51 protein-coding genes and 7 tRNA genes (2 of these 58 running past the window's edge) are annotated in these 55,954 nt (G+C 71.0%); 42 read left to right on the plus strand and 16 right to left on the minus strand.

Annotated elements, in window-relative coordinates:
- The 6 genes from ABT063_RS20010 to ABT063_RS20035 all read left to right on the plus strand — a co-directional run.
- Positions 1–947, plus strand: the 3' portion of a protein-coding gene (locus ABT063_RS20010) for an AAA family ATPase (protein ID WP_351058691.1). It extends 76 nt beyond the left edge of the window; the window shows 947 of its 1,023 coding nt (coding positions 77–1,023); the start codon falls outside the window, past its left edge; the stop codon is at positions 945–947.
- Positions 944–1,852 (plus strand): DUF58 domain-containing protein, encoded by a 909-nt coding sequence (locus tag ABT063_RS20015; protein ID WP_351058692.1) that lies wholly within the window; start codon positions 944–946, stop codon positions 1,850–1,852. Before ABT063_RS20010 ends, ABT063_RS20015 begins: the two co-directional genes overlap by 4 nt.
- Before the next feature lie 37 nt (positions 1,853–1,889).
- Positions 1,890–2,840, plus strand: a complete 951-nt coding sequence (locus ABT063_RS20020) for a VWA domain-containing protein (RefSeq protein ID WP_351058693.1) — start codon at positions 1,890–1,892, stop codon at positions 2,838–2,840.
- A 793-nt stretch (positions 2,841–3,633) separates the two neighbouring features.
- Entirely contained in the window at positions 3,634–4,590 is a 957-nt protein-coding gene (locus ABT063_RS20025) for a S1C family serine protease (RefSeq protein WP_351058694.1), read from the plus strand.
- Between the two features lie 9 nt (positions 4,591–4,599).
- On the plus strand, positions 4,600–5,274 hold the full coding sequence (locus ABT063_RS20030; RefSeq protein ID WP_351058695.1) for a response regulator transcription factor: 675 nt from the start codon (positions 4,600–4,602) through the stop codon (positions 5,272–5,274).
- Positions 5,271–6,530: a sensor histidine kinase gene (locus ABT063_RS20035; protein WP_351058696.1), complete on the plus strand. Its 1,260-nt coding sequence runs from the start codon at positions 5,271–5,273 to the stop codon at positions 6,528–6,530. Before ABT063_RS20030 ends, ABT063_RS20035 begins: the two co-directional genes overlap by 4 nt.
- Before the next feature lie 9 nt (positions 6,531–6,539).
- On the opposite strand, the gene ABT063_RS20040 is transcribed toward ABT063_RS20035, so the two are convergent.
- Complete coding sequence (locus ABT063_RS20040; protein ID WP_351058697.1) at positions 6,540–7,214, minus strand: lysophospholipid acyltransferase family protein; 675 nt, start codon at positions 7,212–7,214, stop codon at positions 6,540–6,542.
- A 358-nt stretch (positions 7,215–7,572) separates the two neighbouring features.
- On the opposite strand from ABT063_RS20040, the gene ABT063_RS20045 reads away from it, so the two are divergent.
- The 3 genes from ABT063_RS20045 to ABT063_RS20055 all read left to right on the plus strand — a co-directional run bounded on the left by ABT063_RS20045 (position 7,573) and on the right by ABT063_RS20055 (position 9,860).
- On the plus strand, positions 7,573–8,739 hold the full coding sequence (locus ABT063_RS20045) for a glycerophosphodiester phosphodiesterase (RefSeq protein ID WP_351058698.1): 1,167 nt from the start codon (positions 7,573–7,575) through the stop codon (positions 8,737–8,739).
- Between the two features lie 74 nt (positions 8,740–8,813).
- Positions 8,814–9,317 carry a sigma-70 family RNA polymerase sigma factor gene (locus ABT063_RS20050; protein WP_351058699.1) on the plus strand — a complete coding sequence of 168 codons (504 nt, stop codon included), beginning with the start codon at positions 8,814–8,816 and terminating at the stop codon, positions 9,315–9,317.
- Between the two features lie 45 nt (positions 9,318–9,362).
- The gene (locus ABT063_RS20055) at positions 9,363–9,860 is read left to right on the plus strand and encodes a GNAT family N-acetyltransferase (RefSeq protein ID WP_351058700.1); all 498 of its coding nucleotides are present in this window, start codon (positions 9,363–9,365) and stop codon (positions 9,858–9,860) included.
- 94 nt (positions 9,861–9,954) lie between these two features.
- Here the strand turns inward: ABT063_RS20055 and ABT063_RS20060 are convergent, their stop codons facing one another.
- Positions 9,955–10,398 carry a hypothetical protein gene (locus ABT063_RS20060; RefSeq protein ID WP_351058701.1) on the minus strand — a complete coding sequence of 148 codons (444 nt, stop codon included), beginning with the start codon at positions 10,396–10,398 and terminating at the stop codon, positions 9,955–9,957.
- Entirely contained in the window at positions 10,379–10,738 is a 360-nt protein-coding gene (locus ABT063_RS20065) for a hypothetical protein (RefSeq protein WP_351058702.1), read from the minus strand. The genes ABT063_RS20060 and ABT063_RS20065 overlap by 20 nt, the downstream gene beginning before the upstream one ends.
- 69 nt (positions 10,739–10,807) lie before the next feature.
- On the opposite strand from ABT063_RS20065, the gene ABT063_RS20070 reads away from it, so the two are divergent.
- The 9 genes from ABT063_RS20070 (at position 10,808) to ABT063_RS20110 (ending at position 23,578) form a co-directional block, all read left to right on the plus strand.
- Positions 10,808–11,458, plus strand: coding sequence for an HAD family hydrolase (locus ABT063_RS20070; RefSeq protein ID WP_351058703.1), 651 nt, complete (start codon positions 10,808–10,810; stop codon positions 11,456–11,458).
- A 368-nt stretch (positions 11,459–11,826) separates the two neighbouring features.
- Positions 11,827–12,861 (plus strand): methionine ABC transporter ATP-binding protein, encoded by a 1,035-nt coding sequence (locus ABT063_RS20075; RefSeq protein ID WP_351058704.1) that lies wholly within the window; start codon positions 11,827–11,829, stop codon positions 12,859–12,861.
- The gene (locus ABT063_RS20080) at positions 12,858–13,583 is read left to right on the plus strand and encodes a methionine ABC transporter permease (protein ID WP_351058705.1); all 726 of its coding nucleotides are present in this window, start codon (positions 12,858–12,860) and stop codon (positions 13,581–13,583) included. The genes ABT063_RS20075 and ABT063_RS20080 overlap by 4 nt, the downstream gene beginning before the upstream one ends.
- Before the next feature lie 69 nt (positions 13,584–13,652).
- Complete coding sequence (locus tag ABT063_RS20085) at positions 13,653–14,480, plus strand: MetQ/NlpA family ABC transporter substrate-binding protein (RefSeq protein ID WP_351058706.1); 828 nt, start codon at positions 13,653–13,655, stop codon at positions 14,478–14,480.
- A 158-nt stretch (positions 14,481–14,638) separates the two neighbouring features.
- Positions 14,639–15,277 (plus strand): GNAT family N-acetyltransferase, encoded by a 639-nt coding sequence (locus ABT063_RS20090; RefSeq protein ID WP_351058707.1) that lies wholly within the window; start codon positions 14,639–14,641, stop codon positions 15,275–15,277.
- Between the two features lie 115 nt (positions 15,278–15,392).
- A complete protein-coding gene (gene cbiE, locus ABT063_RS20095; RefSeq protein ID WP_351058708.1) occupies positions 15,393–16,640 on the plus strand; it encodes a precorrin-6y C5,15-methyltransferase (decarboxylating) subunit CbiE in 1,248 nt (415 codons plus the stop codon).
- A gap of 367 nt (positions 16,641–17,007) precedes the next feature.
- Positions 17,008–21,213 (plus strand): nicotinate-nucleotide--dimethylbenzimidazole phosphoribosyltransferase, encoded by a 4,206-nt coding sequence (cobT, locus tag ABT063_RS20100; protein ID WP_351058709.1) that lies wholly within the window; start codon positions 17,008–17,010, stop codon positions 21,211–21,213.
- A 233-nt stretch (positions 21,214–21,446) separates the two neighbouring features.
- The gene (gene cobA / locus ABT063_RS20105; protein WP_351058710.1) at positions 21,447–22,679 is read left to right on the plus strand and encodes a uroporphyrinogen-III C-methyltransferase; all 1,233 of its coding nucleotides are present in this window, start codon (positions 21,447–21,449) and stop codon (positions 22,677–22,679) included.
- A gap of 80 nt (positions 22,680–22,759) precedes the next feature.
- On the plus strand, positions 22,760–23,578 hold the full coding sequence (locus ABT063_RS20110) for a TrmH family RNA methyltransferase (RefSeq protein ID WP_351058711.1): 819 nt from the start codon (positions 22,760–22,762) through the stop codon (positions 23,576–23,578).
- On the opposite strand, the gene ABT063_RS20115 is transcribed toward ABT063_RS20110, so the two are convergent.
- A complete protein-coding gene (locus ABT063_RS20115) occupies positions 23,575–25,020 on the minus strand; it encodes a protein kinase domain-containing protein (RefSeq protein ID WP_351058758.1) in 1,446 nt (481 codons plus the stop codon). The genes ABT063_RS20110 and ABT063_RS20115 overlap by 4 nt on opposite strands.
- A 196-nt stretch (positions 25,021–25,216) precedes the next feature.
- On the opposite strand from ABT063_RS20115, the gene ABT063_RS20120 reads away from it, so the two are divergent.
- From ABT063_RS20120 to ABT063_RS20135, 4 genes are all read left to right on the plus strand, one after another.
- The gene (locus tag ABT063_RS20120; protein WP_351058712.1) at positions 25,217–25,492 is read left to right on the plus strand and encodes a DUF8836 family protein; all 276 of its coding nucleotides are present in this window, start codon (positions 25,217–25,219) and stop codon (positions 25,490–25,492) included.
- A 199-nt stretch (positions 25,493–25,691) separates the two neighbouring features.
- On the plus strand, positions 25,692–25,889 hold the full coding sequence (locus tag ABT063_RS20125) for a hypothetical protein (protein WP_351058713.1): 198 nt from the start codon (positions 25,692–25,694) through the stop codon (positions 25,887–25,889).
- Between the two features lie 385 nt (positions 25,890–26,274).
- A complete protein-coding gene (locus ABT063_RS20130; protein ID WP_351058715.1) occupies positions 26,275–27,207 on the plus strand; it encodes a phosphotransferase family protein in 933 nt (310 codons plus the stop codon).
- 80 nt (positions 27,208–27,287) lie between these two features.
- Positions 27,288–27,590, plus strand: coding sequence for a TFIIB-type zinc ribbon-containing protein (locus tag ABT063_RS20135; RefSeq protein ID WP_351058716.1), 303 nt, complete (start codon positions 27,288–27,290; stop codon positions 27,588–27,590).
- 62 nt (positions 27,591–27,652) lie between these two features.
- On the opposite strand, the gene ABT063_RS20140 is transcribed toward ABT063_RS20135, so the two are convergent.
- The 5 genes from ABT063_RS20140 to ABT063_RS20160 all read right to left on the minus strand — a co-directional run bounded on the left by ABT063_RS20140 (position 27,653) and on the right by ABT063_RS20160 (position 28,101).
- Positions 27,653–27,724 (minus strand) — tRNA-Val (locus tag ABT063_RS20140).
- Positions 27,725–27,735: 11 nt separating this feature from the next.
- Positions 27,736–27,807: transfer RNA gene (locus tag ABT063_RS20145), tRNA-Val, on the minus strand.
- Positions 27,808–27,843: 36 nt separating this feature from the next.
- Positions 27,844–27,915 (minus strand) — tRNA-Val (locus tag ABT063_RS20150).
- Between the two features lies 1 nt (position 27,916).
- Positions 27,917–27,990: transfer RNA gene (locus tag ABT063_RS20155), tRNA-Cys, on the minus strand.
- A 38-nt stretch (positions 27,991–28,028) separates the two neighbouring features.
- Positions 28,029–28,101, minus strand: a tRNA-Gly gene (locus ABT063_RS20160).
- A 178-nt stretch (positions 28,102–28,279) separates the two neighbouring features.
- Here ABT063_RS20160 and ABT063_RS20165 point away from each other — a divergent pair.
- The 3 genes from ABT063_RS20165 to ABT063_RS20175 all read left to right on the plus strand — a co-directional run bounded on the left by ABT063_RS20165 (position 28,280) and on the right by ABT063_RS20175 (position 31,101).
- Positions 28,280–29,302, plus strand: a complete 1,023-nt coding sequence (locus ABT063_RS20165) for a chorismate-binding protein (RefSeq protein WP_502990846.1) — start codon at positions 28,280–28,282, stop codon at positions 29,300–29,302.
- 99 nt (positions 29,303–29,401) lie between these two features.
- The gene (locus ABT063_RS20170; RefSeq protein WP_351058717.1) at positions 29,402–30,223 is read left to right on the plus strand and encodes an aminotransferase class IV; all 822 of its coding nucleotides are present in this window, start codon (positions 29,402–29,404) and stop codon (positions 30,221–30,223) included.
- A gap of 53 nt (positions 30,224–30,276) precedes the next feature.
- Positions 30,277–31,101: a GNAT family N-acetyltransferase gene (locus ABT063_RS20175; RefSeq protein ID WP_351058718.1), complete on the plus strand. Its 825-nt coding sequence runs from the start codon at positions 30,277–30,279 to the stop codon at positions 31,099–31,101.
- Positions 31,102–31,103: 2 nt separating this feature from the next.
- On the opposite strand, the gene ABT063_RS20180 is transcribed toward ABT063_RS20175, so the two are convergent.
- On the minus strand, positions 31,104–31,619 hold the full coding sequence (locus tag ABT063_RS20180) for a DsbA family protein (protein ID WP_351058719.1): 516 nt from the start codon (positions 31,617–31,619) through the stop codon (positions 31,104–31,106).
- A gap of 207 nt (positions 31,620–31,826) precedes the next feature.
- Between ABT063_RS20180 and ABT063_RS20185 the strand changes: the two genes are divergently transcribed.
- Together ABT063_RS20185 and ABT063_RS20190 are read left to right on the plus strand one after the other, a co-directional pair.
- Complete coding sequence (locus ABT063_RS20185; protein WP_351058720.1) at positions 31,827–32,273, plus strand: hypothetical protein; 447 nt, start codon at positions 31,827–31,829, stop codon at positions 32,271–32,273.
- Positions 32,274–32,450: 177 nt separating this feature from the next.
- Positions 32,451–32,603 (plus strand): hypothetical protein, encoded by a 153-nt coding sequence (locus ABT063_RS20190; RefSeq protein ID WP_020138043.1) that lies wholly within the window; start codon positions 32,451–32,453, stop codon positions 32,601–32,603.
- Between the two features lie 80 nt (positions 32,604–32,683).
- Here the strand turns inward: ABT063_RS20190 and ABT063_RS20195 are convergent, their stop codons facing one another.
- Together ABT063_RS20195 and ABT063_RS20200 are read right to left on the minus strand one after the other, a co-directional pair.
- Positions 32,684–33,244, minus strand: a complete 561-nt coding sequence (locus ABT063_RS20195) for a CGNR zinc finger domain-containing protein (RefSeq protein ID WP_351058721.1) — start codon at positions 33,242–33,244, stop codon at positions 32,684–32,686.
- A 472-nt stretch (positions 33,245–33,716) separates the two neighbouring features.
- Positions 33,717–34,130, minus strand: coding sequence for an SsgA family sporulation/cell division regulator (locus ABT063_RS20200; protein ID WP_004002642.1), 414 nt, complete (start codon positions 34,128–34,130; stop codon positions 33,717–33,719).
- A gap of 191 nt (positions 34,131–34,321) precedes the next feature.
- Here ABT063_RS20200 and ABT063_RS20205 point away from each other — a divergent pair, with 191 nt between their 5' ends.
- The 8 genes from ABT063_RS20205 (at position 34,322) to ABT063_RS20240 (ending at position 43,024) form a co-directional block, all read left to right on the plus strand.
- Complete coding sequence (locus tag ABT063_RS20205; protein WP_351058722.1) at positions 34,322–34,777, plus strand: TIGR02611 family protein; 456 nt, start codon at positions 34,322–34,324, stop codon at positions 34,775–34,777.
- Between the two features lie 78 nt (positions 34,778–34,855).
- Positions 34,856–34,927, plus strand: a tRNA-Val gene (locus ABT063_RS20210).
- A 360-nt stretch (positions 34,928–35,287) separates the two neighbouring features.
- A complete protein-coding gene (locus tag ABT063_RS20215; RefSeq protein ID WP_351058723.1) occupies positions 35,288–36,577 on the plus strand; it encodes an ABC transporter substrate-binding protein in 1,290 nt (429 codons plus the stop codon).
- Complete coding sequence (locus tag ABT063_RS20220) at positions 36,577–37,575, plus strand: carbohydrate ABC transporter permease (RefSeq protein ID WP_351058724.1); 999 nt, start codon at positions 36,577–36,579, stop codon at positions 37,573–37,575. The genes ABT063_RS20215 and ABT063_RS20220 overlap by 1 nt, the downstream gene beginning before the upstream one ends.
- Positions 37,575–38,468 (plus strand): carbohydrate ABC transporter permease, encoded by an 894-nt coding sequence (locus ABT063_RS20225; protein WP_351058725.1) that lies wholly within the window; start codon positions 37,575–37,577, stop codon positions 38,466–38,468. The genes ABT063_RS20220 and ABT063_RS20225 overlap by 1 nt, the downstream gene beginning before the upstream one ends.
- A 10-nt stretch (positions 38,469–38,478) precedes the next feature.
- The gene (locus ABT063_RS20230) at positions 38,479–39,069 is read left to right on the plus strand and encodes a hypothetical protein (RefSeq protein ID WP_351058726.1); all 591 of its coding nucleotides are present in this window, start codon (positions 38,479–38,481) and stop codon (positions 39,067–39,069) included.
- Positions 39,070–39,166: 97 nt separating this feature from the next.
- Positions 39,167–41,908: an exo-rhamnogalacturonan lyase family protein gene (locus ABT063_RS20235; RefSeq protein WP_351058727.1), complete on the plus strand. Its 2,742-nt coding sequence runs from the start codon at positions 39,167–39,169 to the stop codon at positions 41,906–41,908.
- A 216-nt stretch (positions 41,909–42,124) separates the two neighbouring features.
- A complete protein-coding gene (locus tag ABT063_RS20240) occupies positions 42,125–43,024 on the plus strand; it encodes a helix-turn-helix domain-containing protein (RefSeq protein ID WP_351058759.1) in 900 nt (299 codons plus the stop codon).
- Here ABT063_RS20240 and ABT063_RS20245 read toward each other — a convergent pair.
- Positions 43,021–45,444 (minus strand): SCO7613 C-terminal domain-containing membrane protein, encoded by a 2,424-nt coding sequence (locus ABT063_RS20245; RefSeq protein WP_502990847.1) that lies wholly within the window; start codon positions 45,442–45,444, stop codon positions 43,021–43,023. The genes ABT063_RS20240 and ABT063_RS20245 overlap by 4 nt on opposite strands.
- A 95-nt stretch (positions 45,445–45,539) precedes the next feature.
- Here ABT063_RS20245 and ABT063_RS20250 point away from each other — a divergent pair, with 95 nt between their 5' ends.
- Together ABT063_RS20250 and ABT063_RS20255 are read left to right on the plus strand one after the other, a co-directional pair.
- The gene (locus tag ABT063_RS20250; RefSeq protein WP_351058729.1) at positions 45,540–45,986 is read left to right on the plus strand and encodes an SRPBCC family protein; all 447 of its coding nucleotides are present in this window, start codon (positions 45,540–45,542) and stop codon (positions 45,984–45,986) included.
- Between the two features lie 39 nt (positions 45,987–46,025).
- Positions 46,026–46,097: transfer RNA gene (locus tag ABT063_RS20255), tRNA-Val, on the plus strand.
- A gap of 53 nt (positions 46,098–46,150) precedes the next feature.
- Here the strand turns inward: ABT063_RS20255 and ABT063_RS20260 are convergent.
- Positions 46,151–46,879 (minus strand): 3'-5' exonuclease, encoded by a 729-nt coding sequence (locus ABT063_RS20260; RefSeq protein WP_351058730.1) that lies wholly within the window; start codon positions 46,877–46,879, stop codon positions 46,151–46,153.
- Between the two features lie 191 nt (positions 46,880–47,070).
- Here ABT063_RS20260 and ABT063_RS20265 point away from each other — a divergent pair, with 191 nt between their 5' ends.
- The 4 genes from ABT063_RS20265 to ABT063_RS20280 all read left to right on the plus strand — a co-directional run bounded on the left by ABT063_RS20265 (position 47,071) and on the right by ABT063_RS20280 (position 51,598).
- Entirely contained in the window at positions 47,071–47,637 is a 567-nt protein-coding gene (locus tag ABT063_RS20265) for a DUF4365 domain-containing protein (protein ID WP_095754396.1), read from the plus strand.
- Positions 47,634–48,860: a hypothetical protein gene (locus tag ABT063_RS20270; RefSeq protein ID WP_351058731.1), complete on the plus strand. Its 1,227-nt coding sequence runs from the start codon at positions 47,634–47,636 to the stop codon at positions 48,858–48,860. The genes ABT063_RS20265 and ABT063_RS20270 overlap by 4 nt, the downstream gene beginning before the upstream one ends.
- A 122-nt stretch (positions 48,861–48,982) precedes the next feature.
- Positions 48,983–50,959 (plus strand): threonine--tRNA ligase, encoded by a 1,977-nt coding sequence (gene thrS / locus ABT063_RS20275; protein WP_351058732.1) that lies wholly within the window; start codon positions 48,983–48,985, stop codon positions 50,957–50,959.
- 90 nt (positions 50,960–51,049) lie between these two features.
- A complete protein-coding gene (locus tag ABT063_RS20280; RefSeq protein WP_351058733.1) occupies positions 51,050–51,598 on the plus strand; it encodes an HIT family protein in 549 nt (182 codons plus the stop codon).
- Between the two features lie 32 nt (positions 51,599–51,630).
- Here ABT063_RS20280 and ABT063_RS20285 read toward each other — a convergent pair whose 3' ends face one another.
- Positions 51,631–53,292, minus strand: a complete 1,662-nt coding sequence (locus ABT063_RS20285) for an AbeC-like domain-containing protein (RefSeq protein ID WP_351058734.1) — start codon at positions 53,290–53,292, stop codon at positions 51,631–51,633.
- Positions 53,293–53,497: 205 nt separating this feature from the next.
- The gene (locus tag ABT063_RS20290; protein ID WP_351058735.1) at positions 53,498–55,696 is read right to left on the minus strand and encodes an elongation factor G-like protein EF-G2; all 2,199 of its coding nucleotides are present in this window, start codon (positions 55,694–55,696) and stop codon (positions 53,498–53,500) included.
- 255 nt (positions 55,697–55,951) lie between these two features.
- Here ABT063_RS20290 and pgsA point away from each other — a divergent pair, with 255 nt between their 5' ends.
- Positions 55,952–55,954, plus strand: the 5' end (the start) of a protein-coding gene (gene pgsA, locus ABT063_RS20295; protein ID WP_351058737.1) for a phosphatidylinositol phosphate synthase. Its footprint extends 735 nt past the window's final position; only the first 3 of its 738 coding nucleotides appear in the window; the start codon lies at positions 55,952–55,954; the stop codon falls past the right edge of the window.

Genomic DNA, 55,954 nt, shown 5'->3' on the forward strand with positions numbered 1-55,954 from the left:
TCGTCGGCCAGGACCGCATGGTGGAACGGATGTTCACCGCGGTCCTGGCCCGCGGCCACTGCCTGCTCGAAGGCGTGCCCGGCGTCGCCAAGACGCTGGCCGCGAAGACGCTCGCGCATGTCGTCGGCGGCCGCTTCGCCCGCCTCCAGTTCACCCCCGACCTCGTCCCCTCCGACATCACCGGCACCCGTATCTACCGGCCCTCCCAGGAGGCGTTCGACATCGAACCGGGGCCGGTCATCGCCAACATCGTCCTCGCCGACGAAATCAACCGCGCCCCCGCCAAGGTGCAGTCCGCGCTCCTGGAGGTCATGGGCGAGCACCAGGTCTCGATCGGCGGCACCACCATCCCCGTCCCCGAGCCGTTCCTGGTCCTCGCCACCCAGAACCCCATCGAGTCCGAGGGCGTCTACCGGCTCCCCGAGGCCCAGCGGGACCGCTTTCTGCTCAAGGTGGAGATCGCCGCGCCCAGCGAGTCCGAAGAACTCGCCATCCTCTACCGGATGAGCGTCGACCCGCCCCGGCCGCGCCGCATCCTCACCCCCGAAGGGCTCGTCGCCCTCCAGCGCACCGTCGACGAGGTGTTCGTGCACCACGCGGTCGCCGAGTACGCCGTACGACTGGTCTGCTCGACCCGCGAACTCGCCGGTCCGGAGAGCCGGTTGGCGCACGGCGCGGGCCCGCGTGCCACGCTCGGCCTGATCGCCGCCGCCCGCGCCCTGGCGCTGCTGCGCGGCCGGGGCTACGTACTCCCCGACGACGTAAGGGACTTGGCGCACGAGGTGATCGCCCACCGCCTGGTCCTGTCCTTCGACGCGCTCGCCGACGGTGTCACTCCGGGCGAGCTCGTCGACGAGGTGCTCGCGGCCGTGCCGCAGCCCCGGATCAGCCCACGCCAGGTCGAGGCGGGCGGCGTCGAGGCGGGCGGCGAGGAGGCCGTCGCATGACACCCAGCCTGCACGAACTCACCCCCGAACAGGCGCTCAAGCACCTGGAGCTGCTCTTCACCCGCCGCCCGGACGGACTCCTCCAGGGCGACCACCCCGGTCTCCTGCCCGGCCCCGGCAGCGAGGTCGCGGAGACCCGGCCGTACGTCATCGGCGACGACGTACGCCGGATGGACTGGAACGCCACCGCCCGCACCACCGTCCCGCACGTCCGCCTCACCCTCGCCGACCGCGAACTCACCACCTGGATCGTCCTCGACGCCTCCGCGAGCATGGACTTCGGCACGGCCCGGATGGAGAAGCGGGACCTGGCGGTGGGCGCGGCGGCGGCCGTCGCCTTCCTCACCGAGCGGGCCGGCAATCGGCTCGGCGCGCAGATCACCGGGCCGCAGGGCATACGGCGGATCCCGCCCCGCACCGGACGGCGGCACCTGCTGACGATCCTGCGGGCCGCCCTGGACCGCCCGCGCGTCGCTCCCGGCGCCGCGGACTCCACCCTCGCCGAGGCACTGCGCGAGCTGCGCGTCCTGCCGGCCCGCGGCCTGGTCGCCGTCGTCTCCGACTTCCTGGAGACCGGCTGGGAGCAGCCCCTGCGCACCGTGGCCCACCGCCACCAGGTCCTCGCCGTCGAGACCGTCGACCCGCGCGAGATGGAGCTGCCCGACGTCGGGTTGCTCACCGTCGTCGACCCCGAGACCGGACGCAGACGCGAAGTGCCCACGCACACACGGCGGTTGCGGGACCGGTACGCCGAGGCCGCGCTGGAACAGCGGGCCCTGATCAAACAGTCCATCCGCCGCGCGGGCGCCGCCCACCTCAGGCTGCACACGGACCGCGACTGGGTCCGTGACGTCGTCCGGTACGTCGAGGACCAGCGGCGCCGAGGGGGAGGCGGCGCCGCATGACACACGCGACTGCGGGATGCGACGGAGGGGAGGAACCATGGGTCTGCGGTCACCGGGCTGGCTGCTGCTCCTGTTGCCGCTGGCCGCGCTGATCGGCGCCTATCTGCTGGTCCAGCGCAGGCGCGGCCGGTACGCCGTCCGCTTCACCAACCTCGATCTGCTCGACAAAGTGGCGCCCCGCCGGCCGGGCTGGCGCCGACACGTCCCGGCGGGCGCGTTCTGCGCGACCCTCGCCCTGCTGGTGCTGGGCTTCGCCCGGCCGACGGCCGAGGTCCAGGTGCCCCGGGAACGGGCCACGATCGTGGTCGCGTTCGACACGTCCGGGTCCATGGAGGCCACCGACGTCGAACCGACCCGGTTCGTGGCCGCCCAGCGCGCCGCCCTCACCTTCATCGACCGGCTGCCCGAACGCTTCAACACCGGGCTGGTCACGTTCAGCGGCAACGCCACGGTCGCGGTTCCGCCGACCACCGACCGCGCGGTGCTGCGCTCGGCGATCGAACAGCTCACCGCGGGCCAGGGCACGGCGATCGGCGAAGCCGTCATCGCCGCGCGCAACGCCATCCGGGCGCTCGACCGGCAGGCCGAGACCGAACCGCCGCCCGCGCACATCGTGCTGCTGTCCGACGGCTCCAACACCGTAGGCCGGTCGGTCGAGTCGGCGGCGGCGGAGGCGTCCGCCGACCGGATCCCGGTCTCGACGATCGCCTACGGCACCGAGGACGGGGTCGTCGACCTCGGCGACGGCCGACTCCTCCAGGTCCCCGTCGACGGCCCCGCCCTGGAGAACCTCGCCTCCCGCACGGGTGGCGACTACCACGAGGCCGCGACGGGGGAGGAGCTCGAGGCCGTCTACGAGGACATCGGCAGCTCCGTCGGCCACCGCACCGAGGAACGCGAGATCTGGCAGTGGTTCGTGGCAGGCGGCCTCGGCATGGCCCTGGTCGCCGCGGCGACGTCGCTGCTGTGGTTCTCGCGGTTGCCATGAGGGGCGGGTCGGTGTGGTGCCGTGCGGTGGCGCGGGCGCCGGCTGGTTTCTCGCCCCCGCCGCCCCTACCCGTCCCATCCCCAGGGGCGCTGCCCCTTCGACCCCGCCAGGGGCTCCGCCCCTGGACCCCGGCATTCGCACCCACCGCTACCGGCCGACGGCAGTTCCGGGGCCGCCGGCCTGCGGCGGGTCCGCTGCTCGATTCGCGGCAGGCCCGGAGGCGTTGGCCGATGGCGGGTCCCGTTGCTGGGCCTGCGGCGGGTCCTGTTCCTTGGCTTACGGCGGGTCCCGTGGCCCGGCCTACGGTGGGTCGCGTTGCTTGGCCTGCGGCGGGCTCGTTGCTCGGTCTGCGGCAGGCCCGGAGGCGTTGGCCGATGGCGGCTCCCGTTGCTCGGCCTGCGGCGAGTCTCGTTCCTTGGCCAATGGCGGCTCCGGTTTGCCCGGCCCACGGCGGGTCCCTTTTCCCGGCCCACGGCGGTTCCAGGCTCCCCGATCTGGAGTTCGAGGCTCCCCGACCCGCCAGTTCCCGGTTCCTCGGCCCAGGCACTTCCCGGTTCCCCGACCAAGGAGGCAGACCGTGACAGACCCCACGTACTCCGGCCCGCCGGGCACCCCCGACCCTGGCGCTCCCACTCGCCCTGCGAGCCGCACCGACCCGACGGGTCCGAGGACGCCGGACGGACGGGCGGAGCCGACCCCGAACGCTCCGCCGAGCGGCTCAGCTGCCCTCGGCGGGCCCCCGGCCGCACCAGGCCTCGGCAGGCCCCCGGCCACAGCCAGGGTCGGTGAACCCTTGACCGCACCCGCCGCGCCCGCCCCCGGCACAACCCCTCCCGCCCTCGCCGACCCCCCACTCGGCCTCGGCGAACCCCGCGGCCCCTCCTTCCTGCCCGGTCGGCCCCCCGCACTCCCCGACCGACCCACGCCGGAGGCGCTCGCAGCGGCGCCGCCAACGACCCCGTTCGCCTCCCCGCACGCGCACGCCCCCGTACGCCCCCCGCGCCCCCGCACCCTCCGCCCCCTCACCACCGCCATCCTCGCCGCCGTACTCGCGGGCGGTGCCGCCGGATACGCGGCCGGCGCCCTCGGCGACGACGACCCCGGCGCCCCGGCCCCGGCCGCACGCGCCTCCGGCGACCTGGAAGCCGTCGCCGCCCGCGTGCTGCCCAGCGTGGTGTCCGTCCGGACGGCGAACGGGCAGGGCTCCGGGTTCGTGTTCGACGAGCGCGGCCGGATCCTGACCAACGCCCATGTCGTGGAGGGCAGTTCACGCGTCACCGTCGAACTCCAGGACGGCCGCAGCCTGAGCGCCGAGGTCGTCGGCGACGACCCCGCCCACGACGTGGCCGTACTGGAGCCCGAGACGTCACGCGGCCTGAGGGCCGCCGACCTCGCCACCGGCACCCGCCCCGGCGTCGGTGACACCGTCCTCGCCATCGGCTCCCCGCTCGGCCTCAGCGGCACCGTGACCTCCGGCATCGTCAGCGCACTCGACCGCTCCGTACGGCTCGGCGACAGCGACAGCGCCGGTGGCGCCGGTGGCGGACAGCAGCGCGCCCTGCAGACCGATGCCTCGATCAACCCCGGCAACTCCGGCGGACCCCTGGTCGACGCCGACGGCCGGGTCATCGGCATCAATACGGCCATCGCGACGTTGGACCAGCAAAGGGGCGGCTCCATCGGCATCGGCTTCGCCATCCCCGTGGCCGACGCCGCGGACGCCGCCCGCACCATCATCGACGGCGGATAAGGGGTCTCCATGCGACTGCTCGTGGTCGAGGACGAGGAGGACCTGGTCGTAGCGCTCAAGGTCGGGTTGGTCAGGGCCGGTTACGCCGTCGACGTCGCCCCGGACGTCGACACCGCCACCGAGAAGCTCGCCGTCAACGACTACGACCTGGTCCTGCTGGACCTCAACCTTCCCGACGGCGACGGCTTCACCGTCTGCCGCGCCATCCGTACCGCCCCGGGCCCCGGCGGCCCCCGCATCCTCATGCTCACCGCCCGCGACCGGCTCGCCGACCGCGTCCGGGGCCTCGACGAAGGCGCCGACGACTACCTCGTCAAACCCTTCGCCCTGCCCGAACTCCTCGCCCGTATCAGGGCGTTGCTCCGCCGCGAGGACGGCGGCACAGCCGTCGTCGAGGTCGGCGAACTCCGTCTGGACACCGCCCGCTTCGAGGCCTACCGGGGCGAGCGCCGACTCCCGCTCACCCCCAAGGAGTTCAGCGTCCTGCACTACCTGATGACCCGCCCCGGCCGCGTCGTCCCCGCCGAGGAACTGCTCGAACACGTCTGGGACGAACACGCCGACCCGTTCACCAACACCGTGCGTGTCACGGTCGGTTCACTGCGCCGCAAGGTCACCGGAGAGGAAGAACCCCTCATCGAGACGGTGATACGCCAGGGCTACCGGCTGAAGGAGACGCCATGAAACGTCCCTGGCTGAAACGCCCTTCCCTGAAGCGTCTCCCCATCAAGCACCTACGCCCGCGCCTGCCCTCCTTCACCCACACCATCCGCTTCCGCCTCACCGTCCTCTACTCCGGCCTCCTGTTCGTGCTCACCGCGCTCGTCCTGGGCGGCACCTACGTGGCCGTGGAACGCAGCGGCGAGGCCCACCCCGTCAGCAAGCAGTTCCGCGCCGAGAAGTACGTGAACGGCGTCTACATGGGCGAGTTCGACGCCGTGAAGCTCCAGGAGGTCGAGGCCGCCGTCAACTACGAGACCCTCGCCAACCTGCGCCGCTTCTCCTACGCCGTCCTCGGCGGCCTCGCCGTCGCCAGCCTCGCCCTCGGCTGGATCCTCTCCGGCCGCGCCCTGCGCCCCGTACGCGCCATCTCCCGCACGGCCGCCGAGATCCAGGCCACCGACCTCTCCCAGCGCATCCACCTCCACGGCCCCAAGGACGAACTGCGCGACCTCGCCGACACCGTGGACTCCATGCTGGACCGCCTCGACGAGGCCTTCCGCGCCCAGCGCCAGCTCATCGACGACGCCTCCCACGAGCTGCGCAGCCCGCTCGCGATCATCCGAGCCAACCTGGACGCCGTACTGACCGCCGAGGAGTCGGACGAGGAGGAGCGCCGTACGGCGGCCCGCAGTGTCGACCGCGCGACCACCCGCATGACCCGGCTCGTCGAGGACCTGCTGGCCACGGCCCGGCGCAGCGCGCCCGCCCTCGCCGACGCGGACGTCGACCTGGCCGCCGCGGCGGGCGAGGCCTGCGAGGAGTTCGCGCCGCTCGCCGCCGACCGCGGCCTCACCCTGCACCGCCGGCTCGCGCCCGGCCTGACCGTCATCGGCGACCACGACGCCCTGCGCCGGGCCGTCGGCAACCTGCTGTCGAACGCCGTACGCCTCGCCCCGCCCGGCACCCGCATCGCGGTCGCCGCGGGCCGCTCCGGAGGCTGGCTGTGGGCGGCCGTACGGGACGAGGGCCCGGGCATTCTGGACGACGACCAGGGGCGGGTCTTCGACCGGTTCTGGCGGGCCGGGGCGGGCGGCGGCCGACGCGACCGGCACGCCGGGCTCGGACTCGCCATCGTCCGGCAGATCGTGGAGTCGCACGGCGGCCAGGTCCGGCTGTTCTCACGCGTCGGCGAGGGCTCGACGTTCGTGCTCTGGTTCCCCGCACCCGGCGACGGACACGGCAACGGCGGGCCGCCCGAGGAGCAGCCCGCCGTGTGAGCGTCCGGTTTACGCCGCCTTCTTCGCCTTCGTGGCGTACATGTCCACGTACTCCTGCCCGGACAGCCGCATGACCTCCGCCATCACGGAGTCGGTCACCGCTCGCAGCACGTACCGGTCGCGGTCCATGCCCTCGTACCGCGAGAACTCCATCGCCTCGCCGAAGCGGACCGTGACCCGGCCGGGGCGCGGGATGCCCCGGCCGCCCGGCTGCAGCTTGTCGGTGCCGATCATCGCGAACGGGACGACGGGCGCGCCGGTCATCAGGGTGAGCCGGGCGATGCCGGTACGTCCGCGGTAGAGACGGCCGTCGGGGGAGCGGGTGCCCTCCGGGTAGATGCCGAACATCCTGCCCTCCTCCAGCACCCGGCGCCCGGTCATCAGCGCCGCCACTCCGCCGCTCGCGCCGTCCCGGTCCACGGGAATCATGCCGACGCCCGTGAAGAACCACGCCATCAGCCGCCCCTTGAGGCCCTTGCCGGTGACGTACTCGTCCTTGCCGATGAAGAACACCTGCCGCCTGGTCACCAGAGGCAGGACGATCGAATCGATGAACGTGAGGTGGTTGCCGGCGAGGATCACCGGACCGTCGCCGGGGATGTGCTCCGCGCCCTCCACCTGTGGGCGGAACATCAGGCGCATGATCGGTCCGAGCACTGCCTTGATGAGCACGAAGCGGGACAACGGGCCCTCCGATGTCAAGAGAACGGCCAGGGAATCTGTATGAGTCTGTGCAGGTGAGGACATTACTCGCGGCCCAGGGGGTCGCGCACATCGGGCGCCACGGGTTCACCGAGGTCTTACGCATTGTTGACCCGTGTTTACCTGCGGTGGCGCACCGATGCCGGTCGGTAACCCGGCCGGAACGATGTGACGGAGGTCGCGTACCCCCAGCCCGTGCCGTGAAGCCGACGGACTGTCAGACATCTGTTCCCATACGACATCCTGTGTCACTCGCGTGTTCCGCGGGAGGTCTCCCATCCGCCATGTACGCGCATCTACGATCGGCCCGCACTGATGAGCCAACGGCAGGGGAGGCCCCATGGGAACGCAGGAGTCGAACGAACGGGCGGGCGGCACCGGACGACGGGCACTCCTCGGCGCGGCGGTGCTCGGCGCCGGCGGAGCGGTCCTCGGGCTGTCCGGTACGGCGAGAGCCGCCGACGCCAAGCACGCAGGAGGCGGCGTGAAGAGCCTGCCCGTCCCGACGATCATCGGTCACCGGGGCGCCAGTGGCTACCGCCCCGAACACACCCTCGGCGCCTACCAGCTGGCCCTCGACATGGGCGCCGACATCGTCGAGGCCGGCGACCTGGTGCCCACCAAGGACGGCCACCTCGTCTGCCGTCACGAGCCGGAGATCGGCGGCACCACCGACGTGGCGGACCACCCCGAGTTCGCCGACCGCAGGACCACCAAGGTCCTCGACGGCGTGTCCACCACCGGCTGGTTCACCGAGGACTTCACGCTCGCCGAGCTCAAGACGCTCCGCGCGATCGAGCGCATCCCGGCCAACCGCCCGCACAACACCCTCTACAACGGCCGCTGGGAGATCCCCACCTTCGAAGAGGTCCTGAAATGGCAGGACGAGCAGACCCGTAAGCGCGGCAAGCAGGTCTGGATATACCCCGAGCTCAAGCACCCCACCTACTTCCGCAAGCTCGGCCTGGGCCTGGAGGAGCGGGTCGCCAAGGTGCTGCGCAAGTACCGCAAGGACAGGTGGAACGCGCCGGTCATCGTCCAGTCCTTCGAGCCGACCAGCATCCAGCGCCTGAACAAGCTGGTCGACAACCCGCTCGTGGTGCTCCTGTCCGGTGCGACCACCCGTCCCTGGGACTTCGTCGAGACCGGCGACCCGCGCACGGTCGCCGACCTGATCAAGCCGGCCGGCCTCAGGGAGATCGCCTCCTACGCGCAGGGCATCGGCCCGACCCTCGACCTGGTCATCCCGAAGGACGCCGCCGGCAACCTCACCAAGCCGACCACCCTGGTCGCCGACGCGCACAAGGTGGGACTCGTCCTGCACCCCTGGACCCTGCGCAACGAGAACCCCTTCCTGCCCGCGGACTTCCGCAAGGGCACGGACGCCGACGCCTACGGCGACGTCTTCGGCGCCTACCGGGCGTACTTCGCCACGGGCATCGACGGCGTCTTCACCGACCAGCCCGACACCGGCCTGCTGGCCCGCGAGGATTTCGTCAACCGCTGAGCGCCCTGCCCCGATTGGGGTGACAGCCGGCCGCCCGGGCAACCCGCCGCCCGGGCGGCCGCGTCGCCCCGCATATGACGCACGACCTGCTCACCACCCTGCGCCCCCTGCTCACCGCCGAGGCCTCGGCCGAGGCGCATGCCACCGGAACGGAACCGGGCGACCTGGAGCAGGCGGTCTGGCTCCGCCTCCTGGAACGCCTCGACGCCGACGGCCCGCCCCTGGACCCGACCGACTGGCTGCGCCGAGCCGTCCGCGCCGAGTCCCGCCGCAGCCGCCGTACCACCAGACTCGAACGGCCGTACGGCACCGAACCCGCCGCCGACGACCTCGGACCCGAGCAACTGGCCCTCGCCGCCGCCCGCCGCCGCGCCCTGCACGAGGCCGTACGACGGCTGCCCGGCCGCTGCCCCCGCCTGATGGAAGCCCTCATGTCGCCGAGGGACCTCACATACCGGGAAATCGCGGGGGAGTTGGGTATCTCACAGGGCAGTCTTGGTCCGGAACGTTCCAGATGCCTGGGATGTCTGCGTCGATTGCTCACACCGGAGGTTGCGGCCCGCGGAGCGCGGGGATAGGAGTGAGGGACAACAGGCGATCAGGTGAGCGGGAGGCGTGCGCACATGGGCATGAGCGTGACCATCTCTGCGGCGACCGAGCAGGACGCGGAGCAGATCTTCAGGCTGCAGTACCTGTGCTTCCAGAGCGAGGCGGCGCTGTACGGCAACTACCGCATCGACCCGCTCGTCCAGACCCTGGACTCCGTCCGCCAGGAAGTCGCCTCCGACTGCGTCTTCGTGGCCCGGCTGGGCGACGAGGTCGTCGGCTCGGTACGCGGCGCGGTGACCGAGGACGGCGCCGCGTCCATCGGCAAGCTCTGCGTCCACCCCCGTCTCCAGGGCCACGGCATCGGCGCGAGGCTGCTCCGCGCGGCCGAGTCGGCGTTGGTCGAGGAGCACGGCGCCAAGAAGTTCCGCCTCCACACGGGCCACCGCAGCGAAAGCAACCTGAGCCTGTACCGCCGGGTGGGCTACCAGACGGTGGGGACGTCGAAGGGCGCGGACGGAGTGCCGATGATCGTCCTGGAAAAGCCGGCAGGGGCATACGCGCAAACGGCGTGACTGCGACGCCTCAAGGGGCGCGGGGCTGTATCGACATGCGGCTCCGCCGCGTGGGCGCGACCAGCCGCACACGGCCGAATGCCGCCCGACAACCTCAGGCGGCATTCCCCTGCCGCGCACCCTTCCGCAACCAGTAGAGGGCGGACAGCGGCAAGATCACAGGAATGAAGATGTACCCCACCCCGAAGTCCGACCACACGGTCGCATCCGGAAACGCAGACGGCTCGACCAACGTCCACGTACCGACGATCAGCACGCCCGCCAGTTCCGCACCGCAGCACACCAACGCCGCCTTACGAGCCGTCTCCCCACCCCGCACCAGCGAGTACGTGATGAACCCGTAGACCAAGCCCGCCACCGCGGACAGCGAATACGCAAGCGGCGCCCGGTCGAACTCGGTCGCGATCTGGTACACGGATCGCGACACCGCCCCGACGACCATCACGCCGTACAGCCAGACCAGCAGCATCCCCGGCCCGCTGATCAACCGTGTCGGCTTCTCCTGCGTGGCGGCCACCTCAGCCTCCCCAGATGTCATAGAGCCGCACCTCCAGCACGGCCAGCACCACACCGCCGGCGGCGGCCGTCACCGATCCCCACCGCGTGCGCTCCGCCAGCGACATGAACCCGGCCGCCGGCACGCACGCGAACGCCCCCAGCAGATACGCCACGAAGATCGTCGTGCCCTGCTCCGGCTTCTCGCCCCGCGCCAGCTGCACGATCCCGACCACCAGCTGCACCAGGGCCAGCACCGACACCACGGCCATCCCGATGAAGTGCCAGTCCTTGGTCGGCTGATCGCGATGGGCCGCCCAGCCGCACCAGGCGGCGAGCAGAAGCGCGGCGACGCCGGTCGCGAGCGTCAGGGCATCAAGCATGCCGTGACCCTATTACGGGCCAAAAGACCCGATGCGGCCGACCCCGAGGTGCACCGTAGGGTCTAGACCATGACCATCCACGCCCAAGCCCTCCTGTTCGACAACGACGGAACCCTCGTCTCCTCCCTCGCCTCGGTGGACCGCTGCTGGACGAGGTGGGCCGGGGAGTACGGCATCACCGCCGAGGAGTTCGGGCGCGTCGAACTGCACGGACGGCCGGCCGCGGAGATAGCCGCCGACCTGCTGCCCGCCCACGTCGTACCGGAGGCCGTCGCACGGATCGAGCGGCTGGAGGTGGAGGACGTCCCCAACGGCGGCGTGCACCTCCTGCCCGGCACCAAGGCCCTGCTCGACGCACTGCCCGCCGAGCGCTGGGCCGTCGTCACCTCCGCCACCCGGCGCCTGGCCGAGGCCCGTCTCGACGCCGTCGGCATCCTGCCCAAGACCCTGATCGCCGCCGACGACATCACGCGCGGCAAGCCCGACCCCGAGCCCTACCTGCTCGCCGCCCGCGAGCTGGGCGTCGACCCGGCCCGCTGTGTCGTCTTCGAGGACGCCCCGGCCGGCCTCCAGGCGGGCCGCGCCGCCGGTATGACCACCGTGGCATTGACCACAACACACCAGGCCCATGAGCTCACCGCCGACCTCGTGGTCGAGAACCTGTCGGCCTTGTCCGTGCTGGTCACCGATACCGGAGTGGACATCTCGGTCCGCGGCTGAGGGGTGTCCGCCGCTGTCCGGCATGCGGACAGCGGCGCTTTGTCAGGACCGTAGGTCTGCTTTACTGATCGCATGACCACCACGAGCCACCGCACCCTTGCGACCGAGGCGACCATGACGCCCGGTGCTCGTTGTCTGTGTCGAATGTGCGCCTTCTAGAGGGCCCCCGCACCACCCAGAGCCTCGCGCCCCGAAGCGAGACGCCGTGGCATGTCCGTACGCCGTAAGCCGTATGTGACAACAGCCCCCGCGCACATGTTCTCCCCGGTTCCCCCATGCCACCGCACGAGAACCGTGACGCGTTCCCGACCGAATGCACCCCTGCCAGGGCACGCCCACGCCCTGCACACGACAGTGACGGAAACCCAGTGATTACCACCTCGGGCCTGACCAAGGTCTACCGTTCCCGCGGCCGCGAGGTCACCGCCCTGGACGGCGTCGATCTCCACGTCCGCGAAGGCGAGGTGTACGGCGTCATCGGCCAGTCCGGCGCCGGCAAGTCCTCGCTCATCCGCTGCATCAACCTCCTGGAGCGACCCACCGCCGGGACGGTGACCGTCGCCGGGCAGGACCTCACCGCCCTCGCCGGGCGCGGCCCGCGTGCGGGCCGGGAACTGCGCCGGGCGCGCAGCCGTATCGGCATGGTCTTCCAGCACTTCAACCTGCTGTCCTCCCGGACCGTGCGGGACAACGTCGAGCTGCCGCTCGAAATCCTCGGCACGTCGGGGAAGGAACGTTCCCGCAAGGCCCTCGAGCTGCTCGACCTCGTCGGTCTGGCCGACAAGGCGGGGGCCTACCCCGCCCAGCTCTCCGGCGGCCAGAAGCAGCGCGTCGGCATCGCCCGCGCCCTGGCCGGCGACCCCAAGGTCCTGCTGTCCGACGAGGCCACCAGCGCCCTCGACCCGGAGACCACCCGCTCCATCCTCCAACTGCTGCGGGACCTCAACCGGCAGTTGGGCCTGACCGTCCTGCTCATCACCCACGAGATGGACGTCGTGAAGTCGATCTGCGACTCGGCCGCCCTCATGGAGAAGGGCCGCGTCGTCGAGTCCGGCACGGTCAGCGAGCTCCTCGCGACCCCGGGCTCCGAACTGGCCGGCGCGCTGTTCCCGGTGGGCGGCGAGGCCTCCGGCGAAGACCGGACCGTCGTCGACGTCACCTTCCAGGGCGAGGCCGCCACCCAGCCGGTCATCTCCCAGCTCTCCCGCACCTACAACATCGACATATCGATCCTCGGCGCCGCCATCGACACCGTCGGCGGACTCCAGGTCGGCCGGATGCGCATCGAACTCCCCGGCCGCTACGAGGACAACGTCGTGCCGATCGGCTTCCTGCGCGAACAGGGCCTGCACATCGACGTACTGGGCCAGGAGCCCCTGCTGGTGAAGGAAGGTGCCAAGTGACCTGGTCCGAAATGCGGCCCCTGCTGGAGCAGGCATGTTGGGACACCCTCTACATGGTCGGCTGGTCCACGCTCATCGCAGTCGTCGGCGGCCTTCCGCTCGGCATCCTGCTCGTCCTGACCGACCGGGGCGGACTCCTCCAGAACGTCGTCGCCAACAAGGTGATCGGGCAGGTCGTGAACGTCGCCCGCTCGATGCCGTTCATCATCCTGATGGTCGCGTTGATGGGCTTCACGCGCTCGATCACCGGGACGACCATCGGCCGCGAGGCCGCCATCGTGCCGCTCGCGATCGGGGCGATCCCCTTCTTCGCCCGCCTGGTTGAGACAGCTGTCCGCGAAGTGGACGGCGGACTGGTCGAGGCCGTGCAGTCGATGGGCGGCAACACCTGGACGGTCGTACGCAAGGTCCTCGTCCCCGAGTCGCTGCCGTCGCTGATCTCCAGCACCACGACCACGGTCGTCGCGCTCATCGGCTACTCCGCGATGGCCGGCACGGTCGGGGCCGGCGGCCTCGGCGACATCGCCATCCGCTACGGCTACCAGCGCTTCGAGACCGAGCTGATGTGGATCACCGTGGCGATCCTCGCCGTCGTCATCTCCGTCATCCAGTTCGCCGGCGACTACGCGGCGCGCACCCTGCACCGGCGAGGCGGCCAGTCGGGCGCCGCGCCCAGGCTCCGCCTGCTGAAAGCGTCGACGGCGACGAGCAAGACCGTCTGAGCAACCTTCCCCAGATTTCCCCGTCCACCCATCACGGGGTCGCACCACCCATAAGGAAAGGCACTTTTCGTGCGTAACACCGCCAAGATCACCACCGCTGTCCTCGCCGCCGGAGCCCTCACCCTCGGACTCACCGCCTGCGGCTCCCAGGACTCCGCCGGCTCCGACACCAGCGGTCCGCTGGTCGTCGCCGCGAGCCCCACCCCGCACGCCGAGATCCTCACCTACGTCAAGGACAACCTGGCGCAGAAGGCGGGACTCGACCTGGAGGTCAGGGAGTTCACGGACTACGTCACGCCGAACACGGCGACCGAGGACGGCTCGGTGGGCGCCAACTACTTCCAGAACCAGCCGTACCTCGACGACTTCAACAAGAAGAACGGCACCCACCTCGTGCCCGTCGTCACGGTCCACCTGGAGCCGCTCGGCCTGTACTCCCACAAGGTCAAGAGCGCCGACGGCCTGAAGAGCGGCGCGACCGTCGCCGTCCCGAACGACAGTGTGAACGAGGCCCGTGCGCTCAAGCTCCTCGACGCGAACGGGGTCATCACGCTGAAGGACGGAGTCGGCAACGACGCGACCCCCTCCGACATCGCCAAGAACCCCAAGAACCTCAAGTTCAAGGAACTGGAGGCGGCCCAGACCCCGCGCTCCCTGGACGACGTGGACGCCGCCGTCGTCAACGGCAACTACGCCATCGAGGCCGACCTGTCGCCCGCGAAGGACGCCCTCGTCCTGGAGTCCGCGAAGAACAACCCCTACGGCAACTTCCTCGCCGTCAAGGACGGCAGCGAGAGCGACCCGCGCGTGAAGAAGCTCGCGAAGCTCCTCACCTCCGCCGAGGTCAAGAAGTTCATCGAGGACAAGTACCAGGGCTCGGTCATCGCCTCGTTCTGATCCTTCGACGCGTATACCGACGTACCGCCACGCAGGGGGTCAGCTCCCTCACAGGGAGCTGACCCCGTCGTGCGGCTCGGTGCCTACATGCTGCATGCTGGGCAGTTCAGCAGGCCCCTGACGGTATCCGAGGGTTCCCGAACTAAACGGAGCGGCGCATGACGAGCACCTTCCCCAACATCTCCATCAGCACGGAGCGGTTGGTCCTGCGCCCTTTCGACGAGCCGGACATCGAGTCCTTCGCCGAGATGATGAACGACGAACAGGTCACCGCCTGGACCTCGGTGCCGCAGCCCTACACCGAGGCCCACGCCCGCGACTGGATCACCCGCCGCGCCCCCGCCGAACGGACCGAGGGCCACGGCATCGTCTTCGCCGTCAGCGAGTTCCTCACCCAGCGCCTCGTCGGCATCGTGCACCTGCAGAACACGGACTGGCGAATCCGCTCCAGTGAGATCTCCTACGTCGTCGCGCCCTGGGCCCGCGGTGAGGGCTACGCCTCCGAGGCCGCCCTCGCCGCCGCCCACTGGCTGTTCCACGACCAGGACTTCGAGCGCCTGGAGCTGCGCACCGCCGCCGGCAACACCGCCTCCCAGCAGGTGGCCCAGAAGATCGGCTGCATCAGCGAGGGCGTACTGCGCAACGCCTGGATAGCGCGCACCCGGGCCGGAGACGGGGAGTGGACCGATGTGCGTACGGATGTCATCGTCTGGAGCCTGCTGCCGGAGGACCTCGCCGGTGTCGCCGAACAGCTGGCCGACACCGGGGGATTCACCTCGTACTCGGACTGGAATTGACGCAACCGGGCCGAGCGTGATGAAACCGCTTCCCCGCGACACCGGGTACCCTCACCAAGCCCGCTCGGGGGCTGCCCTCCGAAGACCTGCGAAGACCTCTGGAGACTGAGAGACGATGGCCGACCGGGTCACGGTGATCGGCTGGGACGGTTCGCCGCTGACCGCCGCGGCACGCGCCGCCCTGGGCGCCGCCACACTGGTGGCCGGCGCCGCCCACCACCTGGCGCTGCCCGAGGTGCCGCCCGCCGCCGAACGCATCCGCCTCGGCAGTGTCGCCCTCGCCGCCCGCCGCATCGCCGGCCACCGCGGCACCGCGGTCGTGCTCGCCGACGGCGACCCGGGCTTCTTCGGCGTCGTACGGACCCTGCGCGCGCCCGAGTTCGGCCTGGAGGTCGAGGTCGTCCCCGCCGTCTCCTCCGTCGCCGCCGCCTTTGCCCGGGCCGGCATGCCCTGGGACGACGCACAGGTGGTCGTCGCACACCGCCGCACCCTGCGCCGCGCGGTGAACGTGTGCCGCGCCCACACCAAGGTCGCCGTCCTCACCTCGCCCGGCGCCGGCCCCGCCGAACTCGGTCTCCTGCTGGAGGGCGTCCACCGCACCTTCGTCATCTGCGAGGAACTCGGCACCACACGCGAACAGGTCACCGTCGTCACCTCCGACAAGGCCGCCGATCACACCTGGCGCGACCCGAACGTCGTCATCGTCATCGGCGGACCCGTCGGACCCGTCGGACCCGTCGGACCCGTCGGACCCGGTGTCGCGGCGGGCGGCGGCGGATGGATCGCCGGACGCGACCCGGGCACCGGACCGCGCGGCTGGGCGCTGCCCGCCGAGTTGTACGGCGGCGACCTCGGCGAAGGCGAGGCGGAACTGCTCCGCGCGGCCCAACTCGCCCGGCTGGGGCCGCGCGTCGGCGACCTGGTGTGGGACATCGGCTGCGGCAGCGGTGCCTTCGCCACGGAGGCGGCACGGGCCGGCGCCGCCGTCATCGCCGTGGACCAGGACCTGGCGGCCTGTGCCCGCACCGAGTTTGCCGCCCGCGGCTTCGGGGCGCAGTTGCAGATCGTGCGCGGCACCGCCCCGCACGTCCTGGAGAACCTTCCCGAACCGGACGTCGTCCGCGTCGGCGGCGGGGGAGCGGCCGTGGTCTCCGCGGTCGCCGACCGCCGCCCCCAGCGCATCGTCACGCACGCGGGGACCCGTGACGCGGCCGAACTCATCGGCCGCGACCTGACCGAGCACGGCTACCAGGTCGAGTGCGCCCTCGTCCAGTCCGTCGAACTCGACACGCGGGCCTGGACGGAGACCGAGCGAAGCGTCGCGTTCCTGCTCAGCGGCCTCTTGCCGGACCGCACGCCTTGAGTCTCTTTGTCGTCCCCGTGATCCTGTTGTCGTACTGCGCGCGGTAGGCTGGCCGATCGTTGTACCGCACCAGGCAGCCCGGCGCTTCGTCGGTCAATGTCCGGAAAACCCACCCGTTTTGGGCTGGGTGTGGTACGGCAGAACCGGAGGACGCGCAACGTGGCGCAGTCCACAGCGGGCCGTCGCGGATCAAGCTGTCGCGACGGAGCAACGGCCGCGACAATGCCAGTTAATGGCTTTGTCGTCTTTTGGCGTCGGGTCGTTCGTGCCGCTGGGCAGGCACGCTCGTTCTTCACTGCGGAGCGGTCGGTGCGCCGTTCCGGGTGAGCTGGTCGTAGAAGCACTAACCGATGGGCGAGGGGTACGCATGACCGACACCGGCCAGGTCCCGGGCGAGGGGCTGCCGGAGAACGCAGGCATGGTGGAGCAGCCGGGCGCCCCCGCGCACGGCGCGTACACCTACCTCTCCGAGACCACCGCCGAGGACGAAGACCTGCTGCTCCTGCCCGGCGCCCAGGGCGCGTGGGGCAACGAGGTCCCCCCGCCCGCGCCGGAGCCGGTCGTCGAGGCCGTGCACGAGCCGGGCCCGCACGAGATGTCCGGCCGCGACAGCGGCTCGGTCGACCTCAGCGGGGTCCGCCTGCCGAACCCGACACCGCCCTCGACGCAGGCCCCGCCCCGTCGGCCCCTGCACCTCGGCCCGCCCATCCCCGACACCTCCGCGAGCCCGGTCCGCTCCCTCGCCGACCGCGGCGCCGTCGGCGCACCGGCACGCCAGCCCGGCCCGCCGGCCACCGGCCCCGAGTACCTCGACGTTCCGCAGGCGCGGGAGATGGCCCCGCAGGGGGCTGCGCCTTGGGGTGCTCAGGCACAGGGTGCGGTACAGGCCGTGGCACAGGGCGTGGTCCAGGCACCGGTGAGCACCGAGGCACCGGCAGCCGAAACGGTTGTCCCGGGGCACGGGCAGAGGACCGAGGCTGTGGCCGCGACCCAGGCCGCCGAGCCGGCGGGTGCCGCTCAGGCCGCCGTGGCCCGTCTCGCGACGGAGGCGGTCGCGGCGACCGTGCCGCAGCCGGCGGAGGACGGCCATGCGCCGCAGCCCGCGGAGGCGGGCTTCGCGCCGGAGGGCCAGGGCCAGGACGCCGGGTTCGGTGCGGAGGCTCCGGACGGTCAGGATGTCGCCTACGGTGCGCAGGCTCCGATGGGTGGTGAGGCCGCCGTTGGCGGTGAGGCTGTGGTCGGTGGCGGGTCCGCCTCGCAGGGTCCCGGCGAGACGCAGGCTCCGGACGCCGGCGAGCTGCCGGAAGACGGGCAGGCGGTGGACGCGGGGCAGGTTCCGGTTACTGGACCGGATGCCGGTGCCGCTTCCGGGGCGGACGCCGAGCAGGCTGCGGCTGCTGTAGTGGCTCCGGGGGAGGCAGGGCAGGTCCCCGGGGCGCAGCCCGTTCCGGATGCGGGGCAGGTTCCGGAGGTTGTTCAGGGGCTGGATGCGGGGCAGGTTCCGGAGGTTGTTCAGGGGCCAGATGCCGGGCAGGTTCCGGACGCGGTCCAGGGGCCGGATGCCGGGCAGGTTCCGGATGCCGGGCAGGTTCTTCCGGATGCGGTCCAAGGGCCGGATGCCGGGCAGTTGCCCGATGCTGTCCACGCGTCGAACGCCGCGCAGGCTCCGGGAGTCGTCCCCGGCCCCGACGCCGGTCAGGGCCCCGAGAGCGCGCCCGCATCCGGGGCCACCCCCGCGGTCCAGACCGACGGGACCGCGCCGGGTTCCGAGGCCGTTGCCCCCGAGGCCGGGGTTCCTGGAACCGGCTCCGCCCAGGAGGACGGACAGGTTCCCGTTGCCGTCTCCGCCGAGGAGGCAGGGCAGGTTCCGGCCGCTGTCCCGGCCGAAGACGCCGGTCAGGCACCGGTAGCCGCCCCTGCCCAGGACGCCGTACAGCCCGCTGAGGCCGCCGTACCCGGTGACGTACCGGAAGCAGCCGAAGCCCCGGCCGTCCCATCGGCCGCGCAGCCCGCCGCCGAGGTCTCCGCCGTCGTGACTCCCGAGTCCCCCCAGGGCCCGGTGGCCGAGCACCCCGTACCGGAGCAGCACCAGGCACCCGCCCCGCACACCCAACCCGCCCAGGGACCGCAGCACGCCCACGCCCCGCAGCCCGTCCCGGACCCGTCCCCCGCTCAGGACGCGCAGCCGACGCAGGACGCGGCGCCGACCCCCGTCGCACAGCCGGGCACCCCCGACGCCAACCCCCAGGCCGAAGACGCAGCCACGACTGCCACCTCCGCGCCCGACTCGGCGGCGGTCACCCCGGCTCCGGTCGTCGACAGCGCCCCCACGCCCCCCGCCCCCGACGCGCCCCAGCAACTGGACACCGCTGCCCAGTTCGCCGCGGACGCTCCGGCGGAGGCCCCCCAACCGCCCACCCCGGTCGCGGAGACCGCGCCCACTCCCGAGGACGCAGCCGCCCACCAGAGCGCCCCCACGGACGAGGCGGCACAGGAAGCCCCGCAGGACCAGTCGGCGCCCGGCCCAGCCGCCCCCGCGGCTGAGGCGCCGATGCCGGAAGGAGCCAACCCGGCACCCGCCGAGCACAGCCACGGCGACACCCCCGACCAGCCCGTGGGCCAGTTCGTCCCGGCCGAGGGCTCGGTGCCGACCACCCCGCACCTCGCGCCGACTCCGCCGCAGGCAATCACCCTCCCCGCCCCCCGTGAGGGCGACCCCGAACTCGTACAGCACGCGGAGGACCTGGACACCCGGGCCGCCGAGCAGGAAGACCTGCAGGACCAGCAGGACCACGAAGAAGAGAGCACGGCCGCTGTGGAAGAGGCACGACAGTCCACCGGCCCGGCCGCTCCCGCCTACGACGACGCCGAGCGCGAGGCCGTCCTCAAGGTCATGCGCGAGCGCCGCGACATCCGCAACGGCTTCCGCAGCGACCCCATCCCGCACGAGGTGCTGCTCAGAGTCCTGGAGGCGGCCCACACGGCGCCCTCCGTGGGCCACTCCCAGCCCTGGGACTTCGTCGTCATCCGCTCGGCGGAGACCCGGCGCACGATGCACGAACTGGCCATGCGCCAGCGTGACGCCTACGCGAAGTCCCTCCCCAAGGGCCGGGCGAAGCAGTTCAAGGAACTGAAGATCGAGGCCATCCTCGACACCCCGGTGAACATCGTCGTCACCGCCGACCCCACCCGCGGCGGCCGCCACACCCTCGGCCGTCACACGCAGCCGCAGATGGCGCCGTACTCCTCCGCGCTCGCGGTCGAGAACCTCTGGCTCGCCGCCCGCGCCGAGGGCCTCGGCGTCGGCTGGGTCAGCTTCTTCGACGAGCGCGAGATGGTCCGCGCCCTCGGCCTGCCCGAGCACCTCGAAGTCGTCGCCTACCTCTGCGTGGGCTACGTCGACGAGTTCCCGGACGAGCCCGAGCTGCTGCAGGCCGGCTGGTCCAAACGCCGGCCGCTGTCCTGGGTCGTCCACGAGGAGACGTACGGCCGCCGCGCCCTGCCCGGCGAGGACCCGCACGACCTGCTCGCCGAGACCGTCGCGCAGATCCGCCCGCTGGACGCCAAGGCGCTCGGCGAGGCGTGGGAGCGGCAGAAGCGGATGACGAAGCCGGCCGGTGCGCTCGGCATGCTGGAGATCATCTCCGCGCAGCTGTCCGGCCTGTCCCGCCAGTGCCCGCCGCCGATCCCGGAACCCGCCGCCGTCGCGATCTTCGCCGGTGACCACGGTGTGCACGCCCAAGGGGTCACCCCCTGGCCGCAGGAGGTGACGGCCCAGATGGTCGCCAACTTCCTGGGCGGGGGAGCGGTCTGCAACGCCTTCGCCGGCCAGGTGGGCGCCGAGGTCTGTGTCGTCGATGTCGGCGTCGCCGCCGAGCTGCCCGCCACGCCCGGCCTCCTGCCCCGCAAGGTCCGCGCGGGCACCTCCGACATGACCACCGGTCCCGCGATGACCCGCGAGGAGGCCAAGCAGGCCATCGAGGTGGGCATCGACACGGCCCGCGACCTGGTGGCGGCCGGCAACAAGGCGCTGCTCACCGGCGAGATGGGCATCGCGAACACCACCGCGTCCGCCGCCCTGATCTCCGTCTACACGGACACGGACCCGGCCGAGGTGACGGGCCGCGGCACCGGCATCAACGACGAGACGCTCGCCCGCAAGACGGAGGTCGTCCGCCGCGCGCTCGAGCTCCACCAGCCGGACCCGGCCGACCCGATCGGCGTCCTCGCCGCGATCGGCGGCTTCGAGCACGCCGCCATCGTCGGCCTGCTCCTCGGCGGCGCCTCCCTGCGTACGCCGGTGATCCTGGACGGCGTCAGCGCCGGCGCGGCCGCGCTGGTCGCCCGCGCGATCGCCCCCGAGGTCCTCGCGGCCTGCATCGCGGGCCACCGCAGCGCCGAGCCCGGCCACGTGGCCGCCCTCAACAAACTGGGCCTGCGCCCCCTGGTCGACCTGGACCTCCGCCTCGGTGAGGGCACGGGAGCGTTGCTCGCTCTGCCGCTCGTCCAGAGCACGGCGAGGGCGATGCACGAGGTGGCGACGTTCGACTCGGCGGGGGTAACCGAGAAGTAGCCGTTACCGAAGTGCGGGCGTGAGATTCCGGGACGGCAGTCCTGGGTCCCTTCGCGGCCTGCCGCGTGGTCCGTGGGCAGTCGTTCCGCAAGGCGGAACGGGTGGGCACGGACCACGTACCCGCGGACGGCGTCGGTGCTCAGCTACCGGACCGCCTGAGCCGTCAAATTCTTGCGCCCCGTAAAATCCGCACGTCAGGGCCCCGCACCGCCGTAAAGAGGAGCCGCACCCTCATGGCCGAACATCCCGCCTACCCCGTAGGCCTCCGCCTCACCGGCCGCAGGGTCGTCGTCCTCGGCGGAGGCCAGGTCGCCCAGCGCCGGCTCCCGGCGCTCATCGCGGCAGGCGCGGACATCCTCCTCGTCTCCCCGCATGCGACCCCGTCGGTCGAGGCCATGGCCGACGCGGGTGAGATCACCTGGGAGCAGCGCCCGTACGCGGAGGGCGACCTCGCCGACGCCTGGTACGCCCTCATCGCCACCAGCGACCCGGAGGCAAACAGGCGAGCCTCCGCCGAGGCAGAGACGCACCGTGTCTGGTGCGTCCGCTCCGACGACGCCGACGCGGCCACGGCCTGGACCCCCGCCACCGGAACCAGCGAGGGCGTGACGGTCGCCGTCCTCACCACGAACGCGCGCGGCCGCGATCCCCGCCACACCGCCGCCATCCGTGACGCGGTCGTCGAGGGCCTGCGTGACGGAACCCTGGTCGCCCCCCACCACCGCACCCGCACGCCCGGCGTCGCCCTCGTCGGCGGCGGACCCGGCGACCCCGACCTGATCACGGTCCGCGGCCGCCGCCTCCTCGCCGAGGCAGACGTCGTCATCGCCGACCGACTGGGCCCCCGCGACCTCCTCGCCGAACTGCCCCCGCACGTCGAGGTGGTCGACGCGGCGAAGATCCCGTACGGCCGTTTCATGGCACAGGAGGCCATCAACAACGCACTGATCGAGTACGCGAAGCAGGGCAAGTCGGTCGTACGCCTCAAGGGTGGGGACCCGTATGTCTTCGGCCGCGGCATGGAGGAGCTCCAGGCGCTCGCCGAGGCCGGCATCCCGTGCACCGTCGTACCCGGCATCTCCAGTTCGATCTCGGTCCCGGGCGCGGCCGGCATCCCGGTCACCCATCGTGGTGTCGCCCACGAGTTCACGGTGGTCAGCGGCCATGTCGCCCCCGACGACGAGCGCTCGCTCGTCGACTGGCCGTCGCTCGCGAAGCTGACCGGCACGCTCGTGATCCTCATGGGTGTCGACAAGATCGGCAGAATCGCCGAGACGCTGGTCGCCCACGGCAAGTCACCGGACACCCCCGTGGCCCTCGTCCAGGACGGCACGACGGCCGCCCAGCGCCGCGTCGACGCGACGCTCGCGACGGTCGCCGAGACCGTACGGGCCGAGGACGTGAAGCCCCCGGCGGTCATCGTCATCGGTGAGGTCGTCACCGTGGGCCCGCCCGCGACCGCGTGAACACGCCATTAAGTAACCGCGGGTAACCCAACCCGTCCCGAGCCGTTGGCACCGCACCCAGGACAAGGCAGTATCACTCTGTGGCCGATCTCATCACCGTCGAGGACCCCGACGACCCGTGCCTGCACGACTACACGGGCCTGACCGACGTCGAACTGCGCCGCAAGCGCGAGCCGGCCGAAGGCCTGTTCATCGCCGAGGGCGAGAAGGTCATCCGGCGTGCCAAGGACGCCGGGTACGAGATGCGCTCGATGCTGCTGTCCGCCAAGTGGGTCGACGTCATGCGCGACGTCATCGACGAACTCCCGGCACCGGTGTACGCGGTCAGCCCGGAGCTCGCCGAGCAGGTCACCGGCTACCACGTGCACCGCGGCGCGCTGGCCTCCATGCAGCGCAAGCCGCTGCCCACGGCGGTCGACCTCCTCCAGACCGCACGCCGGGTCGTGATCATGGAGTCGGTCAACGACCACACCAACATCGGCGCGATCTTCCGTTCCGCCGCCGCCCTCGGCATGGACGCGGTCCTGCTCTCCCCGGACTGCGCCGACCCCCTCTACCGCCGCAGCGTGAAGGTCTCGATGGGGGCGGTGTTCTCCGTGCCGTACGCCCGCCTGGACACCTGGCCCAAGGGCCTGGACTCGGTCCGCGAGGCCGGCTTCACGCTGCTCGCCCTCACCCCGGACACGAAGGCCAGAACCCTCGACGAAGCCGCCCCGCACAAGATGGACCGGGTCGCCCTGATGCTCGGCGCCGAGGGCGACGGCCTGTCCACCCAGGCCCTGGTGGCCGCCGACGAATGGGTCCGCATCCCGATGGCCCACGGCGTCGACTCCCTCAACGTGGGCGCGGCGGCCGCGGTCGCCTTCTACGCGGTGGCCACGGGCCGCCCGCAGAGCTAGTTTCCCCGGTCGAGCGTGTCGAGCGTCGACTCGTACCGCTCGGACATCAGCTGCCCCTCCAGGGGCTCGTAGTCCGGCGGTACGTGCACCCGCTCCTGCCGCTGCTCCCGTACGACGTCCCTGTCGTCGCCGAGTCCTTGTGACGGCCCCTGGCAGCCCTGTGCCGCCGCGATGCCCAGTGCCACGAGCAGCGTCACCACGACGAACACGAACAGCCGCTGGCGCAGCAGCCGCGGATTGGCGGGGCGCCGCCCCGTACCCGTGTTCCGGGGCGCCGGCCGCCCCGTACCGCCGCGCCGCGCGGGGCGGTTTCCGCTGCCGGAACGCGTCGTGTTCCGCGCGGCCGGCGTGGACCGGGTCGCCCCGGACCTGGACGACGGGCTGCCGCTCCGCGAGGCGTTGCCGCCCCGCGGCTGGGCGCCGCCCCGCACCGGAGCCGGACCGCGCGACGGCGCACCACCGCGCGGCGGGGGAGTCCCCGGTGCACCCTGGGTGCCCTGCTGTCCTTGCGGACGCCGCTGCGGCGCGCGCTCCGGGTAGGTGTCGGCGAGCCGCCCGGCGGGCCGGTCCGCCTCACCGCCGCGCGGCGCGGGCGGACGTGCGTCCGCCAGCCCCTGCGCCTCCCGGGCCGCGATCTCCTTCAGACGCAGCGACAGCTGGAGCGTGCTGGGCCGCTCCTCGGGGTCCTTCGCCAGACATGCCCGGACCAGTGGAGCCAGTGCGTCCGGTACGCCGTGCAGTTGGGCCTCCTCGTGCACCACGCGGTACAGCATCACCTCGGAGCTGCCGTGCCCGAAGGGCGAGTCGCCCATCGACGCGTACGCCAGCGTGGCGCCGAGGGAGAACACGTCCGTGGCGGGCGTCACCGCGGCGCCGCGCACCTGCTCGGGGGCGAGGAAGCCGGGGGAGCCGACCGCCGTGCCGACGTGGGTGAGCGTCGAGGCCCCGGTCGCCCAGGCGATGCCGAAGTCGATGATCCGCGGGCCCTTGGGGGACAGCAGGATGTTGGACGGCTTCAGGTCCCGGTGCACGACCCCGGCCTCGTGCACGGCGACCAGTCCCTCGGACAGGGCGGCGCCGACCGCGGCGACGTCGGCCGCGCCCAGCGCCCCCTCGCCGGCGACCTTGTCGTGCAGGGAGGGGCCGGGCACGTACTGCGTGGCGAACCACGGCCGGTCCGCCTCGAGGTCGGCGGCGACCAGCCGCGCCGTGCACCCACCGCGGATCCGCCGTGCCGCCGAGACCTCACGCGCGAACCGCGAGCGGAACTCCTGATCCTCCGCGAGATCCGGCCGGATCACCTTCAGCGCGACCCGCTGGCCCTTCCGGTCGGAGCCCAGGTAGACAACGCCCATTCCGCCCGCGCCGAGCCGTCTGTGAAGCCTGAACGAGCCGACGACGCGCGGGTCCTCGCGCCTCAGGCGCATCATCGCCATGTTCATCCCCGCTGCCCGGTCCGTGTGACGTGGCACAGCTTACGTTTCCACGGCCCGCTGCGCGCAGAGGCCGCGCCCTCTCGGGCCGATGGATTGTCAGTGCCGGGTGGGAGACTTGAAAAGTGGTCAGGGAGCGGGTGAGCAGGCCGACTTCGGCCTGCGGGCGATCCCAACCACCCGTCGCAGAAGGGGGATTGAAATCGTGAAGGGTGACCGTGTGGAAATAGTCGTGGATGCCGGGGACACGACGCGTACGTACGAGGTGGTGGCGAGCCGGGCGGGCCGCCGGGTGGAGACGGCGGTGCGTCGGGGCGTGGTGGAAGTGAGCGAAGTCACCCGCAGCGGCACTGTCGTGCGTACGGCTCGCTTCATGGCGAACCGGGTCCTGGCGCTGGTCGAACAGCCGGTTCCGCGGGAGGAGAGCTCGGAGAAATCGGGGCACAGCGGACGCCCCCTCGGGGAAGACCCCGAGACCTAGGACTTCGTCTCCACCCAGGGGAGTACTCCGCAGGTCATGGCTCATCCTCCGGGAGGCCCGGCAATCGGTACGAGGGCATGACGCCCGTGGAGGCCCGGGCCGCCTAGATTTGAGGTCAAGCGGCGGGTGCAGCACTCGTCCCCCGAGGTCAGACACCCGCCGCTGCCAAAGACAACTGAGAACGGTCAGGAGAAGGACCATGGCCCAGACGGCACCGCGGACGATGATCCGCAGGCAGGAGCGCACAGCGTTCCGCCCGCGCCGCACGGGTCGTCGCCACCCGCTGGTGGCGACACTCATGGCACTTCCCCTGGCGGTCCTGCTCCTCGTCGTCTTCGACGGCTGGGAGACAGTGGCCACACAGGCGTCGTCCGTGGGAGTGATGCTGGGGCGCTGAGCGGCGACCCCAGGCCCGGAAGAGCGGTCCGGGCGGGGACATCCACCCATGAAACCCCGTGGGGACGGGGGTGCGGCGGACGGCACAAATGCCGGCGCAGCTGGGGAGCTGCGCCGGCATTGCTGTGTTGTGCGCCTCAGCCGGCGCCGCTCTCGCGGACGTGGTTGCTGTTCGTAGGGGTTCCTCAATCATTGGTCGCGGTTCATGCGATCTCCTTCGAGGGTCACCTCTTGGCCGACCGAGTCGGGTGGTGGGGTGGGCATAGGCCCGGGGGTCTGGGGACGGAGCCCCCAGTGAGGCGAGCACGAACGCCGGGCATCTGGCAGCTCCCGTCCGCACTGCCCTGCGTACTCTCGGGGACAACCCCGTCCGCTCCAGGAGCCCCGTGACCACAAGCACCCTGCTCTCCGACCTCACCGCCCGAGCCCAGGCCAAGGCCCACTCGGCAACACCCGCCTGCCCCTGCGGAGCAACCGGCACCCTCGCCGACCGCTCCGACGCCACAGTCGTCCGGCACGCCGACACCGTCGCCAAGGCCCACGCCCCGGACATGGCCAGGACCGATCTGGCGCCTCGCCTCACCGTCGCCACCCACCTCCCCGGCATCCTCCTGCCCCCGCTCAGCCCGACGCCGGTCGACCTGCACGGCCGGCTCGTCACGTTCTGGCCGTACGGCACCCCCGTGGACCCGGAAGACCCGGACGCGGCACCCTGGGAGTCCGCCGCCACCCTCCTCGCCCACCTCCACCGCACCCCGGCGCCGACCCCCCTGCCTCCCATGCGCGGACCCGCCAAGGCGGCCCGGGCCATCGCCCGCCTCCGGGCAACGGCGACCGCCACCGCCTCCGTCCTCCGCGCCTGGTCCACCCTCCCCGCCTGGGCCCGGGCCGAGGCCCCCATGCCGGACACCACCACCCTCTGCCACGGCGACCTCCACCTCGGCCAGCTCGTCCGCCATCCCGCCCCCGACGGCCCCTGGCTGCTCATCGACGTCGACGATCTCGGCGTCGGCGTCCCGGCCTGGGACCTGGCCCGCCCCGCGGCCTGGTATGCCTGCGGGCTGCTCCGGCCTGACGAGTGGACCCGCTTTTTGACCGCCTACCGCACGGCGGGTGGCCCGGCCGTCCCCGCGCACGGCGACCCCTGGCCGGCGCTCGACGTCCCGGCCCGCGCGCTCACCGTGCAGACCGCCGCCCGGTCGATCGCCAAGGCGGCCGCGGCGGGCCGTGCCCTGGACGAGGTGGAGCAGGCCCTGGTCGACGCCTGCGATCGAATGAGCTCCGCCCCGCCGGACTTGGCGCAAGGTTTCCCGACGTAAGGTGCAACCGACCGCAGCCGGACAGAGTCTGTCCTGGCGAAACGCGAAGCAGGACCGACCGGCGAGGAGTTGAGCCGACCATGCAGTGTCCGAAGTGCCATGCGCCTATGCACACGTACAACCGCAACGGCGTCCAGATCGAACAGTGCAGCGGCTGCCGCGGCATTTTCCTCGACTACGGCGAGCTGGAGGCGCTGACCCGCCTGGAGTCCCAGTGGTCCGGGCCCGCCGTCCCGCCGCCCCCGGCCGCTCCGCAGTACCCGGCCGCGCCCGGCGCCCATGCCGCTCCCGCTCCCGCCTGGGGCGCCCCGCACGGCGGCCACCACGGGCACCATGGTCACCGCCGCGACCGGGGCTTTGGCCGCATGCTGTTCTCCAGCTGAGAGCCGAGAGCCGACCGGCAGACGAAGAAGCCCCCGACCGCAGGGCCGGGGGCTTCGGTGTGTGGACGATACTGGGATTGAACCAGTGACCTCTTCCGTGTCAGGGAAGCGCTCTCCCGCTGAGCTAATCGTCCTGGGTACTGCGTGCGCGATACTGGGATTGAACCAGTGACCTCTTCCGTGTCAGGGAAGCGCTCTCCCGCTGAGCTAATCGCGCGGGATCGGATCCTGCCGTACGTGCTGGAAGATCCAGTGGACGATACTGGGATTGAACCAGTGACCTCTTCCGTGTCAGGGAAGCGCTCTCCCGCTGAGCTAATCGTCCTTGGAGGTGGAGACGGGATTTGAACCCGTGTAGACGGCTTTGCAGGCCGTTGCCTCGCCTCTCGGCCACTCCACCAGGAGTGCGGGGAACCGGGAAGATCCCCTCTTCCTTCGAGCGGACGACGAGGTTCGAACTCGCGACCTCAACCTTGGCAAGGTTGCGCTCTACCAACTGAGCTACGTCCGCCTGTCGTTTCGGTCGGCTTACGCGTTCCGGCGACGTGGTGAACTCTAGCGGATTCCGGGGCCAGTACAAAAACGCGTTTGCGCAGCGTGCTGCGCTGCGCCTGCTCAGGGGCCTGCTCGGGGCACCCGGAGGGTCACGACGAGGTCACCCGCGAGACACCCGCCATAGACTCGACCGCGTGCTCGACCTGCCTCCTCTCGCTCGTTTCGGTGACCGTGTCGCCACCGGGCTCCTCGACGTCACCAGCGACACCGCGGCCCTGGACTCCACCGGTTTCTGGGCGGTTTGCGCCGACTACGAGGGCCGTGTGACCTGCGCCCGCTTCAGGGACGTACGAGAGGATCCCGTGCCCACCCCGGTGCCGGGGGAGTGGCGGGGGCCGGCCGCCGGTGACTGGACGTCCTCCCTCGACCGCGCCGCGTACACGGCCGGCGTGCGGCGCATCCGTGAGTACATCGCCGCAGGCGAGGTCTACCAGGCGAACCTCTGCCGGGTGCTGTCCGCGCCCGTGCCGCCGGACGCCGACGTGGACGCCCTCACCGCCCTGTTGGCCCGCGGCAACCCCGCGCCGTACGCAGGAACGATCCGCCTGCCCGGTCACGGCGTGGAGATAGCCACCGCGTCTCCCGAGCTGTTCCTGCGCCGCGACGGCCGGGTCGTCGAGTCCGGCCCGATCAAGGGCACCGGTCGTACCGAGGCGGACCTCCTGGACAAGGACTACGCCGAGAACGTGATGATCGTGGACCTCGTCCGCAATGACATCGGACGCGTCTGCGCCACCGGCAGCGTGACCGTCCCCGATCTGTGCGCCGTGGAGAAGCACCCCGGCCTGGTCCACCTCGTCTCGACCGTCCGCGGCGAACTGCGTGAGGGGGCCGGCTGGCCGGAGCTGCTGGCCGCCGCGTTCCCGCCCGGCTCGGTCACCGGGGCGCCCAAGTCGAGCGCCCTGCGGATCATCGAGGCACTGGAGACGGCGCCCAGAGGTCCGTACTGCGGCGGGATCGGCTGGGTGGACGCAGACCGGGGCGTCGGTGAGCTGGCCGTGGGCATCCGCACCTTCTGGATCGACCGCGAGGCGGGCGTGCTGCGTTTCGGCACCGGCGCCGGCATCACCTGGGGTTCCGATCCCGAGAGCGAGTGGCAGGAGACCGAACTGAAGGCCGCCCGTCTCCTCGCGGTAGCGTCGGGAAGGAACGTATGAGGTGAGTGGGACTGACAACGTGCTGTGCCGGCCCGGGGGACAACCCCCGGACCCCGGCCACTGCGACGCCCCCGGTACTGACTTGCGAGGAAGAGACCAGTGAAGCTATGGCTCGACGGCGGGCTGCAGGACATCGAATCCGCCCGCGTCTCCGTCTTCGACCACGGGCTGACCGTGGGCGACGGCATCTTCGAGACGGTGAAGGCGGTGGACGGGAAGCCGTTCGCGCTCACCCGGCATCTCGACCGGCTGACCCGCTCGGCGCGCGGCCTGGGCCTGCCCGACCCCGACCACGACGAGGTCCGCCGCGCCTGCGCCGCCGTCCTGGAGGCCAACCCGATGCCGCTGGGCCGGCTGCGCATCACGTACACCGGCGGCCACGGCCCGCTCGGCTCCGACCGCGGTGAGCACGGCCCGACGCTCGTGGTCGCCCTCGGCGCGTCCGCCCGGCGGCCCGACTCCACGGCCGTGATCACGGTCCCCTGGACCCGCAACGAGCGCGGCGCGCTCACCGGCCTCAAGACGACCTCGTACGCCGAGAACGTCGTCGCCCTCGCCCGCGCCCGTGAACGCGGCGCCACCGAGGCGTTGTTCGGCAACACGGTCGGACAGCTCTGCGAGGGGACCGGGTCGAACGTCTTCGTCGTCCTCGACGGCGAGCTCCACACCCCGCCGCTCGCCTCCGGCTGCCTGGCGGGCATCACCCGCGCTTTGGCCGTCGAGTGGACGGGCGCGAGGGAGACCGACCTGCCGCTGGACGTCCTGGAACGGGCCGAGGAGATCTTCCTGACCTCCACGCTGCGGGACGTACAGGCCGTGCACCGGATCGACGACCGCGAACTGCCGGGCGCTCCGGGCCCGGTGACCGCCAAGGCCATGCGGATCTTCGACGAGCGGGCCGGGGACGACCTCGATCCGTAAAGGCCGCGGATATGGGGCTGACCTGGAGCGCCGCAGCGGGTAGAACACCGGTGATGACCACGACCCTGCGGCCCACCGAGCCGCTTCAGCGCGCCGCCGACGGAGGGCTGTCCCGCCACTACCGGGTGTGCGTGAACAGCCGTCCCGTCGGAGCGGTACACCTGTCGACACACCCTGTCTTCGGGCCCGCCGTCGCCCGGATCGAAGACCTCGGCATCGAGGAACCGGACCGCCGGCGCGGCCGGGGCACGGTGGCCGCGCTCGCCGCCGAAGAAGTGGTACGGGGCTGGGGCTGCAAGCGGATCGAGATCGCGGTGCCCGCCGAGGCCGAGGCCGCGCTGCGGCTCGCCACGGCCCTCGGCTACCTGCGGCGCAACCGCGGCATGGAGAAGCGCCTCGGCACGACCGCGCCCGAACTGCCCGAGGGCAGCCGGGGCAGACCCCTGACCGAGACCGAGTACGGGCCATGGCTCGAACACGGCAAGGAGAAGTACGCGCAGAGCTGGATCGACCGCGGCGTGCCCGCGGACGAGGCACGGGCCAAGTCCGAGTGGGACCACGCCCGACTGCTTCCGCAGGGCCCCGGGACGCCGGGTGTGCTGCTGAGCGTCCTTGAGCACGAGGGCACCCGAGTCGGCACGCTCTGGGTGGCGCTCGAGGAGGAGAGGGCCTACGTCTATGACGTCGAGGCCGACGCGCGGTTCCGCGGCCGGGGACACGGCCGTTCTCTGATGCTGCTGGCCGAGGCCCAGGCGGTGGCCGCCGGAATGCGCGTCCTCGGCCTCAACGTCTTCGCGGGCAACACCCCGGCCGAGCGGTTGTACGAGTCACTCGGCTACGTCCCGGTGCGGTACGCCATGCACAAGAACCTGCTCTGAGGTCACTCCGCCAGCAACCGGTCCGCGATCTCCTCCACACGCTCGCGCAGCCCCTCCTGGCTCTTGCCGCCGTCGAGACGCTCACCGCCGATGACGTACGTGGGGGTGCCGGTCACGCCGATCGCCTTGCCCTCGGCCTGGTCGGCGTCCACGATCAGGATGTGCCGGCCGTCGATCAGCGCGGTGTCGAACTCCTCAGCGTCCAGACCGAGTTCACGGGCGACCTCGACCAGGAAGGGTTCTCCCTTGCGGTCCAGCTCCTCCACCCGGCCCAGCACGGCCTCGACGTAGGGCCAGCCCTGCCCCTGCTCCGCGGCCTCCTCGGCGGCCTGGGCGGCGGCGAAGGCGTGCTTGTGCTTCTCCAGTGGGAAGTGCCGCAGCCGCAGTTCCAGCCGGTCGCCGTAGCGGGCGCGCAGGGCACGCAGGTCGTCCAGGGCGCTGCGGCAGTCCGGGCACTGGAGTTCGCACCAGACGTCGAGCACGGGGACGGCGGGACGAGCGGGAGAGGAGTCACTCATGGTCACAGTCTCCCAGCCCCGGCCCCGGACGGCCCCATCGGACCTCGGTGTCGCGGCGGTCGTACGACCCCGACCGGCACCTGCGGAGGAGACGACCCGGAGATGTCCCTGATGTCGGGCCGGAGGATGGCCCGGCGGGGTGCGGTGGGTGCAGGATGGAAGGGACGAAGTGACCCCTGCCCGACCGAGCCCTGCCTGGAGGACCGGATGATTGCCGAGACCGTCTGTTCCGCCGTCTCCGTGGCAGGCCTGGGCATCGCGGTGGTCACGGCGTACCGCAAGCGTTTCCTCACAGCCGCCCGCATCGCCGCGTACTCACTCGTCCCGATCGGCCTGGTCATGACAGGCGTCGTCGAATGGCTGGCGGACACCGCCTTCAGCCCGACGGCCTGGGCGGGCTTCGGAGTGCTCGGAGTCTCCTGGATGCTGTTCGCGACCACACGTGCCGTGGAGCGCCGGCGCGGCGGCACCCGCAAGGAGCGCAAGGCGGCCAAGAGCGCCGCTCAGCGGGAGGCCGTGGCTCCGGCGGCTTCGGCGCCCTCCCTGGCGGCGGGCTCCCGCCCGGCGGCCCGGCCTGCGGGCAAGCCCCGCGCCGAGACCGCCACGGACGACTTCAGCGACATCGAGGCCATCCTGAAGAAGCACGGCATATGACCTTCGCGGAAGACGGCATATGACGTCCGCATGACGGACTGAAACGACACAGTGGGCTCCCACGCGTCCGGAAATGATCACGACTTGAACCGGACATCGCGGAATTCGGCGAACTCCCGCTCACTACGGGCGTGTTGATCGCGCCGGGAGCGCCGACTGCGTCATCATCGCCGCGAGATGCTGGACACGACACAGAGCGATGCCGCGCCGCCGCAGGACGAGCCGCGCGGATGCCTCTTCGCCCTTTCCCAGCCACCGCTGATGATCTTCCTTGCGGTGATCGGGTGTCTGCTGCTCATGGCTGCGCTGCACGACCTGCTGTTGCTGTGAGCCGTACCCGTGGTTCCCGGCGCCACCCGCCGGGGACCACGTCGACACTTCTGTGCCGGTCCTGGTGTGTCGCCCGGACGTCAGCCGGCCGCCTCCTTGCGCCGCGCCCGGTATGCGGCCACGTGCAGACGGTTACCGCAGGTCCGGCTGTCGCAGTAGCGCCGCGAGCGGTTGCGGGACAGGTCCACGAAGGCCCGCCGGCAGTCGGGCGCCTCACAGCGGCGCAGCCGCTCCTGCTCGCCGGCCACCACGAAGAACGCGAGTGCCATCCCGCAGTCGGCCGCCAGGTGATCGGCGACGGAGGCGCCGGGGGCGAAGTAGTGCACGTGCCAGTCGTAGCCGTCGTGGTCCGTGAGGCGGGGAGTGGTGCCGGCGGCGGCGATCAGCTCGTTGATCAGCGCGGCGGCGGTCCGCGGGTTCGGAGCGGCGAAGACCGCTGCGAACCGTCCGCGGATCTTGCGCACCGCCGAGAGATCGAACTCCGAGAGCGTCCCGACATCACTGATTTCGTGGTTTCGTACGAAATCCTCGAGGGCCGCGACGTCCGGCAGGGCGTCGGGCGCCGCGTCGTCCTCCGGCGCGGTGTTCACCAGATCCACCACGGTGTCGAGCGCGCACCGGGTGTCGTGGGTGATCAGCACGTTTCGCTCCCTGGCCTGGGGGTCGGGCGTGCGCCCGCCGATGCAGGCCGATGGTAATGGCTCGGCCGAAGAGGAAGCACCCACGGAGCCGCTCCGGCCGATCCGCGCAGCCTGCGGGCAGCCGAGCCACGCAATCTGCGCGCAGCCGGATCCGCCCACCTGCGGGCAGCCGATTCGCGTAGCTGCGGGCAGTCGTGCCGCTGGGGTGGCTCCCGACCCACAGAAGGCGGCACCCCGTAGCGCCGGGCCGCGCGACCCACCCCCCGCCCAGCACCCACGTCGGGCGCCTCGCAGCCTGGGCGCCTGGTACCCCCGGCGCCTGGCACCCCCGGCACCTGAAACTCCGGCCCCGTACGCACGCATCGGCGCCGCCCCGCGAAGGAGACGGCGCCGATACCTGCCGTATACGGCTGTCTGAGCCCGAGCCGTCTCCCCGAGTGGACGGCGCCGGGCGGCTCTGTGTGCCCTCGCCCTAGCTCTCCGCCAGGATGTGCGAGAGCTCCTGATCGAGATCGAAGTGCCGGTGTTCCGTGCCGGGAGGCACAGCGGCGTCCGTCCGCTTCAGGAAGGACTCCAGGGCCCGCGCCGGGGCCTCGAGCAGGGCCTCGCCCTCCGGGGAGCTCAGGGCGATGCAGACGACGCCCTGACCGTGGCTGCGCGACGGCCAGACGCGGACATCGCCGGTTCCGGTGGGCCGGTGGAGGCCCTCCGCGAGGAGGTCGCGGGCGAACACCCACTCGACGGTCTCCTCGGCTCCGGTGTGGAAGGTGGCGTGCACGGCGTAGGGGTCGGCCGTGTCGTACCGCAGGCCTGCGGGGACAGGCAGGGAGGACTCGCTCGACACAACGAGGCGCAGGTGCAGCTCGCAGCTGACCGTGGTGTTCATAAGCGCCAGGGCCTTTCGCTCAGTGTGCGCTCGGGGATTCGCACGTCGGCGAAATCGACATGCCACCTACGGTGCCGTTGTAAACCCCTCTGAGCGTTTTGCGTGTCTTTACGTAACTCTTCCGGCCGAGAGTGCGTTCGTCCCGTACGGCCATTCCGGTGACCGGTTTCCGTCCGGTAGGGTTTGGCCGTATGAATACGGGGAGTGACGAGCCGGGCGAGGTCGTTGCCGTGGCTGCGGACGAGACGAAGACTGACGGGGTGAAGAGCGAGCAGGGGCTCGGCTCCAGAGCCCCCGAATTCATCAAGGCGCGCCGCCTGCTGCACCTGAGCTGGCAGGTCTGCGTCTTCATCATCGGGCTCGCGGTCGTGGTCCTGGGCATCATCATGCTGCCGCTGCCCGGCCCTGGCTGGGTCGTGATCTTCGGCGGCATGGCGATCTGGGCGACCGAGTTCGTCTGGGCCCAGCTGGTGCTGCGCTGGACCAAGCGCAAGGTCACCGAGGCGGCCCAGCGTGCCCTGGACCCGAAGGTGCGGCGGCGCAACATCATCCTGACGACGATCGGCCTCGTGATCGTGGGCGTGATCGGCGGCATCTACCTGTGGAAGTTCGGCCTCGTGATGCCCTGGAAGATCGAGGACCAGTGATCCGCGACGGGGGCGCGCGGCCCGGTCGGCACCGGTCACACGCACCCCCTGACATGGGGTAATCTTCTTCCTGCGCCCGGGCGATTAGCTCAGTGGGAGAGCGCTTCGTTCACACCGAAGAGGTCACTGGTTCGAACCCAGTATCGCCCACCCGGGTCGGCGGCCCGTCTGCGACAGAGCAGGCGGGCCGCCGACGTATGCGCAGCCTTCGGGTGAGCTCCGTACGCCTCGGCCGGCCACGTACTCTCGGCGATTTTTGGCCGATCAACATCCATGCGTGGAAGGTCAGTTCGCGTTCGGTCCGCCGATCACACCCGCCTCACCTGCGACATTGCCCCGACTGTCGCTCGGTTCGCTGCCGACGTGCCGTCAGATCGCCCAGCCGTGCCCCAAGAAATTCCTGTCCGAATCATTGACGCACCCCGAAGCCCTCCGTAGCTTGTGCCAGCAAGCGCTTACTTGAAACGATTCATGCAGGCGGCAACGACGCTGCGGGGAGGGGGCCCACCCATGGGAACCAGCAGGAATGTTGAGAGGCGTACGATCTTGAAGGCGGCCGGCGCCACAGCGGCCACCCTCGGACTGGCCGCGACCACCGGGTGCGGTGGGGACAGTGGCACCTCGTCGGACGGGACGGTGACGATCCGTTACGCGTGGTGGGGTGCCGAGGACCGCGCCGAGCGCATCAACAAGACCATCGCGCTCTTCGAGAAGAAGTACCCGAAGATCAAGGTGAAAACGGACTTCCAGCCGTACACCGACTTCTGGAAGAAGTTCAACACCCAGGCCTCCGGTGGGAATCCGCCGGACGTCTTCCAGAATGCCGTTGGATTCCTGCGGAAATACGACGCGAAGAACGTCCTGCTCGATCTCGGCGAGCAGGTGAAGGCGGGCAATCTCTCCATGGACGGCTTCCGCGCCGGCCTGGACAAGTTCGGCGAGATCGACGGCAGGCTCCTCGGAGTTCCGGTCGGTTCCAACTCGATGGCCCTGGTGATCGACAAGCCCGTCTACACCAGAGCCGGTGTGAAGCCGGAGCAGGGCTGGACCTGGGACGACTTCGACGCGGCCATGAAGAAGATCCGCGACAAGACGGGGCGCGCCGGCGACAGCGGCATGTACGGCGTCATGTACCTCTACGACCTGTACTTGCGCCAGAACGGCAAGGCGTTCTTCACCGAGGACGGACTCGGCTTCACCGAGGCGGATCTGACGGACTGGTGGACGAAGGCCGAGAAGGGCGTCAAGGAGGGCGTCTACGCCGACCCCAAGAAGGTCGCCCAGATCAAGCCCAAGTCGGCGGTCGCCGCGGAGATCGCCGGCGGTGAGTTCACCTGGGACAACTTCACGGTCCGCTACACCTCCGAGGGCAAGAGCGAGTACGGCCTGGCTCCCATCCCGACCACGGACGGCAAGAAGACCGGCCAGTACCTCGGCTCTCTCATGCTCAGCGCCTCCAAGCGGACGCAGCACCCCAAGGAAGTCGCCCAGTTCATCAGCTTCATGGTGCACGACCCCGAGGTCGCCAAGATCATGGGCTACGACCGCGGTGTGCCGGCGACGCAGGCCCAGTACGACGCGTTCAAACCGACCGACGAGGTCAACAAGGCGATAGCCGCCTACGAGACGTCCCTCGTCGACGCGGGTGTCCTGGAGCCCATCACCCCGCACCCCGCCGGCGCGGACATCTGTGAGGCCGCGTTCCTGCGCATCGCCGAGGAACTCGCCCTGGGCAAGCGGTCGGTGGGCGACGCCGTCAAGCAGTTCTTCACCGAGTCGAAGACGGCTCTCGCCGGCTGATGGGAACCACCGTGACACACGCCCCTGCGATGGAGGGCCTGTCCAAGGACTCCGAGCCGCGGCACGGTCCGGTGGACTCCGAGCGCCCCGCCGCCCTCAAGCGGCGGGTCCGCCGGGAGAACCTGGCCGGCTATCTCTTCATGTCCCCCTGGATCGCCGGGTTCCTGCTGCTCACGGCAGGGCCGATGATCGCCTCGCTCTACTTCGCGTTCACCGACTACAACCTGTTCGACACGCCCAAGTGGATCGGCCTCGACAACTTCACCACGATGTTCGAGGACCCGCGCTGGCGCCACTCGGTGCAGGTGACGATGTGGTACGTCGTCGTCGGAACGCCGCTCAAGCTGCTCCTGGCCCTCGGGGTGGCGCTGCTGCTCGCCCAGAAGCGGCGCGGACAGGCCTTCTACCGGGCCGCCTTCTACGCGCCGTCGCTGATCGGGGCGAGCGTCTCCGTCGCGATCGTATGGAAGGCCATCTTCTCGGACGACGCGATCGTCGACCGTACGCAGAAGATCTTCGGGATCGACGTCGGCGGCTGGACCGGCGACCCGGACATGATCATTTACAGCCTGGTGGCGCTCACCGTCTGGCAGTTCGGCGCCCCCATGGTCATCTTCCTCGCCGGCCTCAAGCAGGTACCGCGCGAGCTGTACGAGGCGGCCGAGGTCGACGGGGCCGGCAAGATGCGCCGGTTCTGGAACATCACGCTGCCGATGATCTCCCCGGTCCTCTTCTTCAACGTCCTGCTGGAGACGATCCACTCCTTCCAGATCTTCTCCTCGGCGTACATCGTCGGCGGCGGCGCCGGCGGCAACGCCTGCGGTCCGGCGGACGGTTCGATGGTCTACACCTGCTACCTCTACGTCCAGGGCTTCGAGAACAGCCGGATGGGCCTGGCCTCGGCTATGGCCTGGATGCTGCTCGTCGCGGTCGCCCTGGTGACGGCGGTGCTGTTCTGGTCCCAGAAGCGCTGGGTGCACTACGAGGAGGGCGCCTGATGAGCGCACAGGCCACCGACATCGCCCCGGCCCCGTCCACCAAGGCGGGCGCCATCCGGCGCAAGCTGCCCGGTTCCCTCGCCTGGCACATCGGATCCCTCGTGATCCTCGCGGTGATCCTCTATCCGGTGATCTGGGTCATCGGCGGTTCCTTCAAAAAGAGCGAGGACGTCGTCGGCAGCCTGGACCTCTTCCCGGGCGACCCGATCATCTCGAACTACACGGGGCTCGCCGACGGCATCGCGGACATCTCGATCTCCACGTTCTTCGTCAACTCACTCACGCTCGCGGTCGGTTCGGTGATCGGGATCCTGGTGTCCTGCTCGCTGACCGCGTACGCCTTCGCGAAGATCAAGTTCGCGGGCCGCAACCTCCTGTTCACGCTGATGATCGGCACGCTCCTGTTGCCGTACCACGTGCTGCTGATCCCGCAGTACGTGTTGTTCCGCAATATGAACATGATCAACACCTACACCCCGCTCCTGCTCGGGAAGTACCTGGCCATCGAGGCGTTCTTCGTCTTCCTGATGGTGCAGTTCATGCGCAACCTGCCCAAGGAGCTCGACGAGGCAGCCCGCCTCGATGGCTGCGGCCACTTCCGCATCTACTGGTCGATCGTGCTCCCGCTGTGCCGTCCGGCCCTGATCACCAGCGCGATCTTCACCTTCATCAACTCCTGGAACGACTTCATGGGCCCGCTGATCTACCTCAACGAGCCCGACAAGTACACCGTCTCCCTCGGTCTGAAGATGTTCGTGGACCAGGAGGGTGTGGCGAACTACGGCGGCATGATCGCCATGTCGCTCATCGCTCTCCTGCCGGTGCTCGCCTTCTTCCTCGCCTTCCAGCGGTATCTCATCGACGGTATGGCGACGTCGGGTCTGAAGGGCTGAGGCGGTCACGATGGCCCAGGTACGTGTGAAGGCCCGCAAGGAGTCCGTCCTCGCCGAGCGGTTCGCCGTGTTCGCCGAGTGTCTGCTCACCGGCGTGTGGGTCGCGGTGGCCTCGCTCGGGGTGGTCACCTATCCGGCCGCCTTCGCCGCCGGCGCGCGGCATCTGCGCCGCCGTATCACTCACGAGGGCGGTGGCTGGCGGGAGTTCGCCGCCGACTTCCGGGCCGCCGTCCGTCGCGGGTGGGTCGTCGGGCTCGCCGGGTGGGCTTCGGCGGTCGCGGTGTGGGTGGACGTCCACGCCGCGCGCGCCGGGATACCCGGTGGGCCGCTGGTCGGGGTCATCGGTGTCCTCGCGCTGATCGGCCTCGCCGTGGCCGGACTGCGCGCGGCGGCGGTCTGGACGCCGGGTGCCTCCTGGCGCGCCCTGCTCGCTCAGGCCGGCCGCCGTACCGTGCTCGACCCCGCCGGGTCCTTCCTGATCGTCGGTGGGCTGGCCGTCGTGGCCCTGTCCGCCTGGTTCGTCGCACCGCTGGCGGTCCCCGTCCTGGGGGCCGTCGCGGCGGCGGCCGTCGCCGTGGAGGAGCGGTACCGGCACCGCTGACGGGCGGTGCCCTCGCATCAGGTCGGCGCCCCGGGCGCCGTACCTCACTCTGTCATGCCCCTGACCACCCCTGCACCCCGCACGGAAAGGAAAGGTCATGTCCCCCATTCCCCGCAGGTCCATCCTCAAGGCAGCCACCGTCGCCGGAGCCGCCGCGCAGTTCAGCTGGGCCCTAGGAGCCCAGAACGCCGGGGCCGCGCCGAGAGCCGCGGAAGCCGACGCCGATCCGGTGACCCTGGACTGGCTGGAGGACGGCGGCCTGGGTGCCGCTCCCGGATCCACCGTCGGCGTTCCCTGGCCGAAGGGCACGTACGACAAGGACCAGAAGTTCGCGGTGACGGACGCGGACGGCAAGTCCGTGCCCGTGCAGTCCTGGCCGATCGCCTACTGGCCGGACGGCTCGCTCAAGTGGACCGCGCACGCGGTCAGTTCGGGCTCCGGCAAGCTCACCCTCGCCGCGGGCGAGGCCGCCGCCCCCGACAAGAAGGTCACCGTCGACAAGCGCGGCGGCACCATCGACATCTCCACCGGGGTCATCACCGCGAAGATCGGCAAGTCCGGTGCCACGCTGGTCAAGTCGGTCACCCGAGGCTCCACGGAGATCGCCAAGAACGGCCGGCTCGTGCTGATCCGCCAGCCCGAGATCGAGGACGAGGACCAGGGCTCGGTGAAGACCGAGCGCTTCGAGGGCGCCATCTCGAAGGTCACCGTCGAACAGGAGGGCCCGGTCCGCGCGGTCGTCCGCATCGACGGCAAGCACCGCAAGGGCAGCCGGAGCTGGCTGCCGTTCTCGATCCGGCTGTACTTCTACGCGGGCGCCGACTCCTTCCGCATGGTGCACACGATCACGTACGACGGCACGCAGGAGCCGGGCAAAGCCAGCGGTGACTTCATCCGCGGGCTGGGCGTACGCTTCACCGTCCCCATGCGGGACCAGTCCTACGACCGCCACATCCGCATCGGCGGCGAGGGCACCGGCCTGCTGCGCGAGGCCGTCAAGGGCATCACCGGGCTGCGGCGCGACCCCGGGGCGGCCGTGCGGACGGCCCAGTTCGACGGCAAGAAGCTGCCGGACCCGTCCACCTGGGACCAGCGGGTCACCACGCGGCTGCAGTACATCCCCGAGTGGGGCGACTACACCCTCTCGCAACTCTCCGCCGACGGCTTCGGCGTGCGCAAGCGCACCAAGAAGGGCCACGGCTGGATCCCCGCGGGAGGCGGCCGGCGGGCCAGCGGCTTCGGCTACGTCGGCGGCGCGAGCGGCGGATTCGCCTTCGGGCTGCGGGACTTCTGGGAGAAGTTCCCCGCCCAGCTCGACATCCGCGATGCCCAGACCGACGAGGCCGAGGTCACCCTCTGGCTCTGGTCGCCCGAGGCGCAGCCCATGGACATGCGCTTCTACCACGACGGCATGGGCCAGGACACATACCCCGAACAGCTCGAAGGCCTCAACATCACCTACGAGGACTACGAACCCGGCTTCGGCACCCCCTACGGCATCGCCCGCACCAGCGAACTCCTCTTCTGGGCGCACGACTCCACGCCCAGCGCCGAGGCGATGGCCCAGCAGGTAGAGGCCGTACGCACCCCGCCGCAGCTGGCCGCCCCGCCCAAGCAGCTCATCAAGGCCGGCGTCTTCGGCAAGCTGTTCTCCGAGCCGGACCGCTCCACCGGCGCCAAGGTGAAGATCGAGGACCACCTCGACTTCCTCTTCACCTACTACAAGGACCAGGTGGAGATGCGCCGTTGGTACGGCTTCTGGGATTACGGCGACATCATGCACAGCTACGACCCCAGCCGCCACCAGTGGTGCTACGACGTCGGCGGCTACGCCTGGGACAACTCCGAACTCTCGCCCGACCTGTGGCTCTGGTTCGCTTACATGCGCTCCGGCCGCGCCGACGTCTTCCGCTTCGCCGAGGCCATGACCCGGCACACCGGCGAGGTCGACGTCTACCACCTCGGCAAGTGGGCGGGCCTCGGCACCCGCCACGGCGTTCAGCACTACGCGGACAGCGCCAAGCAGCAGCGCATCGCCAACACCACCTACCGCCGCTACTACTACTTCCTCACCGCCGACGAACGCGTCGGCGACCTCATGCACGCCAACGTCGACTCCGACGAGACGTTCCTCGTCCTCGACCCCATCCGCAAGATCCGCACCGAGCCGTACACCCCCGACCGCAACGCCCTGTCCATCGGCTTCGGCACCGACTGGAGCGGCCTGGTGTCGGCCTGGCTCACCGAGTGGGAGCGGCGCGGCCCCAAGTGGGAGAAGGCCAAGGCGCGGGTCCTGTCCACCATGGAGACCATCGCCGCCCAGCCCAACGGCTTCGTCCAGGGCAGCGCGCTGTACGACCTGGACACGGGGAAGTTCGCCATCGACAAGGAGCCCAAGGTCGGCGTCTCGCACCTGTCGGCCATGTTCGGCCTGGTGGAACTCTGCGCCGAGCTGATCGACCAGGTCGACATGCCGAAGTTCAAGGAGGCGTGGCTCGACTACTGCCGCTACTTCAACGCCACCAAGGCCGAGCAGGCCGCCCGCTACGGCTCCAACTTCGGCAACCTGCTGCTCTTCCAGGGGCACTCACGGCAGGACGCCTACGCCGCCGTCCAGACCGGCGACGACCAGCTGGCCGCACGCGCGTGGCAGCAGTTCTACAACAGCCGGGACACCTGGGACTACAAGGAGTCCACCGACTGGTCCACGAAGAAGATCGAGGGCCCGACCGCCCTGGTACCCGGCAGCGAAGCCGCGTGGGTGTCCACCAACGCCACCGCGCTGTACGGACTGGCGGCCATTCAGAACCTGGCGCTGGTGGGCGACAAGATGCCGTAGCCGGCGCCTATGACCTGTCCGGCGGATCAGGTCGCAGGAAATCGGCGGCGACCCATTAACCCGGGTGAGCGGGGTCTGGTACGTGCAGCTGCAAGGCGGAGGAGGGAGTCGACGTGATGGGGAGTCGGCGACCGACGACAACGCGGCAGATGGGCGTGCCAGACCCCGTGTCTGCGGCGTGATCCAAACGGCAGGCGCTGGTGACCTGAGTCGGAGATTCGTCGTTGGTTTGGCAGGAGTCGTCCGGGGCCGAAGATTCCGCCGTTGTCGGTGACCGATGCCCAACGGGCTGTGCTGGAGGGCTGGGTGCGTCGCCGCACGACGGCTCAGGCTCTGGCTCTGGCCCTGCGGTCGCGGATCGTGCTGGAGTGCGCCGAGGGGCACTCGATCATGGAGGTGTCGCGCCTGCTGCGGATCACTGCGGACACGGTCCGCACCTGGCGTCGGCGTTTTCTCGGGCGTGGGCTGGACGGCCTGTGCGACGAACCCCGGCCCGGTGTCCCGTGGAGGATCACCGACGCGGATGCCGAGCGGGTCATCGTCAAGACGCTGCAGGAGACACCGAAGAACGCCGCCCACTGGTTCAAGCTGTCCACCGACCCGCTGTTCATCGACAAGGTCCGAGACGTCGTGGGCCGCTACCTCGACCCGCCGGAGAAGGCGCTGGTCCTGTGCGTGGACGAGAAGTCGCAGATCCAGGCCCTCGACCGGTCCGAGCCCGTGCTGCCGATGGTTCCCGGCGTCCCCGAACGCCGCAGCCACGACTATGTCCGCGCCGGCACCACCACCCTGTTCGCCGCCCCGGAGGCCGCCACCGGCAAGGTGATCGGTTTCCCTGCACCGGCGCCGCCGGGCCGTCGAGTTCACGAGGTCCTCCACTTCAGGCCCACGAGTTCGTCCTGGCTGAACCTGGTGAAGCGGTGGTTCGCCGAGCTCACCCAGAAGAAGCTCAAGCAAGGCGTCCACCGCTCCGTCCAAGCCCTCGAACGCGACATCCGCGACCGGCTCGCCGCCTGGAACGAGCACCCCTGGCCCTTCGCCTGGACGAAAACCGCCGACGAGATCCTCGACAAAGCCGCCTCCTACTGCCGACGAATCTCCGACTCAGGTCACTAGTTCATCCTCCCCAGGACCTCCCGCACCCGTCGGACGTCCCGGATCCGCTGCTCGTACGTCGCACCGAGTGCGAGCAGCAGGAGTCCGGCGAGGGCGGGAGGCACCCAGCGGGGCAGCGCGCCGGTCACCTGTACGAGATACGGGGCGAGTTCGTGCAGCGCGACCAGGGCGAGCACCGAGCCGCCGAGCAGCAGCGGCGCCTGGAGGTGATGCCGGGCGCCCAGCAGGGTGACCAGCAGCGCCGCCGCGCCCAGCAGCAGCGGGCGCGTCCAGTGCGGGTCGCCCCAGGCCGTGACGAGGCTCGGCACGAGGGTGGCGGCGAGTCCGGGGCCGTACGCCGTCCAGGAGGAGGCCTGCGTGTCGCGGTGCCTGCGCAGGGCGCCGACGAGCAGTGCCGGGACGGTGACCGGGAGCGTGTACGCCTCCGGAGTGTCGACGTCCCAGGACGCCAGGCGTACCCAGGTGGCCAGGACGAAAAGGGCCGCGGACGCGTAGGCGAGGAGGCGGCGGCCGGGGCGGATCGCCGTGCCCGCGGTGATCACTGCGCAGAGCGCGAGGACCAGGGCGAGCATCGGCGGATCGCCTGCGGCCAGACCGATGGCGAGCAGCCCGGCTGCCGCGCCCGCGACCTCGACCGGGACCGCGGCCCGGGAGTCGCCGAGCCGTGCCGCGAGCAAGGCCGCCGCCACCGGGACCGCCAGGACCAGCAGGGCGGTGTACTGCGGCTGCCAGTCCGCGGCGGCGCCGGTCGCCGAGGCCAGTGCCGCGGCGTACGCGAGCGCGGCCGGGGCCGTGACGGGGGCGAGGTGTGCCCGCCACGAGGCCGACGCGAACAGTGCCGTCAGCGCGCAGAGCACGACGAGGGTCGCGGTCTGGGAGGCGAGGGAGAGGAGGGCGAGGCTGAAAGAGGTGATCAGGGCGAGGACGAGGGCGGTGAGCCGACGTCCTTCGGTGTCAGGCGTGGCCTCACGTGCGTACGCCGCTGCCGCGAGCGCTCCGGCTGTCGTCATGCCCTGAACCAGCAGCCCGCCGGAGTAGGGAAGTTCGAGGACCGCCGGAAGGACGAGCGCCGTGGCCCAGATCAGACCCAGGGTGCCGGTCCGGGCCCGAGAACGCCAGGCCGTGTCACGGACCGCCAGGGCGAGTACGGCCGCCACGGCCGCCAGCACGACGGGAGCCGCCGCCGCGTCCGGCGGCCAGGGCGCCTCGACCGTCACGGCGGCACGGACGTCCGACGGCGTACCGGTCCAGGCGTGCTCCGCCCAGCCGGCCGGCCCCAGCACCGCCACCCCGACGACGGGCAGCGCCCACAGCACGGCCAGCGCCTGTACGGCACCGGAGGCCCGGGCGAGGCCCTGCCGCACCGCATCCGGCAGCCGACCGGCCAGTACCGTCGCCAACAGGGCGATCCCGCAGGCGAGATGAGCCGGAACCGTCCACATCTCCGGCAGCACGGAGCGCGCCGGACCGCCGAGCGCGGCCACCATGAGCAGCCCGGAGGTGATGGCGAGGCCGAGTGAGTGCTTCTGTCCAGGGGCGTGCGCACCGCCCTCCGGGTCGCCGGTCTCACGCACAGCCGTACGCCCGCCGTGCCACGCGGCGCCCAGCGCGATCGCCGCCCCAAGGGTGAGGAGCGCCGCCGGACGGGCGGCGGCGCTCGGGCCGGTGGCCGTCCAGGACAGCCAGCCGGCGGTCAGTACGCCCAGGGCACCCATGCCGTACGCGCCGACGGCGCCGACGGCGCGTACGGACCCGGCCGTCACCCGCAGCGCCACCACCGTGTCGACCCCGGCCGTCACCAGCAGTGCGGCTGTGATTCCGTACGGATCGGCGCCGGCGGCCAGTGCCCACAGGAGCAACGGAAGCTGGGCCGCGGCCAGCGCGGCGGGGAGGGGCAGCCGCAGCCCGGCCGTACCCGGCAGCAGGCCGTACGCCAGCCAGGTCGCCCCCAGCACCGCCGACGCGACCGCCGCGTACCCCGCCCCGTCCGTCCCCGCGAGAGCGACCTCGTGCAGGGCATAGGCGTCGAGGACCGTCAGCGCGAGCCCGAGGCCCGCCACCGACTCGGCCGTCGAGCGCAGCCCCCGCTTCAGCAGCACGGCCGGCACCGCGAGCGCGGCCAGCGTGACCGCGCCGAGCACCAGCGCCCGTCCGGCGATCCCCAGATGACCCCAGCTGACCAGGGTGAACACCGCCGCCGCGATGGTGAGCAGGACACCACCGAGCAGCAGGAGCACGTTCTGCACGCTGGGTGCGGCCGCCTCCGGGCGGGGCGGTGCCACGGGAGCCGGCTGCGCCCTGTGCAGGGCCGCGAGCAGCCAGGCACGTCGTGCCAGCAACTGGGCCCGCCGGGCGTCCAGTTGCCACAACTCGGCGTCGAGGAGCCGCAACTCCTCGGCCGGGGGTGGGATCTGCGTCATGCCTTGGAGTGTGGTCTGGGTCACGCCGTACGGCATGAGTGCGGATACTCAGGACGTACTCAGATATGTGCCCCCATGCTGGGCAGACTCCGCCCATGGACTGGACCCATTACCGCTTCCGCAGCCTGTGGTCGCTGCCCGCGCGGCCCGCCGCCGTGTACGACGCCCTGGAGCGGGCAGAGGACTATCCGTGCTGGTGGCGGCAGGTGCGTGAGATGAACCAGATCGACGACACGAGCGGTGTGGTCACGATCCGCTCCCTCCTGCCGTACGACATGACCTTCGTCGCGCGCGAGGTACGGCGCGATCCGGTGGCCGGGACCCTGGAGATCGCCATGTCGGGGGACATCGACGGCTGGGCACGCTGGACGGTCACCGCTCGGGGCAGCGGCAGCCTGGCCCGCTACGACCAGGTCGTCGACGTGAACAAACCGCTGCTGAGGCGCCTCGCCGTACCGGGGCGGCCGGTCTTCCGGGCCAACCACTGGCTGATGATGCGAGCCGGACGGCGAGGACTGGCCGCGCACTTGGAAGCGGTTTGAAGGAAACGTGCCGGGACCTGTATTGTTCAGTGCGTTCCCGGGCGATTAGCTCAGTGGGAGAGCGCTTCGTTCACACCGAAGAGGTCACTGGTTCGAACCCAGTATCGCCCACCGGGAAAGGCCGGTCCGCCACAGCGGACCGGCTTTTTTGTGCACCTGGCTCGCTAAGCGGCTGCCGCCGGCAGATCCGGACGCAGCGGCCACGCCGGATCCACCGCCTCCTCCGTGCCGCTGCGCGCGAACCACGCCTGCAGGCCCCGCGCCTGCGCCGCGTGCCACACCGCCTGCAGGGTGTGCAGTTCGGCGGGGGACAGGCGCTCCAGCCGCGCCGCGAAACGGTGCCCCACCGCCCGTACGACGTCCAGCGCGGCCAGTGCGTCGGCCGCCGCGTCGTGCGCGCCCTCCAGCGAGACGCCGTAGTGCGCGCACAGGTCGGTGAGGGTGCGGCGGCCCTTGCGGTAGCGGTCCAGGTGCTTGTCCAGGACCCGCGGGTCGAGCACCAACAGCGGCGACGTCTCGAACCAGCCGCTCAGGGACGAGGCACGATGGCGGCGCAACTCGCGGTCCAGCAGCGTCAGATCGAACGGCGCGTTCATCACCACCAGCGGACGGCCCGCCGCGGCCTGCTCCGCCAGCGCCTCGGCTATCTCGTACATCACCGGCGCCGGCCAGCGGCCGTTGAGCCGGAGATGCTCCTCCGTCAGCCCGTGCACCGCCGTCGCCGCGGCGGGCACCGGCACACCCGGGTTCACCAGCCACCGGCTCACCCGCGGCCGGGCCCCCGGTGCGTCCTGGACGACGACGGCGGCCGACACGATCCGGTCGGCCTCGACGTCCACACCCGTGGTCTCTGTGTCGAAAGCGGCCAGGGCCCCTTCGTACCAGCACGTCATACCACCACAACCCCTCGTTCACCCACGGCAGCTGACGTCCCGTCTTCTGCCCGTTTGGTGATACCCGGGCTGTTTGCGCCGTACGCCGGAAGGACACAACAGGAGTACGGGTCTTCGCAGTTCAGTGACCCGACGTGGGATCCACTCGGCCCCGGTGTGGGCAATTCACTTGGCTGGGAAGGCTGTTGGTCATGGCGATAGCGCAGCCCGAGCGGGGCGGGCTGCTGCCCGAACGAACGGGCCCCCATCGCGGCACACTCGCCACCACCGCCTGCATGGAGACCTTGCAGGTGGGCTACTTGCACGCGGTCGCGGCAGCCGCCGGCTGCTCGCTGTCCCAGCCATTTCCGGACAACGGCATCGACTGGCACGTCAGCCACAGCGCACCCGGACACACCGTCGACGACGAGGTGACCATCAAGGTGCAGCTCAAGTGCACGTACCAGATCCCGCCGAACCCACCCGGCCGCACCTTCTCCTTCACGCTCGACAACGACCACCTGCGCAAGCTCGCCCGCACCCCGGTCTCGGTCCACAAGATCCTCGTGGTGATGCTCGTGCCGAGGTCCCAGGACGACTGGCTGCGCGCCAGCCACGACCGGCTCGACCTCAGGCACTGCTGCTACTGGACCAACCTCGCCGGTCAGCCCGTCACGGGCCGGAACCGGACCACCGTGCGGATACCGACCTCGCGCATCTTCGACGACCGGGCGCTGTGCGAGATCATGACCCGGGTCGGGACCGGAGGCAGACCATGACGCACCGCCCGCTTCAGGAGCCACTGCGGCCCGTGCGACCGCATCCCGTCGACCAGGCCGCCGTCGCCTGGAACCGTCCTCCCGACCCCGGCGAGGTCGACCCGGCCGTGCTCAGCGCCCTGCTGCACCGGCACGGCTGGCAGCGGCGCGGGGGAGCGGCCGGACGCTACGGCCGCTGGACCCCGCCCGGCCCGGGCGGCGGCGGGACGAGTCTGCTGGTGCCCGAGAGCCGCGCCTTCCCCGACAGCGACGACCTGCTCGGCGAGGCGCTCCTCGCGCTGTCCCGCAGCGGCACGCCCTCCGCGCGCGAGGTGCTGGTCTCCCTCGCCGTGCCCAGCGACGAGATCCGCTGGTGGCGCGATGTGCCGACCGGGCCGGGCGGTGCCGCCCCCTGGACCGTCGAGGAACAGCTGCGCGCCGCCGCCCGCCAGATGCTGCTCGCCGGCGCGCTCGCCACGCGCGTGCGTGCCGGCTACTACGGCGCCCGGTACCGGCGCACCGCCGCCGCGTCCCTGGACAACGTCCTCGTCGGCTCCGCGGCCGGCGGCCGTCGCCTCACCGCCTTCGTGCCGGTCGGCACCGGCCGACCGCTCGCCGTACGCCTGCACCAGGCCCTGTACGCCGCCCGCGAGGCCATCGACTACCAGCGGGCCACCGGCGGCATGGACGCCTTCGACGGCGCCGTCGAGGCGGGCGTCAGTCGCGAGCTCACCGAGGCGCTGATCGCCCTCGTGCGCGGTACGGAGGGGGCGCGCATCGCCGTGGAGTGGGCGCCGGCGGCCGGTGTTCCGGAGGACTGCGCGGCGGGCGGCGATCCCGTCGAGTTCTCGCCCGGAGACCTTCCGGTACTGCGTGAAGCCGGGGCCCGGTACCTGCGCGAGGAGCCGTCCGTGCCCGTCCGGATCACCGGCGCCGTGGTGCGGATGCGCAGGTCGGGGCCGCGCGGGGAAGGTGCCGTACGGCTGCGGGTGCTGGCCGGGGCCGAAGTCCCGCACGTCCGGTTGACGCTGGACGAGGAGGCGTACCGCATCGCTGGGCACGCACACCTGGTCGGACTGCCGGTGCGGGTGCACGGGCGGTTGGAGAGCCGGGGCGGGTTCCGCAAGCTGACGGGGGTCTCCGCGGTCGTACCGGTGCAGGTGGACGAGGCCGAGCGGGACCGGCTGATGAAGTCGCTGCAGGAGGATCTGGACTTCTTCGAGGAGGCCTGCGGAGGAGACTGAGGCGAGGGGAGGCCGGGGCGGAGCTCATCCGTTTCGCGGTCGAGGGTCCGGGGTCGGTACGATCCCGTAATGCGCGCGCTCCAGGTATGGCGCCGCACCCCACCTTCAGTCAGGAGAGACCGGTGTCAGACGTCCGTGTGATCATCCAACGCGATTCCGAGCGGGAAGAGCGCGTGGTGACGACGGGCACTACGGCCGCGGACCTCTTCGCCGGCGAGCGCTCGATCATCGCCGCGCGTGTGGGCGGCGAGCTCAAGGACCTGTCGTACGTCCTGTCCGAGGGCGAGGAGGTCGAGGGCGTCGAGATCTCCTCCGAGGACGGTCTCAACATCCTGCGCCACTCCACCGCGCACGTGATGGCCCAGGCCGTGCAGGAGCTCTTCCCCGAGGCCAAGCTGGGCATCGGCCCGCCGGTCAAGGACGGCTTCTACTACGACTTCGACGTCGAGAAGCCGTTCACGCCCGAGGATCTCAAGGCCATCGAGAAGAAGATGCAGGAGATCCAGAAGCGCGGGCAGCGCTTCTCGCGCCGTGTGGTGACGGACGAGGCGGCCCGTGAGGAGCTGGCGTCCGAGCCGTACAAGCTGGAGCTGATCGGCCTCAAGGGCTCGGCCTCCTCGGACGACGGCGCGGACGTCGAGGTCGGCGCGGGTGAGCTGACGATCTACGACAACCTGGACGCCAAGACCGGTGACCTGTGCTGGAAGGACCTCTGCCGCGGTCCCCACCTGCCCACCACCCGGAACATCCCGGCGTTCAAGCTGATGCGCAACGCGGCCGCCTACTGGCGGGGCAGCGAGAAGAACCCGATGCTCCAGCGCATCTACGGCACCGCCTGGCCGACCAAGGACGAGCTGAAGGCGCACCTCGACTTCCTCGCCGAGGCCGAGAAGCGCGACCACCGCAAGCTGGGCAGCGAGCTCGACCTTTTCTCCATCCCCGAGCAGATCGGCTCCGGCCTCGCCGTCTTCCACCCCAAGGGCGGCATCGTCCGCCGGGTCATGGAGGACTACTCGCGGCGCCGCCACGAGGAGGCGGGCTACGAGTTCGTCTACACCCCGCACGCGACGAAGGGGAAGCTCTTCGAGACGTCCGGACACCTGGACTGGTACGCCGACGGCATGTACCCGCCCATGCAGCTCGACGAGGGCGTGGACTACTACCTCAAGCCCATGAACTGCCCGATGCACAACCTGATCTTCGATGCGCGTGGCCGTTCGTACCGTGAACTGCCGCTGCGTCTCTTCGAGTTCGGGACCGTGTACCGGTACGAGAAGTCGGGTGTCGTGCACGGGCTGACCCGGGCCCGCGGCTTCACCCAGGACGACGCGCACATCTACTGCACGCGTGAGCAGATGTCCGAGGAGCTCGACAAGCTGCTCACCTTCGTCCTGGACCTGCTGCGGGACTACGGTCTGACCGACTTCTACCTGGAGCTGTCCACCAAGGACCCGGAGAAGTTCGTCGGCTCCGACGAGGTCTGGGAGGAGGCGACCGAGACACTGCGCCAGGTCGCCGAGAAGCAGGGGCTGCCGCTGGTTCCGGACCCGGGTGGCGCCGCCTTCTACGGGCCGAAGATCTCCGTCCAGACGCGCGATGCCATCGGCCGCACTTGGCAGATGTCGACGATCCAGCTCGACTTCAACCTGCCGGAGCGCTTCGAGCTGGAGTACACCTCGCCCGATGGTTCCAAGCAGCGGCCGGTCATGATCCACCGCGCGCTGTTCGGCTCCATCGAGCGGTTCTTCGCGGTGCTGCTGGAGCACTACGCGGGTGCGTTCCCGGCGTGGCTGGCTCCGGTGCAGGCGGTCGGTATCCCGGTGGGCGACGCGCATGTCGAGTACCTGGAGAAGTTCGCCGCCGAGGCGAAGGCGAAGGGGCTGCGGGTCGAGGTCGACTCGTCGTCGGACCGCATGCAGAAGAAGATCAGGACCGCGCAGAAGCAGAAGGTCCCGTTCATGATCATCGTCGGTGACGATGACATGAACGCGGGCACGGTGTCGTTCCGCTACCGCGATGGGTCGCAGGAGAACGGCATTCCGCGTGACGAAGCGCTGGCGAAGCTCGTTGATGTGGTGGAGCGTCGCGTTCAGGTATGACGTGCTCCCCGCCGCTGCGGGGCTGTGGCCCCCGGGTTTGTACCCGGGGGCCTTTCCCTACCCCCTAATGGGACGCCATATGCTGCACGCATGACGAGTGAGCCGGAGCAGCAGTGGGGAGTGGGGATCCAGGACGCGTTCCAGCGTCTGTGGACGCCCCATCGGATGGCCTACATCCAGGGCGAGAACAAGCCGACCGGCCCCGGTGCCGAAGACGGCTGCCCCTTCTGCTCGCTGCCGGCCAAGTCCGACGAGGACGGGCTGATCGTCAGGCGTGGTGAGCAGGTCTACGCGGTGCTCAATCTCTACCCGTACAACGGCGGTCACCTGATGGTCGTGCCCTACCGCCACGTCGCCGACTACACGGACCTCACCGACGCGGAGACGGCGGAGCTCGCCGCCCTGACCAAGCAGGCGATGGCGGCCCTGCGGACCGCCTCCGGCGCCCACGGTTTCAACATCGGCATGAACCAGGGCTCCGTGGCCGGCGCCGGCATCGCCGCCCATCTCCACCAGCACATCGTCCCGCGCTGGGGCGGCGACACGAACTTCATGCCGGTGGTCGGCCACACCAGGGTGCTGCCGCAGCTGCTGGCGGACACCCGGAAGATGCTGGCGGAGGTCTGGCCGACGGCCTGATGCCGGGGGGCTGGGGGCGCGGGCCCCCAGACCTACGCGTCGTACAGGTCGGCCTTCCTCGGCGCCACATCCTGCACAGCCGTGCTGAGGAACGCCGACCGCGTGCCGAACTTCTCCGTGTCCACGCCGTTCTCCTCCAGGACCCGGATCGCCGCCGAGTGCACCACCCGGAGCACCGGCGTGGCCGCGCGCAGCGCGTCGTCGGCCATGAAGCGGTGCCGCCACGGCTTGTCCGCCCAGGCGTGCCGCAGCCCGAACGGCTCGGGGAGGGCCAGTGAGCCGCCCAGCCAGTTCAGCAGCGGCGGATACCAGGTGAGGGGCGCCCGGGCCGCCAGGCGGACCACCTCGTCCGCGTCGACCAGCGGGAGCTTCACCTTCCGGGTCTCCCAGAACTTGAGCGACTTCTGGACTTCCTTCTCCTTGGCCGCCGGCTTCGAGGTGAACAGCCCGTGCACCGGGCCCAGCGCGTGCCCGGTCACCTCGATGCGCAGCGTCTCGTGCAGCACGGTCACCGTGATCAGCATGGTGATCACCAGCTGCCCGTCCCACAGCGTCCACTGCACGCCCAGGTAGTGCCGGTCACCGGCGCCGAACTGCTGCTTGTTGCAGATGTCCTGTATGGCGTGCGACTTGACCTGGTAGGCCTCGACGTCCGTGCCCTCCGGCCGGGACACCTCCGTCGCGCCCTCCGCGATCGGCGTGACGATCCAGTGCCGTATCGACGGCTTCGGGAAGCCGCCGGAGTTCAGTGGCCCGCGCTCCAGCATGCGCAGCTGGTCGTGGATCGAGCGAATGACGTCCCAGCTGCGGAAGGGATGGATCTCGCGGGTGGGATCGGCCGACACGAGGTCCTCGGCCAGCTGCCAGCTGCCCCAGCGCGTGCCCATGCCGAGTATGCCCTTGGGCCCGGCGTAGAACACGGAGTTGGACTGCTGCTCGGCGCTGAGCTTCGCCAGGGACTGGCGCAGTTGCTCGGCCGCGGTCTCGCGGGGGCTGGTCGGCACCGCCTCGGGCACCTTGGCCCCGACGCTGCTGCCGGCCAGCAGGCTGCCCCAGCGCTCCCGCAGGTCCTTCGCCGTGCGTTCGCAGATCTGCTTGGCCCAGAACCAGCCGACGACCGGCATGACGATCGACCCGCCCGCGTACCAGCCCCAGAATCCCGAGAACGGCATGCGGACCAGGAAGATCACGGCGAGGGCGCCCACCCCGACGAGCAGCGCCGTGGCGAGTGCTCCGGCCTGCTTGTTCTCGTTCTTGGCGATGGTGGTGCGGATCTGGAAGACCAGCAGCCACACGAGGAGCCCGGGCAGGAACAGCAGACCGCACAGCACCATGACGATGGTCAGCAGGTTGTCGCGGTCCCTGCGGATGTTGTTCGCCGCGAGGCAGTGGTCGACCACGACCTGCGGCTCGGCGCCGAAGGACTGGATGAGCGGCTTGCGGCCGGCTCCCAGCATGCGGGCGACCACGGCCCCGGAGAAGGCCTCGCCCAGGTTGGGCCGGAAGATCTTCGCCCACCTGCGGCCGCCCTTGACGGTCGACTCGTGCCATTCGTTGTTGGCCTTGAGGATCTCCTCCACCGGATTGTCCCGATAGGCCGCCGAGGCCAGCGCGAAGGTCGGCGTCTGGCCGCCGTCGCCCGTGCGCGGCACCTGCGGACCGAAGATGTCCGCGTAACCGCTCTCAACGGTCATTCCCGCCCCCGATCGCCGCAGGTTCTGCTCATGCGGCCTTCCCGACTTCCGTGCTTCGCACACCTGTTGATCAGGTCTTCAGCGTATCCGCAGGCACCGACATCCGTCGGCGGACGGCCGAAGCCGCCCGCCGATTGGGAGGGGAGCGTTCCGCAAACGCCACTTGCCGGGCGCCGAACGCCACTTGTCGTGCGCCCGGCGCCAACTATGAGCCGTCGCGCGCCTCTTCACGGATCCTTTCTGCGATCTGCGGCGGCATCGGCTCGTGCCGCGCGTACCGGCGGCTGAAGCGTGCCGTGCCGTGGGACAGGGACCGGAGATCGACGGCGTACCGGCCGATCTCGATCTCGGGCACCTCGGCGCGCACCAGCGTGCGGCCGCCGCTGGTCTGTTCCGTGCCCAGCACCCGGCCGCGCCGCCCGGACAGGTCGCTCATCACGGCGCCGACGTAGTCGTCGCCGACCAGGACGCTCACCTCGGCGACCGGCTCCAGCAGATGGATCCTCGCGTCGGCCGCCGCCTCCCGCAGGGCGAGTGCGCCGGCTGTCTGGAACGCGGCGTCGGAGGAGTCCACCGAGTGCGCCTTGCCGTCGAGCAGAGTGACCCGGATGTCGATGAGCGGATGGCCCGCGGCGACTCCCTTGGCCGCCTGTGCCCTTACGCCCTTGTCGACGGACGGGATGAACTGGCGCGGCACCGCGCCGCCGACGACCTTGTCCACGAACTCGATGCCCGAGCCGCCCGGCAGCGGTTCCACCTCGATCTCGCAGATGGCGTACTGCCCGTGTCCGCCGGACTGCTTCACATGGCGCCCGCGGCCCGCCGACTTCGCCGCGAACGTCTCCCGGAGGGAGACCTTGTGCGGGACGACGTCGACCTGCACGCCGTACCGGCTGCGCAGCCGTTCCAGCGCCACGTCGGCGTGTGCCTCGCCCAGGCACCACAGCACCACCTGGTGGGTGTCCTGGTTCTGCTCCAGCCGCATGGTCGGGTCTTCGGCGACCAGCCGGGACAGGCCCTGGGAGAGCTTGTCCTCGTCCGCCTTGCTGTGCGCCTGGATGGCGAGCGGCAGCAGCGGATCGGGCATCTCCCACGGCTCCATGAGCAGCGGATCGTCCTTGGCCGAGAGGGTGTCCCCGGTCTCCGCGCGGCTCAGCTTGGCCACGCAGGCCAGATCGCCCGCGATGCAATGCGTCAGCACCCGCTGCTGTTTGCCGAACGGCCCGGACAGTGCGCCGATCCGCTCGTCGACGTCGTGGTCCTCGTGGCCCCGGTCGGCGAGCCCGTGCCCGGAGACGTGGACGGTCTCGTCGGGGCGCAGGGTGCCCGAGAAGACCCGTACCAGCGAGACCCGGCCGACGTACGGGTCGGACGAGGTTTTCACGACCTCCGCGACCAGCGGCCCGTCCGGGTCGCACAGCTTCAGCTCGCGCGGCTTGCCGTCGACCGTGGTGACCCTCGGCGCCTCGCGCTCCAGCGGCGTCGGGAAGCCGCGGGTGACCATCTCGAGGAGCTCGACCGTGCCGAGCCCCTGCCGGGCGCCCTCGGCCGCGGGGGCGGCAGCCAGGACCGGGAAGAAGACGCCGCGCGCGACGGCTCGCTCCAGGTCCTCCACCAGCGTCTTGAAGTCGATCTCCTCACCGCCGAGGTAGCGGTCCATGAGGGTCTCGTCCTCGCTCTCGGAGATGATCCCCTCGATCAGCCGGTTGCGGGCCTCCTCGATCAGCGGCAGCTGGTCCTCGCCCGGCTCGGACTCCTTGCGTTCCCCGGTCGAGTAGTCGAACAGCTTCTGCGACAGCAGGCCGATCAGCCCGGTGACGGGCGCGTGCCCGTCCGGCGCCTGCGGGCCGCGCAGCGGCAGGTACAGCGGTAGTACGGCGTCGGGGTCGTCGCCGCCGAAGGCCTCCGCGCAGGTCCGTGTCATCTCCTCGAAGTTCGCCCTGGCGGACTCCAGGTGCGTGATGACGATCGCGCGCGGCATGCCGACGGCCGCACACTCCTCCCACACCATGCGGGTCGAGCCGTCCACCCCGTCGGAGGCCGAGACGACGAAAAGGGCCGCGTCCGCCGCTCGCAGACCGGCCCTGAGTTCTCCGACGAAGTCGGCGTATCCGGGGGTGTCGAGAAGATTGATCTTGTACCCGTCCCACTCGACGGGTACCAGGGAGAGCTGCACCGAGCGCTGCTGCCGGTGCTCGATCTCGTCGTAGTCGGAGACGGTGCCGCCGTCCTCCACGCGGCCCGCCCGGTTCACCGCTCCCGCCGTCAGCGCGAGAGCTTCCACCAGAGTCGTCTTGCCGGAACCGGAGTGGCCGACCAGCACCACATTCCGTACGGACGCGGGGTGGTCGGCCGCTGTTGCCCTGCCGGCGGCTCCGGGGTGTGCGTTCGCCTTGTCGCCCATGGCCTTGCCTCCCGTGCACGGTGAGGTCACTGTGGGCGCGGACACGCGGGATCCGCGTGCGGTGGCGGCTCCGGCGACGCCCGCGGTTGTTCTTCGAGCTTTCCACTCCCGTCACGGTGCGTCCATACGGCGGACGGAATCGCGCCACTGTGCACCGCCGTGGCCGCGCGACCGCGCCGTGACCCGGATGCCGTCAGGCCGTGACCCGGGCTGGACGCGGTGCCCGGCCGCCGCCCACGCGCGCGCGTGGCTACGATG

The organism is Streptomyces sp. NPDC002838 (genome assembly GCF_040295365.1).
Lineage (GTDB): Bacteria > Actinomycetota > Actinomycetes > Streptomycetales > Streptomycetaceae > Streptomyces.

What these genes read in the sequence shown, in the direction of transcription:
- ABT063_RS20015 (WP_351058692.1), top strand. Translation starts at nt 944, where the DNA reads ATGACACCCAGCCTGCACGAACTCACCCCCGAACAGGCGCTCAAGCAC.
- ABT063_RS20020 (WP_351058693.1), top strand. Translation starts at nt 1,890, where the DNA reads ATGGGTCTGCGGTCACCGGGCTGGCTGCTGCTCCTGTTGCCGCTGGCC.
- ABT063_RS20030 (WP_351058695.1), top strand. Translation starts at nt 4,600, where the DNA reads ATGCGACTGCTCGTGGTCGAGGACGAGGAGGACCTGGTCGTAGCGCTC.
- ABT063_RS20035 (WP_351058696.1), top strand. Translation starts at nt 5,271, where the DNA reads ATGAAACGTCCCTGGCTGAAACGCCCTTCCCTGAAGCGTCTCCCCATC.
- ABT063_RS20045 (WP_351058698.1), top strand. Translation starts at nt 7,573, where the DNA reads ATGGGAACGCAGGAGTCGAACGAACGGGCGGGCGGCACCGGACGACGG.
- ABT063_RS20050 (WP_351058699.1), top strand. Translation starts at nt 8,814, where the DNA reads ATGACGCACGACCTGCTCACCACCCTGCGCCCCCTGCTCACCGCCGAG.
- ABT063_RS20055 (WP_351058700.1), top strand. Translation starts at nt 9,363, where the DNA reads ATGGGCATGAGCGTGACCATCTCTGCGGCGACCGAGCAGGACGCGGAG.
- ABT063_RS20060 (WP_351058701.1), bottom strand. Translation starts at nt 10,398, where the DNA reads ATGACATCTGGGGAGGCTGAGGTGGCCGCCACGCAGGAGAAGCCGACA.
- ABT063_RS20065 (WP_351058702.1), bottom strand. Translation starts at nt 10,738, where the DNA reads ATGCTTGATGCCCTGACGCTCGCGACCGGCGTCGCCGCGCTTCTGCTC.
- ABT063_RS20070 (WP_351058703.1), top strand. Translation starts at nt 10,808, where the DNA reads ATGACCATCCACGCCCAAGCCCTCCTGTTCGACAACGACGGAACCCTC.
- ABT063_RS20090 (WP_351058707.1), top strand. Translation starts at nt 14,639, where the DNA reads ATGACGAGCACCTTCCCCAACATCTCCATCAGCACGGAGCGGTTGGTC.
- cbiE (WP_351058708.1), top strand. Translation starts at nt 15,393, where the DNA reads ATGGCCGACCGGGTCACGGTGATCGGCTGGGACGGTTCGCCGCTGACC.
- cobT (WP_351058709.1), top strand. Translation starts at nt 17,008, where the DNA reads ATGACCGACACCGGCCAGGTCCCGGGCGAGGGGCTGCCGGAGAACGCA.
- cobA (WP_351058710.1), top strand. Translation starts at nt 21,447, where the DNA reads ATGGCCGAACATCCCGCCTACCCCGTAGGCCTCCGCCTCACCGGCCGC.
- ABT063_RS20115 (WP_351058758.1), bottom strand. Translation starts at nt 25,020, where the DNA reads ATGAACATGGCGATGATGCGCCTGAGGCGCGAGGACCCGCGCGTCGTC.
- ABT063_RS20125 (WP_351058713.1), top strand. Translation starts at nt 25,692, where the DNA reads ATGGCCCAGACGGCACCGCGGACGATGATCCGCAGGCAGGAGCGCACA.
- ABT063_RS20135 (WP_351058716.1), top strand. Translation starts at nt 27,288, where the DNA reads ATGCAGTGTCCGAAGTGCCATGCGCCTATGCACACGTACAACCGCAAC.
- ABT063_RS20175 (WP_351058718.1), top strand. Translation starts at nt 30,277, where the DNA reads ATGACCACGACCCTGCGGCCCACCGAGCCGCTTCAGCGCGCCGCCGAC.
- ABT063_RS20180 (WP_351058719.1), bottom strand. Translation starts at nt 31,619, where the DNA reads ATGAGTGACTCCTCTCCCGCTCGTCCCGCCGTCCCCGTGCTCGACGTC.
- ABT063_RS20185 (WP_351058720.1), top strand. Translation starts at nt 31,827, where the DNA reads ATGATTGCCGAGACCGTCTGTTCCGCCGTCTCCGTGGCAGGCCTGGGC.
- ABT063_RS20190 (WP_020138043.1), top strand. Translation starts at nt 32,451, where the DNA reads ATGCTGGACACGACACAGAGCGATGCCGCGCCGCCGCAGGACGAGCCG.
- ABT063_RS20200 (WP_004002642.1), bottom strand. Translation starts at nt 34,130, where the DNA reads ATGAACACCACGGTCAGCTGCGAGCTGCACCTGCGCCTCGTTGTGTCG.
- ABT063_RS20205 (WP_351058722.1), top strand. Translation starts at nt 34,322, where the DNA reads ATGAATACGGGGAGTGACGAGCCGGGCGAGGTCGTTGCCGTGGCTGCG.
- ABT063_RS20215 (WP_351058723.1), top strand. Translation starts at nt 35,288, where the DNA reads ATGGGAACCAGCAGGAATGTTGAGAGGCGTACGATCTTGAAGGCGGCC.
- ABT063_RS20220 (WP_351058724.1), top strand. Translation starts at nt 36,577, where the DNA reads ATGGGAACCACCGTGACACACGCCCCTGCGATGGAGGGCCTGTCCAAG.
- ABT063_RS20225 (WP_351058725.1), top strand. Translation starts at nt 37,575, where the DNA reads ATGAGCGCACAGGCCACCGACATCGCCCCGGCCCCGTCCACCAAGGCG.
- ABT063_RS20230 (WP_351058726.1), top strand. Translation starts at nt 38,479, where the DNA reads ATGGCCCAGGTACGTGTGAAGGCCCGCAAGGAGTCCGTCCTCGCCGAG.
- ABT063_RS20235 (WP_351058727.1), top strand. Translation starts at nt 39,167, where the DNA reads ATGTCCCCCATTCCCCGCAGGTCCATCCTCAAGGCAGCCACCGTCGCC.
- ABT063_RS20245 (WP_502990847.1), bottom strand. Translation starts at nt 45,444, where the DNA reads ATGACGCAGATCCCACCCCCGGCCGAGGAGTTGCGGCTCCTCGACGCC.
- ABT063_RS20250 (WP_351058729.1), top strand. Translation starts at nt 45,540, where the DNA reads ATGGACTGGACCCATTACCGCTTCCGCAGCCTGTGGTCGCTGCCCGCG.
- ABT063_RS20260 (WP_351058730.1), bottom strand. Translation starts at nt 46,879, where the DNA reads ATGACGTGCTGGTACGAAGGGGCCCTGGCCGCTTTCGACACAGAGACC.
- ABT063_RS20265 (WP_095754396.1), top strand. Translation starts at nt 47,071, where the DNA reads ATGGCGATAGCGCAGCCCGAGCGGGGCGGGCTGCTGCCCGAACGAACG.
- ABT063_RS20270 (WP_351058731.1), top strand. Translation starts at nt 47,634, where the DNA reads ATGACGCACCGCCCGCTTCAGGAGCCACTGCGGCCCGTGCGACCGCAT.
- ABT063_RS20280 (WP_351058733.1), top strand. Translation starts at nt 51,050, where the DNA reads ATGACGAGTGAGCCGGAGCAGCAGTGGGGAGTGGGGATCCAGGACGCG.
- ABT063_RS20285 (WP_351058734.1), bottom strand. Translation starts at nt 53,292, where the DNA reads ATGACCGTTGAGAGCGGTTACGCGGACATCTTCGGTCCGCAGGTGCCG.
- ABT063_RS20290 (WP_351058735.1), bottom strand. Translation starts at nt 55,696, where the DNA reads ATGGGCGACAAGGCGAACGCACACCCCGGAGCCGCCGGCAGGGCAACA.